Origin of the sequence: Arthrobacter sp. ERGS1:01, from assembly GCF_001281315.1 — a bacterium.
Lineage (GTDB): Bacteria > Actinomycetota > Actinomycetes > Actinomycetales > Micrococcaceae > Specibacter.
Genome location: NZ_CP012479.1, coordinates 57672 through 115342, shown reverse-complemented (window position 1 = coordinate 115342; position 57671 = coordinate 57672). Strand labels below are relative to the sequence as shown.

The 57671-nt window shown below is 65.1% G+C and carries 52 protein-coding genes (1 of these 52 only partly in view); 31 read left to right on the top strand and 21 right to left on the bottom strand.

What is annotated here, in order from left to right:
• Nucleotides 1-1629 carry a chaperonin GroEL gene (gene groL / locus AL755_RS04525; RefSeq protein WP_054009980.1) on the bottom strand — a complete coding sequence of 543 codons (1629 nt, stop codon included), beginning with the start codon at nt 1627-1629 and terminating at the stop codon, nt 1-3.
• Nucleotides 1630-2044: 415 nt separating this feature from the next.
• Between groL and AL755_RS23915 the strand changes: the two genes are divergently transcribed.
• Entirely contained in the window at nt 2045-2599 is a 555-nt protein-coding gene (locus AL755_RS23915) for a TM2 domain-containing protein (protein ID WP_054009979.1), read from the top strand.
• A gap of 131 nt (nt 2600-2730) precedes the next feature.
• Here the strand turns inward: AL755_RS23915 and AL755_RS04515 are convergent, their stop codons facing one another.
• Nucleotides 2731-3351: a LytR C-terminal domain-containing protein gene (locus AL755_RS04515; protein ID WP_054009978.1), complete on the bottom strand. Its 621-nt coding sequence runs from the start codon at nt 3349-3351 to the stop codon at nt 2731-2733.
• Nucleotides 3352-3393: 42 nt separating this feature from the next.
• Nucleotides 3394-3675: a DUF3263 domain-containing protein gene (locus tag AL755_RS04510; protein ID WP_054012862.1), complete on the bottom strand. Its 282-nt coding sequence runs from the start codon at nt 3673-3675 to the stop codon at nt 3394-3396.
• A gap of 191 nt (nt 3676-3866) precedes the next feature.
• On the opposite strand from AL755_RS04510, the gene AL755_RS04505 reads away from it, so the two are divergent.
• Together AL755_RS04505 and AL755_RS04500 are read left to right on the top strand one after the other, a co-directional pair.
• Entirely contained in the window at nt 3867-4634 is a 768-nt protein-coding gene (locus AL755_RS04505; RefSeq protein ID WP_082368909.1) for a uracil-DNA glycosylase, read from the top strand.
• 79 nt (nt 4635-4713) lie between these two features.
• Complete coding sequence (locus tag AL755_RS04500; protein WP_054009977.1) at nt 4714-5568, top strand: siderophore-interacting protein; 855 nt, start codon at nt 4714-4716, stop codon at nt 5566-5568.
• Between the two features lie 46 nt (nt 5569-5614).
• Here AL755_RS04500 and AL755_RS04495 read toward each other — a convergent pair whose 3' ends face one another.
• Together AL755_RS04495 and AL755_RS04490 are read right to left on the bottom strand one after the other, a co-directional pair.
• Nucleotides 5615-7267, bottom strand: coding sequence for a threonine/serine exporter family protein (locus AL755_RS04495; protein WP_445290490.1), 1653 nt, complete (start codon nt 7265-7267; stop codon nt 5615-5617).
• Between the two features lie 76 nt (nt 7268-7343).
• On the bottom strand, nt 7344-8417 hold the full coding sequence (locus AL755_RS04490) for a lipid II:glycine glycyltransferase FemX (RefSeq protein ID WP_054009976.1): 1074 nt from the start codon (nt 8415-8417) through the stop codon (nt 7344-7346).
• Nucleotides 8418-8579: 162 nt separating this feature from the next.
• On the opposite strand from AL755_RS04490, the gene AL755_RS04485 reads away from it, so the two are divergent.
• The 4 genes from AL755_RS04485 to AL755_RS04470 all read left to right on the top strand — a co-directional run bounded on the left by AL755_RS04485 (nt 8580) and on the right by AL755_RS04470 (nt 12160).
• Entirely contained in the window at nt 8580-10061 is a 1482-nt protein-coding gene (locus AL755_RS04485; RefSeq protein ID WP_054009975.1) for an ABC transporter permease, read from the top strand.
• 4 nt (nt 10062-10065) lie between these two features.
• Complete coding sequence (locus AL755_RS04480) at nt 10066-10743, top strand: ABC transporter ATP-binding protein (RefSeq protein ID WP_054009974.1); 678 nt, start codon at nt 10066-10068, stop codon at nt 10741-10743.
• Between the two features lie 185 nt (nt 10744-10928).
• Nucleotides 10929-11543: a ClpP family protease gene (locus AL755_RS04475; RefSeq protein ID WP_054009973.1), complete on the top strand. Its 615-nt coding sequence runs from the start codon at nt 10929-10931 to the stop codon at nt 11541-11543.
• The gene (locus tag AL755_RS04470; protein ID WP_054009972.1) at nt 11540-12160 is read left to right on the top strand and encodes a ClpP family protease; all 621 of its coding nucleotides are present in this window, start codon (nt 11540-11542) and stop codon (nt 12158-12160) included. Before AL755_RS04475 ends, AL755_RS04470 begins: the two co-directional genes overlap by 4 nt.
• 86 nt (nt 12161-12246) lie before the next feature.
• Here AL755_RS04470 and AL755_RS04465 read toward each other — a convergent pair whose 3' ends face one another.
• From AL755_RS04465 to AL755_RS04450, 4 genes are read right to left on the bottom strand one after another with little or no spacing between them, the layout of a single operon-like run.
• Nucleotides 12247-12663, bottom strand: coding sequence for a helix-turn-helix domain-containing protein (locus tag AL755_RS04465; RefSeq protein ID WP_082368908.1), 417 nt, complete (start codon nt 12661-12663; stop codon nt 12247-12249).
• Nucleotides 12664-12708: 45 nt separating this feature from the next.
• Nucleotides 12709-13575 (bottom strand): enoyl-CoA hydratase/isomerase family protein, encoded by an 867-nt coding sequence (locus AL755_RS04460; protein ID WP_054009971.1) that lies wholly within the window; start codon nt 13573-13575, stop codon nt 12709-12711.
• The gene (locus AL755_RS04455; RefSeq protein ID WP_237762586.1) at nt 13572-14825 is read right to left on the bottom strand and encodes a CaiB/BaiF CoA transferase family protein; all 1254 of its coding nucleotides are present in this window, start codon (nt 14823-14825) and stop codon (nt 13572-13574) included. Before AL755_RS04455 ends, AL755_RS04460 begins: the two co-directional genes overlap by 4 nt.
• The gene (locus tag AL755_RS04450; RefSeq protein WP_054009970.1) at nt 14818-16332 is read right to left on the bottom strand and encodes an aldehyde dehydrogenase family protein; all 1515 of its coding nucleotides are present in this window, start codon (nt 16330-16332) and stop codon (nt 14818-14820) included. The genes AL755_RS04455 and AL755_RS04450 overlap by 8 nt, the downstream gene beginning before the upstream one ends.
• Before the next feature lie 314 nt (nt 16333-16646).
• On the opposite strand from AL755_RS04450, the gene AL755_RS04445 reads away from it, so the two are divergent.
• A complete protein-coding gene (locus tag AL755_RS04445) occupies nt 16647-17942 on the top strand; it encodes a CAP domain-containing protein (protein ID WP_054009969.1) in 1296 nt (431 codons plus the stop codon).
• A 19-nt stretch (nt 17943-17961) separates the two neighbouring features.
• Here AL755_RS04445 and AL755_RS04440 read toward each other — a convergent pair whose 3' ends face one another.
• The 4 genes from AL755_RS04440 to AL755_RS04425 all read right to left on the bottom strand — a co-directional run bounded on the left by AL755_RS04440 (nt 17962) and on the right by AL755_RS04425 (nt 21740).
• Nucleotides 17962-19458: a S10 family peptidase gene (locus tag AL755_RS04440; RefSeq protein WP_054009968.1), complete on the bottom strand. Its 1497-nt coding sequence runs from the start codon at nt 19456-19458 to the stop codon at nt 17962-17964.
• A 127-nt stretch (nt 19459-19585) separates the two neighbouring features.
• Entirely contained in the window at nt 19586-20293 is a 708-nt protein-coding gene (locus AL755_RS04435) for an SRPBCC family protein (protein ID WP_054009967.1), read from the bottom strand.
• Entirely contained in the window at nt 20293-20922 is a 630-nt protein-coding gene (locus AL755_RS04430) for a winged helix-turn-helix domain-containing protein (protein WP_107503807.1), read from the bottom strand. The genes AL755_RS04435 and AL755_RS04430 overlap by 1 nt, the downstream gene beginning before the upstream one ends.
• 62 nt (nt 20923-20984) lie before the next feature.
• Nucleotides 20985-21740, bottom strand: coding sequence for a hypothetical protein (locus tag AL755_RS04425; RefSeq protein ID WP_150117035.1), 756 nt, complete (start codon nt 21738-21740; stop codon nt 20985-20987).
• A gap of 85 nt (nt 21741-21825) precedes the next feature.
• Here AL755_RS04425 and AL755_RS04420 point away from each other — a divergent pair, with 85 nt between their 5' ends.
• Complete coding sequence (locus AL755_RS04420; RefSeq protein WP_054009965.1) at nt 21826-22344, top strand: GNAT family N-acetyltransferase; 519 nt, start codon at nt 21826-21828, stop codon at nt 22342-22344.
• Between the two features lie 89 nt (nt 22345-22433).
• On the opposite strand, the gene AL755_RS04415 is transcribed toward AL755_RS04420, so the two are convergent.
• Nucleotides 22434-23762 (bottom strand): hypothetical protein, encoded by a 1329-nt coding sequence (locus AL755_RS04415; protein ID WP_054009964.1) that lies wholly within the window; start codon nt 23760-23762, stop codon nt 22434-22436.
• A 230-nt stretch (nt 23763-23992) separates the two neighbouring features.
• Between AL755_RS04415 and AL755_RS04410 the strand changes: the two genes are divergently transcribed.
• The 4 genes from AL755_RS04410 to AL755_RS04395 all read left to right on the top strand — a co-directional run bounded on the left by AL755_RS04410 (nt 23993) and on the right by AL755_RS04395 (nt 28850).
• Nucleotides 23993-25348: a dihydroorotase gene (locus AL755_RS04410; RefSeq protein ID WP_054012856.1), complete on the top strand. Its 1356-nt coding sequence runs from the start codon at nt 23993-23995 to the stop codon at nt 25346-25348.
• A 30-nt stretch (nt 25349-25378) separates the two neighbouring features.
• The gene (locus AL755_RS04405) at nt 25379-26146 is read left to right on the top strand and encodes an IclR family transcriptional regulator (RefSeq protein WP_054009963.1); all 768 of its coding nucleotides are present in this window, start codon (nt 25379-25381) and stop codon (nt 26144-26146) included.
• A 55-nt stretch (nt 26147-26201) separates the two neighbouring features.
• Nucleotides 26202-27458, top strand: a complete 1257-nt coding sequence (locus AL755_RS04400) for a M20 family metallo-hydrolase (protein WP_054009962.1) — start codon at nt 26202-26204, stop codon at nt 27456-27458.
• 72 nt (nt 27459-27530) lie between these two features.
• Nucleotides 27531-28850 carry an MFS transporter gene (locus tag AL755_RS04395; protein ID WP_054009961.1) on the top strand — a complete coding sequence of 440 codons (1320 nt, stop codon included), beginning with the start codon at nt 27531-27533 and terminating at the stop codon, nt 28848-28850.
• Nucleotides 28851-29039: 189 nt separating this feature from the next.
• Here the strand turns inward: AL755_RS04395 and AL755_RS04390 are convergent, their stop codons facing one another.
• The 5 genes from AL755_RS04390 to AL755_RS04370 all read right to left on the bottom strand — a co-directional run bounded on the left by AL755_RS04390 (nt 29040) and on the right by AL755_RS04370 (nt 36387).
• Complete coding sequence (locus AL755_RS04390; RefSeq protein ID WP_054009960.1) at nt 29040-30845, bottom strand: ATP-binding cassette domain-containing protein; 1806 nt, start codon at nt 30843-30845, stop codon at nt 29040-29042.
• A complete protein-coding gene (locus AL755_RS04385; protein WP_054009959.1) occupies nt 30838-32721 on the bottom strand; it encodes an ATP-binding cassette domain-containing protein in 1884 nt (627 codons plus the stop codon). The genes AL755_RS04390 and AL755_RS04385 overlap by 8 nt, the downstream gene beginning before the upstream one ends.
• A 330-nt stretch (nt 32722-33051) precedes the next feature.
• Nucleotides 33052-34476, bottom strand: a complete 1425-nt coding sequence (locus AL755_RS04380) for an amidohydrolase family protein (RefSeq protein WP_054009958.1) — start codon at nt 34474-34476, stop codon at nt 33052-33054.
• A 14-nt stretch (nt 34477-34490) separates the two neighbouring features.
• A complete protein-coding gene (locus tag AL755_RS04375; protein WP_054009957.1) occupies nt 34491-35408 on the bottom strand; it encodes an acetamidase/formamidase family protein in 918 nt (305 codons plus the stop codon).
• A 4-nt stretch (nt 35409-35412) separates the two neighbouring features.
• On the bottom strand, nt 35413-36387 hold the full coding sequence (locus AL755_RS04370) for a branched-chain amino acid transaminase (protein WP_082368906.1): 975 nt from the start codon (nt 36385-36387) through the stop codon (nt 35413-35415).
• Nucleotides 36388-36835: 448 nt separating this feature from the next.
• Between AL755_RS04370 and AL755_RS04365 the strand changes: the two genes are divergently transcribed.
• From AL755_RS04365 to AL755_RS04295, 15 genes are all read left to right on the top strand, one after another.
• Nucleotides 36836-37624: an ABC transporter permease gene (locus AL755_RS04365; protein ID WP_160318852.1), complete on the top strand. Its 789-nt coding sequence runs from the start codon at nt 36836-36838 to the stop codon at nt 37622-37624.
• The gene (locus AL755_RS04360; RefSeq protein ID WP_054009954.1) at nt 37621-38433 is read left to right on the top strand and encodes an ABC transporter ATP-binding protein; all 813 of its coding nucleotides are present in this window, start codon (nt 37621-37623) and stop codon (nt 38431-38433) included. Before AL755_RS04365 ends, AL755_RS04360 begins: the two co-directional genes overlap by 4 nt.
• A gap of 1 nt (nt 38434) precedes the next feature.
• The gene (locus AL755_RS04355; RefSeq protein WP_054009953.1) at nt 38435-39271 is read left to right on the top strand and encodes an ABC transporter ATP-binding protein; all 837 of its coding nucleotides are present in this window, start codon (nt 38435-38437) and stop codon (nt 39269-39271) included.
• Nucleotides 39268-40362, top strand: a complete 1095-nt coding sequence (locus tag AL755_RS04350) for an ABC transporter permease (RefSeq protein WP_054009952.1) — start codon at nt 39268-39270, stop codon at nt 40360-40362. The genes AL755_RS04355 and AL755_RS04350 overlap by 4 nt, the downstream gene beginning before the upstream one ends.
• Nucleotides 40363-40393: 31 nt before the next feature.
• Nucleotides 40394-41242 (top strand): hypothetical protein, encoded by an 849-nt coding sequence (locus tag AL755_RS04345; RefSeq protein ID WP_054009951.1) that lies wholly within the window; start codon nt 40394-40396, stop codon nt 41240-41242.
• 10 nt (nt 41243-41252) lie between these two features.
• Nucleotides 41253-42068, top strand: a complete 816-nt coding sequence (locus AL755_RS04340; RefSeq protein WP_082368904.1) for an MBL fold metallo-hydrolase — start codon at nt 41253-41255, stop codon at nt 42066-42068.
• A gap of 102 nt (nt 42069-42170) precedes the next feature.
• The gene (locus AL755_RS04335; RefSeq protein WP_160318851.1) at nt 42171-43745 is read left to right on the top strand and encodes an ABC transporter substrate-binding protein; all 1575 of its coding nucleotides are present in this window, start codon (nt 42171-42173) and stop codon (nt 43743-43745) included.
• A gap of 68 nt (nt 43746-43813) precedes the next feature.
• Complete coding sequence (locus AL755_RS04330) at nt 43814-44479, top strand: cysteine hydrolase family protein (RefSeq protein ID WP_054009948.1); 666 nt, start codon at nt 43814-43816, stop codon at nt 44477-44479.
• A 142-nt stretch (nt 44480-44621) separates the two neighbouring features.
• Nucleotides 44622-45260 (top strand): hypothetical protein, encoded by a 639-nt coding sequence (locus tag AL755_RS04325; protein ID WP_150117034.1) that lies wholly within the window; start codon nt 44622-44624, stop codon nt 45258-45260.
• Nucleotides 45257-46066, top strand: coding sequence for an MBL fold metallo-hydrolase (locus AL755_RS04320; RefSeq protein ID WP_054009946.1), 810 nt, complete (start codon nt 45257-45259; stop codon nt 46064-46066). The genes AL755_RS04325 and AL755_RS04320 overlap by 4 nt, the downstream gene beginning before the upstream one ends.
• A gap of 58 nt (nt 46067-46124) precedes the next feature.
• Entirely contained in the window at nt 46125-47048 is a 924-nt protein-coding gene (locus AL755_RS04315) for a polysaccharide deacetylase family protein (RefSeq protein ID WP_054009945.1), read from the top strand.
• Nucleotides 47045-47467, top strand: coding sequence for a cupin domain-containing protein (locus AL755_RS04310; protein ID WP_054009944.1), 423 nt, complete (start codon nt 47045-47047; stop codon nt 47465-47467). The genes AL755_RS04315 and AL755_RS04310 overlap by 4 nt, the downstream gene beginning before the upstream one ends.
• A 52-nt stretch (nt 47468-47519) precedes the next feature.
• Nucleotides 47520-48245, top strand: a complete 726-nt coding sequence (locus AL755_RS04305) for an aldolase/citrate lyase family protein (protein WP_054009943.1) — start codon at nt 47520-47522, stop codon at nt 48243-48245.
• Nucleotides 48246-48313: 68 nt separating this feature from the next.
• Nucleotides 48314-48934 (top strand): helix-turn-helix domain-containing protein, encoded by a 621-nt coding sequence (locus AL755_RS04300; RefSeq protein WP_160318850.1) that lies wholly within the window; start codon nt 48314-48316, stop codon nt 48932-48934.
• Nucleotides 48934-49653, top strand: coding sequence for a maleate cis-trans isomerase family protein (locus tag AL755_RS04295; RefSeq protein WP_054009941.1), 720 nt, complete (start codon nt 48934-48936; stop codon nt 49651-49653). Before AL755_RS04300 ends, AL755_RS04295 begins: the two co-directional genes overlap by 1 nt.
• A gap of 15 nt (nt 49654-49668) precedes the next feature.
• On the opposite strand, the gene AL755_RS04290 is transcribed toward AL755_RS04295, so the two are convergent.
• Nucleotides 49669-50583: a polysaccharide deacetylase family protein gene (locus AL755_RS04290; RefSeq protein WP_054009940.1), complete on the bottom strand. Its 915-nt coding sequence runs from the start codon at nt 50581-50583 to the stop codon at nt 49669-49671.
• A 112-nt stretch (nt 50584-50695) separates the two neighbouring features.
• On the opposite strand from AL755_RS04290, the gene AL755_RS04285 reads away from it, so the two are divergent.
• The 3 genes from AL755_RS04285 to AL755_RS04275 are packed head-to-tail and all read left to right on the top strand — an operon-like array spanning nt 50696 to nt 53719.
• Nucleotides 50696-52069 carry an amidohydrolase family protein gene (locus AL755_RS04285; RefSeq protein ID WP_054009939.1) on the top strand — a complete coding sequence of 458 codons (1374 nt, stop codon included), beginning with the start codon at nt 50696-50698 and terminating at the stop codon, nt 52067-52069.
• On the top strand, nt 52066-52278 hold the full coding sequence (locus tag AL755_RS04280; RefSeq protein ID WP_054009938.1) for a hypothetical protein: 213 nt from the start codon (nt 52066-52068) through the stop codon (nt 52276-52278). Before AL755_RS04285 ends, AL755_RS04280 begins: the two co-directional genes overlap by 4 nt.
• Nucleotides 52271-53719 (top strand): amidase, encoded by a 1449-nt coding sequence (locus tag AL755_RS04275; RefSeq protein WP_054009937.1) that lies wholly within the window; start codon nt 52271-52273, stop codon nt 53717-53719. Before AL755_RS04280 ends, AL755_RS04275 begins: the two co-directional genes overlap by 8 nt.
• 1944 nt (nt 53720-55663) lie before the next feature.
• Here AL755_RS04275 and AL755_RS04270 read toward each other — a convergent pair.
• Nucleotides 55664-57671: the 3' portion of an Ig-like domain-containing protein gene (locus tag AL755_RS04270; protein ID WP_150117033.1), read on the bottom strand. The gene runs 605 nt beyond the window's last position; only the last 2008 of its 2613 coding nucleotides appear in the window; its start codon lies beyond the right edge, outside the window; its stop codon occupies nt 55664-55666.

The window sequence follows — 57671 nt, the reverse complement described above, 5'->3', positions numbered from 1 at the left end:
TCAGAAGCCGCCCATGCCGCCCATGTCGTCGCCGCCGCCACCGGCGGGAGCAGCCTTTTCGGGCTTGTCGGCGACTACAGCTTCGGTGGTCAGGAACAGACCGGCGATGGATGCGGCGTTCTGCAGTGCGGAACGGGTTACCTTTACCGGGTCGTTGACGCCGGCGGCCAGCAGGTCTTCGTAGACGCCGGTTGCGGCGTTCAGACCGTGGCCAACGGGCAGGCTGCGGACCTTGTCGGCAACCACGCCGGGCTCCATGCCCGCGTTGAAGGCAATCTGCTTCAACGGAGCATCGATGGCAACCTTGACGATGTTGGCGCCAGTGGCCTCGTCGCCGGTCAGGTTCAGGCTTTCGAAGGCCTTCACGCCGGCCTGGATCAGGGCAACGCCACCGCCGGGGACGATGCCTTCTTCAACGGCAGCCTTCGCGTTGCGGACTGCGTCCTCGATGCGGTGCTTGCGTTCCTTGAGCTCAACTTCGGTGGCGGCACCGGCCTTGATGACTGCAACGCCGCCGGCCAGCTTGGCCAGGCGCTCCTGCAGCTTCTCGCGGTCGTAGTCGGAATCGGAGTTTTCGATTTCGGCACGGATCTGGGCCACGCGGCCGGCGATGGCGTCGACGTCGCCGGCACCTTCAACGATGGTGGTCTCGTCCTTGGTGACAACAACCTTGCGGGCCTTGCCCAGCAGGTCCAGCGTGGTGCTCTCCAGCTTGAGTCCGACTTCCTCGGAGATGACCTGGCCACCGGTGAGGATGGCGATGTCGGCAAGCTGTGCCTTGCGGCGGTCGCCGAAGCCCGGAGCCTTGACGGCAACGGACTTGAACAGGCCGCGGATCTTGTTCACGATCAACGTGGCCAGTGCTTCGCCTTCAATGTCTTCGGCGATGATCAGCAGCGGCTTGTTGGACGCCATGACCTTCTCGAGGACGGCAACGAGGTCCTTGACGTTGGAGATCTTGGAGTTCACGATCAGGATGTACGGGTCCTCGAGGACCGTTTCCTGACGCTCGGTGTCGGTGACGAAGTAGGCGGAGATGTAACCCTTGTCGAAGCGCATGCCTTCGGTGAGTTCGAGCTCCAGGCCGAAGGTGTTGGACTCCTCGACCGTGATGACGCCTTCCTTGCCAACCTTGTCAAGGGCTTCGGCGATGAGGGCACCGATTTCGGTGTCGCCGGCGGAGATGGAGGCCGTGGCCGCGATCTCTTCCTTTGTCTCGATTTCCTTGGCGGAGATCAGCAGCTGCTCGATGACGGCCGCAACGGCCTTCTCGATGCCGCGCTTGAGGGAGAGCGGGTCGGCTCCGGCTGCGACGTTGCGCAGGCCTTCCTTGACCAGGGCCTGGGCCAGGACGGTCGCCGTCGTCGTACCGTCACCGGCGATGTCGTCGGTCTTCTTGGCAACTTCCTTGACCAGCTCGGCGCCGATCTTCTCGTAAGGATCGTCCAGCTCGATCTCCTTGGCGATGGAAACACCATCGTTGGTGATCGTGGGGGCGCCCCACTTCTTTTCGAGAACGACGTTGCGGCCGCGCGGGCCCAAGGTGACCTTGACGGCGTCGGCGAGGATGTTCAACCCGCGCTCAAGGCCGCGACGGGCCTCTTCATCGAATGCAATGATCTTGGCCATGGAGGCTTCAGTCCTTTCGGGACAGTCATTTGGGACTTTGTTTCCCCGCTGTGGCGCCCGCGACGGACGGATCCGGCATGGACGATCTCTTTACGTCCGTGCAGGAATCCTCACCACTGGAGGAAAATTCTTGGCTCCGACGGCGGCGGCTCGCTAGGAACTAGCAGTCACCACCTCAGAGTGCTAAGTCAATAATTAGCACTCGGCACCCGAGAGTGCAAGCGCGGGGACCCGCATCGGCTGCTGGCGAACGCCCGCGCGCGGTGCACTTGGGAGACATAAACGCCGTGTTGGGCGTTTCGACGCTTCCACTGCCCCACATATCGGACTAGCGTTACTTGAGTAGTATTCCGGCCCGCGCATATGCAGTGAGTGCACCGCTCATTTTGTCAGCAGTACAAGTGAAGGAGTCACCGTGAGTGAGAACCAGAACCCCGAGCAGCCCGCCGATCCCTACGGTCAGCCCGCCCCGTCAGCCCCCGAGGTCCAGCCGGTTCCCGAGGCTCAGGCGGCCCCGGAAGCACCCGCCTACCCGTCCGTTCCCTCCGATGCCCCCGCCGATCCCTACGGCCAGCCGGCTCCGACCGCCGGCTATGGCCAGCCCGCACCGGCCACCTACCAGCCGCCGGCCTACCCCGAGCAGCAGTACCAGGGCCAGCCGCCGGCCTATCAGGGTCAGCCCTACCAAGGCCAGCCGTACCAGGGGCAGCCGTACGCCGTCGCGCCGGGTGTGGAGCAAAAGTCCAAGATCGTCGCCGGCATCCTGGGCATCCTCCTGGGCAGCCTGGGCATCCACAACTTCTACCTTGGCAACACCCGCAACGGCTTGATCCAGTTGCTTGTCTCGGTCATCAGCCTCGGCTTCCTGGCACCGTTCATGGGTATCTGGGGATTGATCGAGGGCATCCTGATCCTTGTCGGCCACGAGAACTACCGCACGGACGCCAAGGGCGTTCCGCTCAAGGACTGACCCGGCCGCGGGCCCACCGCGCACTTCGATGGAGTGACCATATGACTGTGGCGAGCAAACCGGATGGTTTGCTCGCCACAGTCATATGGTCACCGGTTGAAAACTCCCGGCAAAGTTTGGCGGGACCTGGCCTAGAAGGCGCCCGGGCCCAGGACCACGGCCAGCGGCACGCCGAGTTCGGCAGTGTCCACCAGGTTGGCGATGCCAAGCGACGCACCCAGCGCCTGCGCGTTGGCCTTCTGGGCCGTGCCGTCGTAGAAGATGACCGATGCGGCCTGCGGCTGCCCGGACCAGTTCGCAGCCTGCGAAACGGTCCAGCCGTCTGCCGTGACGGTGCCGGTGTACTTCGCGGCCAGGCCGCCAATGCCCGTTGCGTTGAAGATCGCAACGGGGACGGTCTTGTCCACCACGGAGGCCGGGGTGGGTGTGGGCTTGGGCGTCGGAGTCGGCGTCGCCTTCGGCGTGGCCGGCGCGGTGGTGGGGGCCGGCGTCGTCGTCGGGGCAGCCGTCTTGGGCGACGCGGATGCGGTGGCGCTCTGGTGCACCACGGCCTGCTGCGTCACGGGGGTGTTGTGGTTGCCGATCTTGGGCACGATCAAAAAGGCCAGCAGGCCGATGCACAACGCCGCAACCCCAAACACCATCAACGGCACCAGGCTGCGCGGAGGGGTCTCCAAGGAAGCGCGGTGGACGCCGTGGCGGGCCGAGTTTTCCGGGACGCGGTCGAATTCGTCGCGCGGGTAATTAGTCATGGTGCGGTGCTGTCCTTGGGAGTGAGGCAGTGTGAGCGTAGGTCAGTTGCCGAGCCGGCGTGCGGTTCGGGCTTTCTGACGCGACGTACGTAGTCTACGCAACCGTTTGACCAGCATGGGGTCATGGGCCAGTGCGGCTTCCGTGTCGATCAAGGCGTTGAGTACTTGGTAGTAGTGCGTGGCGGACAGGTCGAACATATCCCGAATGGCCTGTTCCTTGGCGCCGGCGTACTTCCACCACTGCCGTTCCAGGGCAAGCATCTGCTCGTCCCGCTCGCTCAGCCCCGCTGCGGGGCCCGGTTCCGGGTCCTGTGCATGCGGCATCGGCTCAGCTGATTGCGCCACAACACACTCCATTCGTTTTCCGCACGGCCATGCCCACCAACGGGCCGGCCCATATCTTCCATGATAGGTGCGAATGACAGCAGTGTCATTCACGGCCCTGTTGAGAATGCCGCCTCCAGGCTGGCCTGTGGAGGGAGCATTGGGGTGCTTCATGGCCGAGAATGGAAGGCATGGATTCCACCCCCAGCCTCTTTGACTTCCCGGCCGCCGGCACCCCCGCCCCGTGGGATGCGGCCCAATTGCACGCCCTGGACACCCTGGCCGCCGACCCGCTGTCGTTGCTGGCCCCCGATTGGGCCCAGGAACTGGCGCCGCTGGAGGACAAGCTGTGCGGGCTGGGCGCCATGTTGCGCCGCGAGTACGACGCCGGCACATCCTTCCTGCCCGAGCCCACCCGGGTGCTGCGTGCGTTGGCGGCGCCGCTGTCCGGCGTGAAGGTCCTGTTGGTGGGCCAGGATCCCTACCCCACGCCCGGGCACTCCGTGGGGCTGTCCTTCTCCGTGGATGCGGCCACCCGCCCGCTGCCGCGGAGCCTGGCGAACATTTACAAGGAACTGCAATCGGACCTGGGCATCGCCCCCGCAACGCATGGAGATCTGAGCGCCTGGTCCGGCCAGGGCGTGCTGCTGCTCAACAGGGTCCTGACCGTGGCCCCTGGAGCGGCCGGCTCCCACCGCCGTCGTGGGTGGGAGGAGGTGACCGACGCCGTGATCGCGGCCGTCGCGGCCAGGAAGCAGCCTCTGGTGAGCGTCTTGTGGGGCAAGGACGCACAGAAGCTGGCTCCCCTGCTGGCGGGCACGGCGGTCATTGAGTCGGCCCACCCCAGCCCGTTGTCGGCCTCCCGCGGCTTCTTTGGCTCGCGCCCGTTCAGCCGCGTCAACGCCGCGTTGGCGGAGCAGGGTGCCGCCCCGATCGAGTGGGCTCTGCCGACCGCCTGATGCCCGCGGGGCTGATATTGTAAGGCAGGCCTAACTTGGCCGCGTTTTTCAGGCATCCCGACCGTCCAGGAGTTAAAAAGTGAATCCCGCTGACACCAGCAAGGAACCGTTTGTTGCGCCGGCCGTGAAGCCGCGCACCCAGGTCGCCCTCAACGTGGTGCGCACCGAACGGCTCAGCCCGCACATGGTGCGCATTGTTGCCGGCGGGGCCGGGCTGGCCGACTTTGTTCCCAAGGACGCCACCGACATGTATGTGAAGATTCATTTCCTGCAGCCGGGCGTGGACTATGCCGAGCCGGTGGACGTGTTTGCCCTGCGCGAGGTGATGCCGCGCGAGCAGTGGCCCTCCACCCGCACCTACACCGTGCGTTGGGTGGACCTGGCCGCGCAGGAGCTGGCGATCGACTTTGTGCTGCACGGCGATTCCGGCCTGGCCGGGCCGTGGGCCGCAGCCGCCCAAGCGGGCGACCGGATCATCTTTTCCGGCCCGGGCGGCGCGTACCGGCCCAACCCCGACGCCGACTGGTACCTGTTCGCCGGCGACGAGGCAGCACTGCCCGCGATCGCCGCCGCCATCGAGGCCTTGCCGGCCGACGCCGTCGGGCACGCCTACCTCGAGGTGGACACGGAGGCCGACATCCAGCCGGTCGCCGCGCCCTCCGGCGTGACGCTGACGTGGCTGTTCCGGGCCGGCGCCACCCCGGCGCAAAGCACCCTCCTGGTGGAGGCCGTGGCCAACGGCCCCCGGCCCGACGGCGTCGTGGACGCGTTTGTGCACGGCGAACGCGAGTACATGAAGGCGCTCCGCGACGTCTTGTTCAAGCAGTTCGGCCTGGCCCGCAGCCAGGTTTCGCTGTCCGGCTACTGGGCCTACGGCCGCACCGAGGACTACTTCCAGGCGGAGAAGAAGCAGCCGATCGGTAAGATCCTCTAAGCCGCCACGCGGACCTTCGTTCGGAAGTCGCAGAGGCCGGAATGTGTTAGCGGCGCCGGTTGCGCCGGCGGTCCTTGTGGCCGTTGGTGCGGGTGAGCGGGCGGGCAATGTTGTCGCCCAGGACCACGCCGGCGGCCACGGCCAGGATCACCACAAGGGCGTTGAAGATGCCCACGGCGCCGGTCACGGAGTCCTCCGGCGTGAGCGTCATGACGAACATGGCGCGGAAGATCGACAGGCCCACGAGCAGGAAGATGATCGACGGCACGGCCACCACGAGTTGCGGGGCGCCGAGCCGCAGTGCGATCACCCGGGCCAGGATGCCGATGATGACGGCGGCCAGGGCCGGCGCGAACCGACCACCCAGGCCCAATTGCAGGCCCGCGAAGTAGGCCAGGTAGCCCAGGAGGGCCACCACCGTGGTGGGCAGCACCAGGCGCACGGCGGTTTGTTCGGCGATGCAGATGGCCACGGTGGCCAACGCCACGAGCGGGAGCACCAGCAGCAGCGGCAGGGATCCGGCGATGGGTTCGGCCACGTCCAGCCGGTTGGTTCCAAAGAGCGCCGCCGTCACGAGGGCCACGGCGATGCCGGCCACAATGGCGCCAAAGCTCAGGAATGCGGACAGGAAGCGGCCCGCCGCGGTGACCGGGAAGCCGTTGATGGCATCCTGGACGGCGGAGACCAGCCGGCCCGACGGCAGCATGAGCAGGATTCCGCCGGCCACCACCAGGGACGGGCTCAGCGGAACGTGGAAGATGAAACAGACCACGGCCACCACGGTGACGATGAAGGAACTGATGGCCGTGACGAAGAAGTCCGGAACCCGCCACTTGCCCAGCACCCGGGCCACCTGGCCGGCCAGCAGGATGGTCAGCAGGGCCACGATCATGCCGAAGACGGAACCGCCGATCACGCCCACCACGGCCGCGGCAAACACGGCCTCGGCGAGGGACACCATCCAGCGCGGGAACGGCTTGGGCCGCTTGATGACGGTGTCGAGGCGGCGGTGCGCCTCGGAGCGGGTCACGCCGCCGGTGACGATGTCGGTCACGAGTTCGTGCACCTGCACCAGCCCGGCGTAGTTGTTGGTCCAGGACCGCACCACCCGCAGCAAGGTGATGGGTACGCCGTCGCGGTGGGCGTAGTTGATGATGACCGACTGGTTGGTGATGTCCACCTCGATGTTGCGCAACCCAAAGGCGGCCGTCACGGCGATGATGGACGTTTCCACCTCCAGGGCACCCGCCCCGTAGCGGAACATGGTCTCCGCCAGGCGCAGTGCGAAGTCGATGGTCTTGCGGGCCGATTCGTCGGCCTTCCCCACCTGGATCATGGGGTTGGCGTAGGGGCTGCCGGCCAGCCGCTCCACAATGTTCATGGGCGCCGTGGGCGGGGTCTCCCCCTGCACCAGGCGGCGCAGGACGTTTCGGGCGGCCTTGTTGGGGCGCGGGGTGGGCACCAGCGGGATCATCCCGGCCGGCGGCGCAGTGCCCGTGGCCTGCTTGGGGCCCGGGGCGGGTTTGGGCATCCGGGCCGCCTGGCCGACGCCCTCGAGTTCGCTGTTGCCTCGACCGGCAGGGCCGTTCCCGGCATCACCCTTGCCCGCGCTGCTGTTGCCCGCGCCACCGTTGCCGGTCTTGCCGGGACCTTGCCCATTACCTTCGTGCCCATTGCCGTGCTGGGGACTGCTGCTCATCCGCTCTCCCTGGGGCCGGGCCCCGCCGCACCCGGCGGCGTCCCTGTAGGGCCGTCGTCGTGCGGCTGTTGCGTGTCTAGTAGAACTTTTGTCCGGTGCGCCGGGTGTACAGCTGCCGGAACAGCCGTTCGCCGGCGACCGTCCACAATTTATACCGCACCGGGCTGAGCGGCAGGTCGTAGCAGCCCACAAAGTCGGTGACGGTCTTGGTGAAGCTGGTCTTGAACAGGCCCAGGCCGTGGTGCGGGTGGGTGGGGTCCTTGAGCCGGTCCGACGGCGGCGTGCCGCAGAAGTCGTACTGGCGGGCGCCGAGTTCCTGCATGTCGGTGATGGCGGCCCATTGGATCAGGTGCGAGTCACCGTACTGGGCGCGCTTTTGCAGCGAGCCGCCGTCCTTGTACGTGGCCTTGGCGCCGTAGTTGATGACGAACGCGCCCACCGAGGGCACCCCGTTCTCGTAGACAAAGTAGAACTGGCCCTGGCCGCGGTCGCAGAACCCGCTCCAGAATTGGCGGAAGTAGTCGAACTCACGGGCCTGGCCGGCTTTTTTCGCCTCGAAGGTGCCCTCCATCAGTTCGTACAGGGCCCGCATGGTGTCTTCGGTGGGTTCCATCCGGACCACTTCCACACCCTCGCGCTGGGCGCGGCGCACGGCGTTGCGCCCGCGCGAGTGCAGTTTGCGCAGGAGTTCGTTAGGTTCGGGGGTGATGTCCAGCAGGGCCGTGTTGTCGTTGGGCTGCAGGTCCGCCACCTTCACCAGGCCGGCACCCTCCAGGATGGTGCGCGCCTCCGGGGAGGCGACGACGTCGGGCTCGATCTTGACGGCGAACACGTTCAGCCGGGCCGCCCGGGTAAACGCGCGCAATGCCGTCATCATGGCGGGAATGTGGCTCACGTCCGCTACATCGGGTCCCTTGATCAGGTACCAGAACTTGCCCAGCAGGGGGAAGGATTTTTCCAGGACCAGGTTGTAGCTGGTGTAATCCGGGCCCTCAAACGCCACGAATTGGGGGGTCCAGCCGTAATTTTTCTTCACGGCGGCAAAGGCCTCGGACTGGAGCAGGTTGCCCCCGTTGGGGTTCGCGACCACCAAGGTATCCCACTGGTCGATCTCTGCGGCGGTGGCAAATCGGGCGGTAAATTCCAGCAAGTGACCCTCAATTACGTCGACATGTATTCGCTAACTCCATTCTACCGGGGAAGAATCTCACAGCCCGCACACAGGCAACCCATAATGAACGTCCTGCGGGTGCGCTCACGATTGAACCCAGACGGCCGCCGCGAGGGTGGTCACAGCACTAGGGAGTAAGACATGAGTGTCGTTTCACGGAGCGTGGGTAACGCGTTCCGAAACAAGGTGCGCAGCGGCGCCGTGGTGGTCATCCTGGCGGTGGCCATCGGTTTGGCACTGGCCATGCTGGTGGCCAACCAGGCCGTCGGTGCCAAGGTGGACTCCCTCAAAGCATCCGTCGGCAACAATCTGACGGTCAATCCTGCCGGCTCCCGTGGCGGCCTCGGCGGCGGTAATCCGCTGACGACGGCGGACCTCACCAAGGCCCAGGGCGTCGCCAACGTCTCCTCGGTGACCGGGACGCTCACTGTGCGGCTGGCCAATTCGGCCACGGCCAGCAGCTCCAGCTCCTCCTCCGGATCGAACGGGTCCACCGGTTCGGGCGGCAATTCCAGCACCGAACCGGGCCGTGGCGGCTTCGGCGGATTTGGCACCAGCGGAACCACCAGCCTGGAATCGGCCGTGGCGCCGGGGTCCATCGGCCAGCGCAACAACAGCAACGGCAACAGCAGCTCGGACTCCGGAACCACCACCCCCACCCGCACGTTCAGCATCCCGATCGAGGCCACCGGCGTTTCCACCTCGACCACGGCCACCGGCGCGGCCATCAACGTCACCACCGGTGCCCAGCTGAGCGATTTCGCGGCCAATTCAACGCAGGCACTGGTCGGCACCACGCTGGCCACGAAGAACTCCCTGAAGGTGGGCTCAACGTTCACCGTTCAGGACCGGACCATGAAGGTCGCCGGCATTTTTGACGCCGGGGACGCGTTCGACAACAACGCCATCTACCTCCCGCTGGCGGCCACACAGACCCTCACGTCCCAGGCGGGCCAGTTGAGCAGCCTGACCGTCGTCGTGAACAGCATCGACAACGTCGCCTCCACCCAGACGGCCCTGACCTCGGCATTGGGCGCCTCCAACGTCGATGTCACCGCGGGCTCGGCCAATCTGCAGAGCGCCATCATCTCGCTGGGGAGTGTTGCGAACATCTCGCTCATCGCGTTCATCGCCTCCCTCGTGACGGCGGGCCTGATCGTGCTGTTGATCATGATCATGGTGGTCCGTGAACGGCGCCGTGAAATTGGCGTCCTGAAGGCCATTGGCGCCTCCAACCGCACCATCGGGGTCCAGTTCGTCCTTGAGGCCATGGTCCTGGTGGTCCTGGGCACCGTGGTTGGCGCCATCGTGGCGGCGTTCAGCAGCAACCCGATCGTCAGCGCACTCGTTGCCGGCAACACCGGCACCACCAGTGCGGCCGCCGGTGCGGCGCGTGGCGCAGGCGGATTCGGTGGCGGCGGTTTCGGCGGGGGCGGGTTCACCCGGACCCGTGGCGCATTTGCCGGCGCCAACCAGCTGATCGGCACCATCAGCACCTCGATTGGCTGGCAGACGCTGGTCCTGGGCGCCGTCGGCATCCTGGCCATTGCGGCCATCGGCGCGCTCATCCCGGCCCTGCTGACCGCCAAGGTCCGCCCCATCGAAGTCCTGCGAGGAGAGTAAGACCATGCTGACAGTCAATGAGGTCGTCAAGACCTTCAATTCCGGCGACCGGACCATCAAGCCCGTCAACGGCGTGAGCTTCAGCCTGGAGCAGGGCACCTTTGCCGCCATCCTTGGCAAGAGCGGCAGCGGCAAGAGCACGCTGTTGTCCCTCCTGGGCGCCCTGGACAAGGCCACCTCGGGTGATGTGATCGTCGACGACGTGAACATTTCCAAGCTGCCGGACAGGAAGTTGACGGCCTACCGCCGGGACGACATCGGGTTTGTCTTCCAGGCGTACAACCTGATCCCGAACCTCTCGGCCAAGGAAAACGTCATGCTGCCCATGGAGTTTGCCGGCCTGTCCCACGGTGAGCGCAGCAAGCGTGCCGCGGAGCTGTTGGACCAGGTGGGCCTGACGGAGGAGATGCACCAGCGCAAGGCCAACCGGCTTTCCGGCGGCATGCAGCAGCGTGTGGCGATTGCCCGGGCCCTGGCCAACAACCCGAAGCTGATCCTTGCCGATGAGCCCACGGGCAACCTCGACGACGAGACGGGCGAACTGATCATCGCCCTGTTGCGCCAACTGGCCCACGAGAAGAAGACGACGATCCTGGTGGTCACCCACGATCAAGCCCTGGCCCGGCAGACGGAGCGCCGCTTCCGGCTGGCCCGCGGCAAGATCACCGAGGACGAAAACTAGCCCCTCGCCATCTGTGTTGCAGTAGTTACACGCCAAACAACCGAAATCAGTTGAATGATGTGCAACTACTGCAACACAGTTCGTTAAGGGGCAGCTACCTGGTTGGGAAGGCCCGCCGCCTGCGGCAGATCTGCTGCAGGCAGGGAATTGCTGACACCACAAGGCATCCGGCACAGGCTGGTGGCATGGATGAAAACTACAAGCAACCGGTCTTTACCGCGTTGGCCCGGGAGCAGCTGCTGGCAAAGCGGATCCTGGTCCTCGACGGCGTGCTCGACGACGACAACGGGACGCTGCTCGCGGCCCAGCTGATGGCGTTGGCCACCGATGACGCCTCCACGGACATTGCGCTGTGGATCCACTCACCCGGCGGGTCGGTGCCGGCCATGTTGGCCCTGCACGACTTGATGCGCCTGGTGCCATGCGACGTCTCCACCCTGGTCCTGGGCCTGGCCTGCAGCGCCGGGCAGTTCCTGCTCTCCGGCGGCACCCCGGGCAAGCGCTTTGCGCTGCCGCACGCACGGGTGCTGATGCACCAGGGCTCCGCCGGGATTGGCGGCTCGGCCGTGGAGGTGGAGGTCCAGGCCAACGACCTCCGGCAAACCCGGGACACCGTGCTGGGCATCATCGCCGAGGACACCGGCCAGCCGTTGCAGCGCATCTTTGACGACTCCCTGCACGACCGCTGGTACACGGCCGTCGAAGCCCGGGAGTACGGCTTCATCGACGGGATCGTGGAGCGCTTCGAGCAGATCACGCCGTCCCGGCACCGCCGGGTGGGCCTGGGGGTGCAGGCATGAGCGGCTACACGATTCCCAACGTCATTACCTCGGACGCCCGCGGCGAACGGATCATGGACGTCTATTCACACCTTCTAACCGAGCGGATCGTGTACCTGGGCACGGCCATCGATCCGGGCGTTGCCAACGCGCTGATCGCCCAGCTTCTCCATCTGGAGGCGGCGAGCCCGGACCGCGAAATCAACCTCTACATCAACTGCGAGGGCGGCGACATGACCTCCATGCTGGCCATCTACGACACCATGATGTACATCCAGTCGCCCGTCGCCACCACCTGCGTGGGCCAGGCGATGGCCGCCGGAGCCGTGCTGTTGGCTGCCGGTGAACCCGGTCGGCGGGCCGTCTTGCCGCACACGCGGGTGGTCCTGCACCAGCCTGCCGCGCAGGGCCGGGGCACCATCCCCGATTTGATCCTGCAGGCCGACGAGGTGGTGCGGATCCGGGCCGAACTGGAGGAGATCCTTTCCGTCCACACCGGCCAGTCCGTGGAAACGCTGCGCCGGGACACCGACCGGGACCGGATCTTCACGCCGGCGGCCGCGCTCGAGTACGGATTGATCGATGAGGTCCTGGGCAAGCGCGCCCGGACCCGGCCCGAGTTGGCCCGCACGGCCTGAGCGCCCGCCGTCGTCGGTCTTCTGCAGGGGGCCGACGACGCCGGTCGCCGGCTTGTGCGGCCGGCCCGGCTACCCAGCCGGCCCGGCTAAGCGGCGAGCGACAGCGAGACCTGCGAGGTCCAGGAGGCCTGCCGGGCCGGGCCGGCGGACTGCGGAACCCCGAGGGCCGGGACCGATTCGAGAACCAGCAGACGGCGGCCGTGCCGCAGCTCGGCGGTGACTTGTTCGGTCAATTCCAGCAGATTGCTGCCGAGTGCCCCGGCAACGGCGGCGATCATCTCGCTGGACGGTTCCTTGCGACCGCGCTCAATCTCGGAGAGGTATTGCGGGGAGATGCCGGCCGTTTGCGCCGTTTCCACCAGGGTTTCCGCGCGGTGCAGCCGGAGCCGGCGCAACCGCCGGCCGAGGACCTCCCGCCACAACGGTTCGGGCGTTTCCGTCCGTGGCACGGACCCGTCGGCGCGCGGCGCCGGCAGCGGATGAAGGCTGGCTATCTGTGACATGCTCCACAGTAACCACGCCAGGGGTGCCGCGCGCCGGTGTTCTGCTCAGGGCAGATGAGAATCCGGGCCGGGCCCGCTGGACCAATCCGGCTCGTCCGCCCCGGCCGCCGGCTGCGCGGACGGCCGCAGCCAGCTGAACTGCGGCGCCTCCTTGGCCAGGAACGCCGCAATGCCAATGCGCGGGTCCTCGGCCGCGGCCATCTCGCGCTGCCAGTACGCGTTCCGCTCCGCCAACGCCGCCTCGGGTGCCCCGCCGCTGATCGTGTTGATGAGGTCCTTTTGGGACTGGATGGAGAACTGCGAGCGCCGGCCCAAATGGTTGGCGAAGGCGGCAACGTCCTCCCAAAACGTGGCGATGCCCAGCATCTTCGTGGCAAGGCCCAGGCGGACGCCGTCGGCGGCGTTGATGAAGTCGCCGCTGAACAGCAGGTATTTTGCCGTGGCCGGGCCCACCAGCTGCACCAGGCGCCGGATCCCGGAGAGCGGGTAGACAATGCCGATCCGAGCCGGGGTGATGCCGAAGGTCGCGTTTTCGGAGGCGAGCCGGATGTCGCAGGCGCCGGCAATCTGCCAGCCGCCGCCCACGCAATAGCCGTCGATTGCGGCGATGGTGGGTTTGCGGAAGCGGGCCAGCGCCTCCTCGGCGATGGTGATGTCGCCGCCGTCGTTGTGGCCCGTGGCCGGATCATGCAGGATCCGTTGCACCGCGGAGATGTCGGCGCCGGCGGAAAAGTGCGTCCCCGCCCCGCGCACCACCAGCACCTTGACGGCGTCGTTCGCGTCAAGGTGTTCCAGCACCGCCTCGAATTGCTGCCACATGGCCTCCGTGACGGCGTTGCGCATGGCGGGATTGTCCAGGATGAGGGTTGCCGTGGCGCCGTCAATGTCGACGCGCAGCGTGCCGTCGCTCATGGCACGCCGCCGGTGGACGCCGGCGGCGCGGCCAGCACCACGCCGGCGTCGAGCAGCCCGGCGATCTGTTCCGGGCTGAGTTCCAGGCCCTCCAACACGGCCAGGGTGTCCTCGCCCAGCACGGGCGGGGCCTTGCGGATTGTGGGCGCCGTGCGGTTGATGGAGATGGGGCCGCGCACCAGGGGCAGGGCCGTGCCGTCGTTGCGTTGCACGGTTTCCACCAGGTCCAGGGCCCGGACTTGTTCGTCGGCGAAGGCTTGTTCGTAGTTGTAGATGGGCCCGGCCGGGATGGCCGCTCCGCGCAGCAGCGGCAGCCACTGCGCGGCCGTGCGCCCGGACAGCAGTCCCTCGAGTTCGGCCTTCAGCGCCGGCTCATTGGAATGGCGCAGATTGCTGGTGGCATAGCCGGGACGGTCCGCCAGTTCCGCGGCGCCCAGCAGCACGCAGAGTTGGCGCCACTGTTTTTCGTTGCCCACCGCGATGATGAGGGGAATGTCCGCCGTGGCGAACACCCCGTACGGCGAAAGTGCCGGGTGCGTGTTGCCCTGCGGCTCGGGCACCACCCCCGTGCTGAGGAACTGCTGGCCCTGGAAGGCGGAGAGCGCCAGCCCCGTTTCCAACAACGACGTCGCCACCTCCATCCCCGTGCCCGTGCGGGCCCGCCCCACCAGGGCCGCGGCGATGCCCAGCGCGGTGTTGATGCCCGACACCAGGTCCACGATCGGCACGCCCACCCGGAACATGTGCCCGGCATCGGAACCCGTGACGGACATGAGCCCCGTCATGCCCTGCGCCACCTGGTCCAGGCCCGGCGCGTGGCTCAGCGGCCCCGTGGCGCCAAAGCCGCTGACGGAGGCGATGATGATCCCCGGCTTGGCCACGCGCAGGGCGTCCGGGTCAAGGCCCATGGTGGCGAGGACGCCGGGGCGGAAGTTTTCCACCACGACGTCGGCGCCCAGTGCCAGCGTCCACAACAGTTCCCTGCCGGCCGGAGTGTAATAGTCGATCGCGATGGACGCCTTGCCGCGGTTGACCGAGTCAAAATAGAGGCTGTGATCGTCCTCGAAGGGTGGCCAGCCCCGGCTGGAATCGCCGCCCTTGATGGACTCGGCCTTGATGACCTCCGCCCCCAGGTCGCTGAGCAATGCGGTCGCGTAGGGCCCGGCCAGGGCGCGGCTCAAGTCAAGGACTCGGATCCCCGCCAGCGGCAGGGATCCGTCCAGCGGCAGGGCAGCATTCTCCTCAGCCACGGGAGACGCCGCGCAGTTTCACGTTGATCTGCTTGGTTTGGGTGAAGCCTTCCAGCATGCCCTCCAGGGACACCTCCCGGCCCATGCCGCTTTGCTTGTAGCCGCCGTACGACTGCCCCACCACCTGCCCGCCGCCCTGGTTGACCTGCACCCAACCGGCGTCGATCCCGTGCGCGGTGTTCAACGCGTCGTCGAGGTTGTGGCTCCACACAAACGCGGCCAGGCCGTAGTTGGTGTCGTTCGCCATGGCGATGACCTCGGCCGTGTCCCGCCACGGGATGGCCACGAGCACCGGGCCAAAGATCTCCTCCCGCGCCAGCCGGAAGTCGTTGCGACCGCCCCCGAAAATGGTGGGCAGGTGGTAGTAGCCCTCGGTCAGTGCACCCTCGGTGGGGGCGTGCCCGCCCAGCACGGCCGTCATGCCGGGGGTGGCCCGGCCCTCGTCGAGGTATTGGCTGATCTGGGTGTGTTGTTTGAGGTTGATGATGGCGCCCATATCCGTGGACTCCTCCAGCGGATCGCCCACTTTCAGGGCGCCGAGCTTGGCGGTGAGCCTTTCGAGCACCTCGTCGTAAATGTCCTCGTGCAGGTACAGCCGGGACCCGGCCGTGCAGCTTTGGCCCTGCCGAAGGAAGCGGGAGGCCAGCAGCAACCCGTCGATCAATTCCTCGTCCACGGCGTCGGGGAACACCACCGAGGGGTTTTTCCCGCCCAGTTCCAGGGACATGTGGGCAAGCCGGCCGCCGGCCTGCGCACCCACCGAGCGCCCCACCTCGGTGGAACCGGTGAAGGAGATCTTGTCCACGCCGGGATGGGTGGCGAGGGCGTCGCCAATCACGGCCCCGCGCCCAGTCAAGGCATTGACGACGCCGGCCGGCACGTGATGGTTGCAGACTTCCGCCAGCAGCAAGATGGTGAGCGGGGCGTCGTCGGCGGCCTTCATTATGACGGTGTTCCCGGCGGCGAGCGCGGCCGGGATCTTGAAGGCAGCGATCATGAGCGGGGAGTTCCAGGGCAGGATGCACGCCACCACGCCCAGCGGTTCGAGCCGCGTGTATTGGAGTTGGTCGTCGCCGGCCGGCAGCGTGGTGCCCTTGACCTCCCCGGCGATGCCGGCAAAGTAGCGGAACATGGCCACCATGGTGGTGGCCTCGGGGCGGGCCTGGGTGCGCAGCGCGTTGCCGGTATCCAGTGCCGTGAGCCGGGCAAATTCCTCGGTGCGCTGCTCCAGCTCGTCGGCGATGGCCAGCAACGCCTTCGTGCGGCCGGTGAAATGCTGGGAGCGCCATGCGGGGTACGCCGCCCGGGCCGCGGCCACGGACCGCTCCACATCCCCCACCGTCCCGGCGGGCACCCGGCCAATGACGCTTTCGCGGCGGGCCGGGTTGTGGACGTCGCGCCAGGCGCCGCCATCGGAGGCCACCGGCTCGCCACCTATCCACATGGGATGGTCCTTGACGGGGTAATCGGCTCCGGCAAGGGCAGTGCTGGGGAATTCTTCGGTCATGGCGGTAAGTGTCCTTTTCCATGCGCGGCGGCGGGCTCGCGGACGGCACCCGGGCGCCGGCACCGGCTGCGCGGGCATGTGCCCCAGCCAATCCGTGCCACAACTGCCATGCCGAAAGCCCCTTTGCTTTACTTTTCCCATTATGCCCCGCCACCCCGGTGGGGCCCGGATATTCCGCCGGCACTTTTCGATCCTTGCCGGCCGTGGGCGCGCCCGGGCTTGTCGGGGCCCTCGCGGCGCCGACGACGGCGGCTACGATGGGGAGCAACTGTGCCCGCACTCCGCACCACCATTCTTAACGCAAGGAAAGTTACATGCGAAAGCTATCCGGACTGTTCGTGGCACTTGCCATGACGGCGACCCTCCTCACGGGGGGCCTTGCTCCCGCCCAGGCCGCCCCAGCCCAGGCCGCTCCGGCAGCCCCCGCAGCTCCGGCAGTGAGCGATCCGTTCCTGGCCAAGATCCTCGAGCAGGCCAACGCCTACCGCGCCGCCAACGGCGCCGGCCCGCTGGTCATCAACACGGCCATGTCCACCGGTTCGCAGCAGTGGGCCGCCACCCTCAATGACCGCGTCAACAAGGGCATCGACATCATGCCCAACCCGCACCGTTCCGATTACGGCAAGTCGATCCTGCCCAAGGGCTACGACTGGTTCTCCGAGATCATCGGCATCAACAACACCGCCCAGCAGGTCGTGGACTGGTGGATGGGCTCACCCGGCCACCGCGCGGCCCTGATGGACAAACAGGCCACCGACATCGGCATCGGCTACGTCAAAACCACCAAGGCCGGCTGGAGCGGCATGACGATCGCCGTGGCCAACCTGGCCGGCTACCCCGAATCCCGGAAGAACCAGCCCCAGCCCCCGGCACCGCCCGTGGCCAGGGCCGGCGATGTGGCCGCGATCGACCCCGCCGGCAACCTGTTCATCTATGCCTCGGCCCAGGGCGGGGACCTGTGGCAGCGCACGTTCGTCTCCGCCGGCTGGTCCGGCGTGCAGCAACTGGACCTTGCCGACTACAACGCAGACGGCATAACGGACGTGCTGGCCATGTGGAAGAACGGCGACCTCACGGTGAGCTACGGCCAGGCCAACGGAACCCTCAAGGCCGCCCAAGTCATCGGCAGGGGCTGGACGGGCATGGACATCGTCGTGTCCAAGTGGCGCACCGCGGACAAGTTCCCGTCGGTCATTGCGAAGTACCGGGGCACGGGAGAACTGTTCCTTTACCCGAACACCAACGGCACCAATTTTGGCGCCAAGGTTCGGATCGGCACCGGCTGGGGCTCGCTGAAGATCAGCGCCGTGGACTTTGACGGAGACCAGCGCCAGGACATCGTGGCCCGCAACGCCGCCGGCCAGCTCCTGCTCTACCGCGGCACCGGCACGGGCGGCTTTGTCAGTGAAAGCCGCCGGGTGGTTGGGACGGGCTGGGGTTCATTCACCCACATCCAGGGCATCACCAACCATCTCGGCACCAACGCGGAGGGCCTGCTGGCCCGGACCGCCAACGGGGACCTGCGGCACTATCCGATCGCGAAGAACACCTTCGGCCCCGCCGCGGTCATCGGCAGGGGCGGCTGGGGACCGCTGATCCTGGGCAGCTAGGCCGGGCGGCCGGGAGGCCTCAGGAACCCCGCGGCGCCACGAATTCGGCGAGCGCCGCCAGCTGGTCCTCCCGGCATTCGTCCTTCAGGTACATCATGTGCCCGGCCTGGTGGTAGTGGTGGGTGAACCGGCCGCGGGCGTCGTCTGAAATGTTCAGGTGCGCCCACACGTATTCGGCGGCGAAGTGGGGCGTGGCGCCGTCGTGGTAGCCGTAATCCACGTGTACGCGCAGCGCCGGGTTGTAGTTCAGCAGCCGCTCAAGATCGGCCGTGACATCCACCGGCGCCCCCTCGAAAGTTTTGTAACTCCAGGGCTGGACGCGGCCGGTGAGCACCTCGTACGGTAGGTCGTTCTCATAGCCCAGCTCGGCGCGCACATAGTGGTTGATGGCGGCCGCGAACGGGCCGGTGATGGCCGCCATGGACGGGTCATCCCAATTCACCGACGCCTGCCCGCGCAGGTGGCGCTGCGTGAAACGGCCGTCGATCCGGCCCACCGTCAACCCCTCCGCCCGGAGCAGTTCGGCGGAGAACTCCGAATAGTCCCAGCGCAGGTTTGCCTGCCGGATGAAGTCCTCACCGAGCGTCGTCAGCTCGCTGAGGCGCCGCACGACGCCGGCCAGCTCGGCCTTGTCCATGCGCGCACCCTGGGTGAGGGCATGGCCATACTCCCGTCCCGCAAACTCTTCGGCCTCGGCCACGACGTCGGCCACGTCGCGGCCCGGGTGGCGGCCGTGGAAGTGGGCGATCGCAGCGTAGGTGGGGATATGCAGGGCGTAGGGCGTGTCATTGCCGGGCTGGAAATCCAGGGTGGACAGGTTCAGCACCGTGGAGATCAGCCCCAGCCCGTTGATCGCCATCCCGTGGGCGTCAAAGAGACGGGCTGCCACGGCCACGGCGCGCAGCGTCCCATAGGACTCGCCCACCAGGTATTTGGGGCTCAGCCAGCGGTTGTTGCGCGTGGTCCAGAGCCGGATGACCTCCGCCACCAGGTCCCGGTCCTCAACGAACGCGTGGAATTCGTCGGCCGTGCCGCCGTCCACCACGCGGGAGAATCCGGTGTTGACGGGGTCGATCAGCACCAGGTCGGCGTGCTCCAGGATCGTGTTCGGGTTGTCCACCAGGGCGAACGGTGGCGGAGTGAGAGCGCCAACGTCGCCGCTGTCCACCCGTCGCGGCCCCAGCAGGCCTAGGTGGAGCCACACGCTGGAGGAGCCGGGTCCGCCGTTGAACGCAAACACGACGGGACGGTCCGGCGCACCGGGCGCGGGGTCCAACACGTAGCTGACCAGGAAGATCTCGGCCTTGGCCTTGAACCCTGCAGACTTACCGTTTTCGGCCGCTTCCTGCCGCAGCACCAGCCGCCCGGCCGTGCTCGCATAACCCCGCCCGGAGGGCAGGGTGTGGGACCGGGTGGCGAAGTCGTCGGTGGCTTCGGGCGCGGCACCGGCCTCCGGTCCGGCAGGGGCGTTTTCAACTGGGGCTGAGCTTGCGGGCTTTGCGGTATTTTCGGCCATGCAGTGAGCCTATCCCCCGCGCCGCGCGGGCCCGGAAATGCGAGAACGGTGCCAACTCGCGAAAACGGTGGGACGACTACCGTTCTCGCGAGTTGGCACCGTTGTCGGCGAGGTGCGCGCAGTCGCCCTAGGCGTACAGCCCGTTGAGCCAGGCGCCCCACGCGGCGCCGGCGGCATCGGCGTCGGCCCCGTCGGCGAACAGGTGGATGGTCATGCCCACCACGGCGCCGAAGGCGTTCCGGCCAAAGAACCGGTACATGGCATCGGCTGTCCGCAGCCCCAGGAAGTGCTCGCTGACGTAGTCCACCACGGCCTCCTCGGCGCCGAGGCCGGGAATCGTGACCGTGACGCTCTCCCCCGCCTTGGTGGCACCGAGTGCCGACTTGACCGTCGCAAAGGCGTCCGCCGCTCCCGAGGCCGCGGGGCCCTGGACGTCGGCGAAGGCCGCCTGCTTGCCGGAGAAGTACTTCACATACTGGCCCAGCGTGTGCTGGTAGAACGCCGTGTGCTTGGCGGCGCCGTCGTACTGGCTGTCCCAGTTGTCCATGAACATGCCACTGTGCACGTAGCGCAGCCAGGATTTTCCGCCCGGGCGTTCCGTGATCTCGTATTCGAGGGTGTTGAAGAAGCCGTCCTCGCCGTCCATGTGGTTGGCGAAGCGGTGCGGCGGCTCCCACACGGTGACGCTGCTGCCGAAGGGGCCGGCGCCGCCGAGCTTCGGCTCGATTTCCATGGGCCACATCCAGCCGGAGTTGCCCAGGGTGGCGGCGTCAAAGACCTGCTGGGGTGTGCCGTCGATCTCCGATTCGTGGACGATCTTGAATTCCTTGCCCATCACTGCTCCTCTAGGTGGCCGGGCGAACCGGCAGTTTGTTGGTTTTCCGGCGCCTTGACGCTGGGATGAAGTGCGACGACGATCCGGTGTTTCCGGCCGACGTCCGGGTTGTCGCTGTGGTACTTCTCCATCAGCGCGCCCATGGTTGCGGCAAGTTCGCCGACGAAGGCTGCCCTGTCCGCGGGGTTGGCGAACGTCAGCTCCCCGTCCAGGGCGAACGTTGCCAGCGGCTGGTTGGCCCGATCGGCGCCGGTAATGAGGGTGCCGATGTCCTTGACCAGTTTTGCGGCGACGGCCAGCATCCAGCGGGCCGAGAGCCTGTCGGGTGCGAGCGCCGGGTCGGGGGCCACGCCGGGCAGGGCTGCCGGGGAAATCACGAACGATTCCGCCGCCGATCCCATGATCCGTTCGGTGACGTTGCCCTTGCGGCGCTCCTCCACCAAGACCACCAGGCCGTGCTTTTCCAGCGCCTTCAAGTGATAGTTCACCTTTTGGCGCGGAAGCCCGATCCGGCCCGCCACGGTGGCGGCCGAGGCGGGGTGGCGCAATTCAGCCAGCAAAAGCGCCCGAATGGGATCCAGCGAGGCTTCCGCCGCCGCCGCATCCTCGATCACTGCCACGTTCAACATGCAACAAGCATCTCACCGACAAATTAATTTGTCCAGAACTAATTTTCCTCCCAGGCTGGGAGTCAGCCCTGCGACCTCACGACGGACAGGAATTCAAGGTACTGCAGGCCCGTGACGGGAGCCGGGCGGAACGTCATGGATGCGGGCCCCAGGGCACCATTGCGAAGGGCCTGCAATTCGCGCTGGCACGTGGCGGCCAGCGCGTGGTGTTCCGGCGTGTCCTCCATGAGGAATTGGAGCACGTCAACGCCGGACAGGAACGCCATGTCGGCGCCGGGCAGCGTAGCCCTGGCCGCCACGCCGATCTCGGCCAGCAACGCCCAACTGAGCCGCACTCCCCCGGGATTGCGCGCGAACTCAATGGCGCCCACCACCTTGCCCCCGGAGAGGCCGGCCATGGCTGCCTCGTGGACCGCGCGCTGAAAATGGGCGGGGCTGGCGAGCCCGGTCAGGACATCCGTGCACGACGCCGGCGCGGCGTCCTCAAGGCTTTCGACCCACCCCACCGCCAGTTCCGTCATGGCGTCGGGGTCGATGGGCCGCTCGAGCGATTCGAAGAGGGCCAGGAGGTCGGTCATGGTTTCGGCGATGCCCACGCCCTGGCGGCCGCGCATCCCGCCAAGCGCCCTTGCCGCGGCGGCGAGCGCGGCGGGGTTGTCGACGGCTCCGGCGACGGCGGCCGCCTCCGGGACCAGCCAATCTTCGGGCATCCGCCACCCCATGCGCACGCTTGCGCGCTGCCATTCCTGCACCACTGCGGGCACCGGCCCGCCCGGGGTTTGGCCATCGGCCCCGGATCCCCCAAATTTAGTTGTCATAACTAATGAGTACCGGCCGGAGGCGGATCGTGACGCGGTTTAGCCAATGGAATTTGAACCTTGGACGGTCGGCTAGGATCGTACGATGGCTCAGCTCATCACCCCCAGCCCTTCGTTCCACCGCTCCTGGCTGGATGCCGCAACCGAGTTCGACGGCGTCCACATCGACGGCGCCGGTGCCGAGAATGTGGAGCTCGCCAGCCTGGACAGCCTGCCCGCGTTTGAGGCGTTCACCGCGGCCCTTGTGGCCGACGCCCTCCCCGACACCCCGCGGAAACCGGGCTACGTCCCGTGCACGTACTTGTGGATCGTTGACGGTTCCACGTTCCTGGGCAGCCTCGCCATCCGGCACGAACTCAACGATTTCCTGCTCAACGAGGGCGGCCACATCGGCTACAGCGTCCGCCCGTCCGCACGCCGGCGCGGACACGCGGCCAAGGCCCTGGCCGATGCCCTGCCGCTGGCCGCCGGGATCGGGATCGAACGGGTCCTGGTGACCTGCGACGAGGACAACGCCGGTTCCCGGGCCACGATCGAAAAGAATGGCGGAGTGCACGAGGACAGCCGCAACGGCAAGCGCCGCTACTGGATCGACGCCAACTAGCTGCACCGCAACCACACGCTCGCGGCGCCCGCCCCATCGGGACGGGCGCGGTCGTCGTACTGCCGCCGTCGTGCGGATATCGCAGGCCCTTAGAGTTCGGTGACGAGCCCCTGGCCGTTCGGGGCCTCCAGGGTCAGCCCGTCAAGGCTGGGTCCCGGGGTCCCGGCAAGCCGCACGGCGGATGCGCCCGCACCGCCGGCGATGATCTTGCCGCCCACGGACAGCGATCCCAGGGGCCCCTCAAGATCCACGGTGGCCAGCCCGTCGCCGGCGGTGGAGATGTCCGCACCGATGCTCGCTTCGCCGATCCGGCCGCCGGGCTTCACGCTCAGGGCGATGGCCGCGAGCGGCATCAGCACGCCCTTGACGAGGCTTTCGCCGGTGCCGCCGGTGGTCGACAGGCTGCCCTTGATGGTCAGCTTGGGCAATTCGCGGCTCACCTGCACGCCCACGGATCCGTCGCCGGTGGTGGTGATGGAGTCGAAGACGGCCTCGTTCAGGGAGCCGTCGTAGACGTTGAAGCCGCGTGCGCCCAGCCCCGTGGTCTCGATGGGGGCCTCCACCGTGAGGACGCCGATGTCGCCAAAGTTGACGAAGCCGATCCCGCTGGGCCCGTGCGAGGTGACCTTCGCCTTGGCGGTCCAGTTCTGCACGGCACCCCAGTTGTCGAGCACCATGTCGTTCTGGCCGTAGGTGGTGGTCGTCCCGAGATTGACGACGTCGGCCGCGTTGGCGCCGCTGATGATGAACACCCCGCCGCTGATTACGTCGGGGGTTCCGGGGGCGATCCCGCCGTCGGAGAAGACATTGCCGGTGCTAAGGAGTTCCAGCGTGACGGAGCCGCCGTCGGCCATGCCGGCCGTATTGCCGTGGCCGCCCACGAACACGCCACCGCCGTGGACCGGGGTGTCGGCGCTGCCGGCGGAGATGTTTTCCAACTTGGCGGTGAGGACCACGGCGGCATCGGGTTGTCGGTTCCAGACGGTGAAGGCACCCTGGAGCGCTTCAACGCCGAATCCCGTGGGCCTGTCGGCCCGTCCGCGGGTGTCGGCCTCGGCGACGTGCACGCCGTCGGCCTCGATCCGCCCGGCCCGGACACTGCCCTGGGCGCACAGGTAGACCTGGCCGTAGCTGGTGACGTTGCTGAGTTTGAGCGTGCCCAGGTCGGCCACGGTGGAGTCGTTGTAGATGGCCAGTTCCTGCACAGAGGTGCGCACGGTGACGTTTTCCACCGTGTTGTTGCTGGTCAGCCGCAGCCCCTTGCCACCGAAGACGAGTTCGCCGCCGCGCAGTGCCACCCCGGGCGGCAGCATCACCGACGGCATCCCCTTCAACGTTCCGGAGACTTCGATCTGTCCGGCGCCGGAGGCCAGCGCTTCATTGAGCTGCGCAACGTCCGATACCTGTGTCCAAGCCACAAGACCACCACCTGTTCCATGAATACGTCCGATTCGGGGCGAGGCCCCATTGGCCCCGTGACTGGCATGTTACTCCGCCATCTTGGGCGCACCCGGGAATGTGTCGGGGACGGTGCAGTTTCCCCTGACACGCCGTTGCGGCGCTGCAGCCGCCTCCAACCCACGCCCATCTATTCTCAATCTGCGGGAAAAGGATTTTCACTTTCCCCGTACATTGAGATGCTGTGCTCATGAACACATCAAGACTTGACCTCGCCGTGACGGGGCTCGTACAACGCGGCGAATCTTGGCTCCGGCAAGAGGTCCACATCGCCAATGGCAGGATCACGGCGATCGCGGACCCTTCCGCAACCACCGAGGCCGTGCGCAAGATTGACGTCGGCAACGCCTACCTTGTCCCGGGCATGGTTGACGCGCACGTGCATTCACTGTCCCACCCGGGCGAGGGGGTGGCCGCCTCCACCAGGTCCGCGGCGGCCGGCGGCGTGACCACCATCGTGGAGATGCCCTTCGACCTGGCTGGTCCCATCAACACGGTCCAGCGCATCAAGGAAAAAAGGGAACTGGTCGAGAACGACGCCTTCGTCGACGTCGCACTCATGGGCACCCTGGCACCCGAGGGCGGGTGGCGGGCTGCGGAATCAATCAGCGACGCCGGCGCCGTGGGGTTCAAGGTGTCGCTCTTTAACACCGATCCGGCCCGGTTCCCACGCATTGACGACGCCGAACTGAGGAACGTGATGGCCGCGACGGGCGGCGCCGGGCGCACGGTTGCCGTCCATGCGGAAAACAATGAAATCGTCCAGGCGATGCTTGCCCTCGAAAAAGCGGCCAATCCATTCGATCCCAAGGCGCACGTGCGCAGCCGTCCGCCGGTCAGCGAGACCATGGGCGTGCTGACCGCCCTCGAAATCGCCTTCGAGCAGTCCGCGAAACTGCACCTGTGCCACCTGAGCCTGCCCCGTTCGGTGGACCTGGTCAACTGGTACCGCGAACAGGGCCTCGATGTCACCCTCGAGACCTGCCCGCATTACCTGACGTTCACCGAGGACGACCACGACGCCCAGCAGGGCCGGTTGAAGATTAATCCTCCGTTGCGCAAGGCCGCCGACCGTGACGGCATGTGGTCCCGCCTGGCCCAGGGGAAGATCGACATTGTCTCCTCGGACCACGCCCCATGGCCCACGGAATACAAGGACCACGAAGGCATCTTCGCCAACCACTCCGGCGCGCCCGGTGTACAGACCTCCATGGCCATCACCTTGTCCGGGGCTCTCACGCGCGGCACCGAGGCCTTCAACGCCGCCGTCGCCTCCTTGACGTCCGCGCCGGCCGCCCGGTTTGGCGTGGGCCACGTCAAGGGCAGCATCGAGGTCGGTTTCGACGCCGATATCGCCGTTTTTGATCCCCAGGCCTCGTGGAATATCGACGCCGAGGACATGTTCTCGAACGCCGGCTGGACACCCTACCAGGGCATGAAGACCTCCGGCCGGGTGACCACCACGATTTCCCGCGGTTCTGTGGTCTGGGACGGAACGCAGTTGCTGGGCTCGCTGGGCCGCGGCGCCGTCGTCGAGCCGTCCTAACCGCCCCCACACCGGCACGAAGGAACCACCATGAGCCTGTCATCGCTGAACCGGGGCCTGAAAATCCTGACCATGATCGCGGACCACGGCCGCATGCGGGTCGACGAGATCGCCGCGGCCCTGGACATTCCCAGTTCGTCCGCCTACCGGTACATCAAGCTGTTTCGCGAAACCGACTACCTGTATGAGCTGGACGGCTACTACTACCCGGGCGTCCGCGTTTCGAGCCGGGATGAGCAAAGCGAGAAACAGCACCTAGTGGAGGTCGCGGCGCCGGCGCTGAGCAGGCTGTGCCAGCAAACCGGGGAGACGGTGATGTTGACCGTGCGGGTCCAGATGGCGGCATTGTGCCTGGAGCGCATCTCGCCGCGGCGGGCGGACGCCTTGTCTTTTTACAGGGGCTCGGTCCGGCCGCTGCATGCCGGCGCCAGCGCCACCGCCCTGCTCGCCTACGCCCCGGCGGACGTCCTCACCGCCGTCGAGGAGGGCACCATGCGCCGGTTCACCGCGATGACCCCCGATGCCAGTCGCCTGAAAATCACCCTGCCCGCCATCCGCTCCAACGGATTCTCGGTGAGCGAGGGCGAGGTGGACCCGTTCATGGTGGCCGTGGCTGCCCCGGTGTTTCGCAACGGCCACTGCATCTGCGCCCTCAGCGTGGCCGGCCGCCAGCAGCGCTTGAACGGGCAGACGCTCGACGACGTCATCGAGCATGTCTGCCAGGCCGCGGCGGAGCTTGGCCGCGAACTGGACTCGGCCGCCGGCGCGGCCGCATGGATGACCGAGGAAGGCTGGTAGGCCACAGCTCACGCCGGCCACCGATCCCCACCGACTCTTTAGAAATGGAATTCTCATGAACAACGCTGATTCAGCCCTGCTACGGCCCGACGCCGAGCGGCTCTGGTCCGACATCATGGACCTGGCAACCATCACCGACCAGGACAGCCCCGGCTGGACGCGCGAGGTCTTTTCCGATCCGTACAAGGCCTCGCGTTCCTGGACGCTGAACCGCATGCGCGACGCCGGGCTCCAGGCCCACATTGACGGAGCCGGAAACATTGTTGGCCGGCTGCCCGGCACCAACCCCAACGCCCCGGCCATTGTGACCGGCTCGCACACCGACACCGTGCACTCCGGCGGCCGCTTCGACGGCATCGTCGGCGTCCTGGGCGCCATTGAGGCGGCGCGGATCCTGCAGGAGTCGGGTACCCGCCTGACCAGCGACCTGATCGTCATGGACTTCCTCGGTGAGGAAGCCAACGGGTTCGGCGTCAGCTGTGTCGGTTCGCGTGCTGTTGCCGGCGTACTCGATCCCGCCCACCTCTCCCGGCAGGACGCCACCGGCCGCTCCATGGGCCAGGCCATCGCGGATTTCGGCGCGGACCCCAACCAGGCGGTGTCCATGGCGTGGAACCCGCGGGACATCAAGTCCTACATCGAGCTCCACGTCGAGCAGGGGCCCATGCTCGAACGCAGCGGCAGCCAAATTGGCGTCGTCACCTCGATCGCCGGCATCGAACGGGTCATGGCCGCCTTCACGGGGCGCGCCGACCACGCGGGTACCACGCCCATGGACCAGCGGGCGGACGCCCTCCTGGCCGCGGCCGAAGCCATCCTGACAGTTGAGCGTGTTGGCTGCGGAGCGCCCGTCCACGGGGTCAGCACCACCGGTCGGATTGCCACGGGCCACGGCGCGTTCAATGTCGTGCCGGACTCGGCCACCATTTGGGCGGAGATCCGCAGCATCGACCCCGGCTGGCTCAGCGGGGCGCGGCGGAGCATCGCAGAAAAGATCGCGGTGGACGCGGCCCGGCGCGGGGTCGACGTTGCCATCGACCTCCTCAACGACCAGGAACCGGTCCCCGCGGCACAAACCATGCAAGACACAGTCGCAGCCGCATCCGATGACCTCGGATACAGCTGGGAAGCCGTACCCAGCGGCGCGGGGCACGATGCCGCCCACATGGCACACCTCGGCCCCATGGGCATGATCTTCGTCCCCTCGCAGGCCGGCCGCAGCCACTGCCCGGACGAGTTCACCGACCAGGTCCAGCTCAGCAACGGCGTCCACGTCCTCGCCAACACCATCCGGCGCCTCGACCTGGCCTAGCACGCACCCTTAACCGCCCAATGACGGGCATAATTCAGGAAGCACCACATGCAAACACAATTGGAAACTCCAATGACAAATGAAGCAACGCTGGAAAAGCAACGCCGCGGGGCACTCCGCGGCGGCATCTTCGGCTACTTCGTCGACCAGTTTGACATCTTTTTGCCGATCATCACCCTGGCCCCGGCCATGGCCTACTTCAACGGCGCCAACACGCCGCCGGAGACCGTGGCCCTCTTCAGCTCGCTGATCTTCGTTTCCACCCTGGTGGCGCGGCCGCTGGGCGCGGCCTTCTTCGGGCACATCGCGGACAAAACGAACCGCCAGCTCACCACGCTGATCGCGATCGCCGGCTTCGGCGCGGCCACCCTGCTCATGGCAGTCCTGCCCGGCTTTGAAACCGCGGGGCACCTTGGCCTGGTCCTCCTGATCAGCCTGCGGTTCATCGGCGGCTTCTTCCTGGGCGGTGAATACTCCGTCGCGATCCCCCTGGCCATGGAGTGGGCGCCCAAGAAGCGCCGCGGCCCGCTGAGCGGCATGATCACCTCGATGGCCTCCGTCGCCAACGTCAGTCTGGCCTTCATCACGTTCATCCTGCTCTCCTTCATTCCCTCGGCCGGGCACGACTCCGCGTACGCAGTCTGGGGTTGGCGGATCCCGTTCGTGCTCGGCGCGGTGCTGGCAACGTTCCTGTTCTTCTACTACCGCAAGAACGTCCACGACGCTCCGGGCACCGAAAACGTGGCCAAGGCGGAGAACCCGATCAAGTCCCTGTTCAGCGGCGTCCACCGCCGCAGCCTGGTGCAGATCTTCATCCTGATGACCGGCATGTGGATCCTGAGCAACCTGAGCAACGCCGTGCTGACGGGCCGGCTGAAGTCCGATGCGCACATCCCGGACCAAACCGTCAGCATCATCATGACCATTGCCCCGCTCGTGACGGCGTGTGCCTTCGTTGCTTCGGGAATCCTGTCGCAAAAAATCGGCCGCCGGACTTTCTACCGCTGGTACGCCGTGCTCGTCACGGTCGTCGCCCCGCTGCTGTATATCGCCACCATGACCGTCGGCGCCAGCAACGTCGTCCTGGCGGGACTCCTGGCCGTCCTGGTGCAGGTCACCAGCCTCTGCGTCTTCGCCCCGGTGGGTGCGTACCTCTGCGAACGGTTCCCCGCCAGCATCCGGGCCAGCGGCTATGGTGTCGGCTACAGCCTCGCCGTCATCCTCCCCGCCTTCTATGCCTTCTACATCCAGGCCTTGGGCAACTTCATGCCCGACCGAGTGGCAGTTGCGGCAATGATTTGCTTCGCGGGCATCCTGGTCTGGATCGGGGCCACGATGGGCCCCGAAACCAAGGAAGTGGACTTGAACGACGACGCCAGCTTCACCATCTAGCACCGCACTTAGCGCCACGGCCACGCCGGCCCGGGAACCATTCCCGGGCCGGCGTGGCGTTGTGTTCACCGCGGGGCCGACGCCACTGACGAGTCCGGCGGCCAAGGCATACGGGACACTGAGGCAGGGCCCGGAATTGGCGCGGGAACATCTCGGAGCAAGAGGACAGGGAGCTGAGCTGCAACCCGCCTAGGTGTACCCGCTGGCCTGGGCGAGATACAGGCGGGCGTAGTCGCTGTCGTTGCCCATCAGCTCCGCATGGGTCCCCCGTTCGGCAACCGTACCCCTGGAGATCACCACGATTTCATCGGCCATCCGCACCGTGGAGAAGCGGTGGGAGACCAAGATCGTCACCATCCCGTCGACGCCGGTGGCCTGGTCCACGAATCGCCGGTACAGCTCGTCCTCGGATTGGGGATCCAGCGCGGCCGTCGGCTCGTCAAGCACGCGCAGCAGCGGATTTCCGCGCATGAGTCCCCTGGCAAGCGCCACCTTCTGGGCCTGGCCCTGGGACAGTTGGACGCCGTCGTGGTCAAGCCCCAGCTGGGTTTCGTAGCCGTCCGCAAGCCGTTCGACGACGGCGTCCGCCCCGGATGCCCTGGCCGCGGCGGATATGGCCCCGGTGTCCGTGCTGTTGGGCAGGTCGCCGACGCCGATGGCCGTGCCGACGGGCAGCTGGAAGTTCACGAAGTCCTGGAAGGCGCCCGATGTCCGGGACCGCCAGTCGGCCAAGTGCAGATCATCCAGGCTGCGCCCGTCCACCGTGATGCTGCCGGTGTCCGGCGTGTACATCCCGGTCAGGAGCTTGACCAGCGTGGTTTTTCCGGCGCCGTTGACGCCCACCAACGCGACGGTGGAACCGGCCGGGAAGTCCAGGTTGATGCCGGAGAGGACCTGCACATCCGTCCCGGGGTAGCTGAAGCTGACGTCGGTGAACGATATTCCTTGGAGCATGGTTTCCGGTACCGGATGGGTTCCGCGGTGCCGCTGCAGTTCCGCGTAGTCCATGAGCCACAGATAGTGTTCGGTGGCCAGCCGGGCTTCGGCAATGCGCGTGTATTCCTCCACGATGGCCCAGATCTGGTAGCGAAGGGTGGAGGCAAGGGTGATCAACAGCATGACGTCGCCGATGTTGGCCCGCCCCTCCAATACCAGGTGCGCGAGCAGCACAAGGGCGCCGATGTACGCGGCGGCGTAGCTGGACCAGGCCAGCAGGTTGAGCAGGCTGGCCTTGGTCCTGGCCTGCGCACGGGTCCGGATGACGTGCGCAGAGGCCTGGCGCGCGGCGTCGTCAAGGAGCGTCGCCGAGCCCGAGAGCTGTATTTCCTTGGCGGCGCCCGGATCCAGCAACAGCCGGTGGAGCGCGGCCTCATACCGCTCTGACTCCGCGGTCTTGGTGCGTGCGGCGGCCTCGAAAACGTGAGATTTGCGGGCTGCCCACAGCGGAACCAGTGCCACGGGGGCAAGCAAGCCCAGGAGGGGATGGACCCGCATGAGCAGGATCACGGACATGGCAACGCTGACCAGGGCGCCGGCTGCCGACGCCGCGGCCCACCAGCCGCTGCTCAGGTCGCGGACGGAGCGGCGCAGCAGGGCCACCTTGTCCAGATAGTCGGAGCGTTCCAGGTGGGCGAGCGTGGGGATGCTGCCGGCGGTCTGGAGGATTTCGTCATTGACGCTCACTTCCACCAGGTCGATCAGGTGGCCCTGGCGGTAACGCTGGATCCAGTCGGCGGCACCGCCCAGACCCACCACTGCGCCACCCACCAGGGCGGCCATCACCACGCCGCTGACAATGTTGGCGCCGGCGGCGTCCACGATCCAGCGTTGCGACAGGGCGGCGAGGCTGTTCAGGAACGCCCCCACGCCAATGAGCACCAGGATAATCACCGTGGACCGTTTGTCCACGCGCCAGCCAAGCCCCAGGATGTGCAGGGTGACGCTCCACAGACGGCGGGATGCCGGCTGGTGCGCTGCGGTGTTCTTTTCAGACATTGGAGGACCTCTGCTTTGCGGATTCGGTGTCGGCCGGCGCCTCCGCGGTGAACCGGTGGGCCTGGAGGGCGAAGGCGGCCGCGTAGTTGCCGCCGTCGTCCATCAGTTCGTCATGGGTGCCGTCCTCGGCCACTCCGCCGGCGTCCAGGACCACGATGCGGTCGGCGGGACGGACGGTGGAAAGCCTGTGGGAAATCAGCACCACGGTGGCCCGGCCGCGCACCGCCTCGACCAGGTTTTCGTAGAAGTCCGCCTCAGCCTGGACATCCAGCTGGGCGGTCGGTTCGTCCAGGACCAGGAAGTCCCGTCCATGGGCCACGGCAAACAGCGCACGCGCCAGCGCAATCTTCTGCCATTGGCCGCCGGACAAGTCGGTCCCGCCGGATCGTTGCCGGCTCAGGATGGTGTCCAGGCCGTTGGGCAGGGCCTCGACGAGGTGGCGCGCATTGGCCCGTCCCAGCGCCGTCATGATCCCGTCGGCATCGGCCCGGTGTTCGGGTGCCTCCATGGCCACGTTGTCCGCCAGGGACATCGGATACCGGTTGAAGTCCTGGAAGACGACGGCACAGCGCCGCTGCCACCGGGCCCGGGCGGGGCCGTCCAGCCGGCTGCCTCCGGCCAGGATCGCTCCGGAGTCCGGCCGGTAGAGGCCGGTGAGCAGCTTGATGAGCGTTGTCTTGCCGATGCCGTTCCGGCCCACCACGGCCAGGACCTGGTGGTGCTGGATGGTCAGGGAGAAATCCTTGAACACCTCCCGCGCCCCCTGCGGGTACGTGTAGGAGATGCCCCGGACGACGACGCCGTTCCTCGCCGTTGCGGTTTCTGGCTCGGCTTCCGTGGCCTGGGTGGCGGTGCTCGGCCCGAAGGAATCGGTCATCTTGTTCATGGCGGCCAGAGCCTTCAGGCCAAAGGAGATTTGCATCGCCTCGGAGCCCAGGTGGCTGTAGGACAGTACGGCGAGTCCCGCCACGAACGTCTGGACCATGACGGAGATGCCCACCTCACCGTTGGCCACCGCGAGTCCCGGCAGCAGCAGTGCCGCCGCCGCAGCTAGGGTGCGCGGCACCGCGAGGATCCAGTTCACCCGGAACATGGATTTCCGGGCTTCGGTGACGTCCCGCAGGTAGTGGCCCATCTCGTCGCGGCGGCGCCCCGCCACCCAGCTGCCAAGGCCAAACATGCGGACCTCCTTGCCGGCCCCGGGGTCGGTGCCGAGGTCGGCCCAATAATCAGCCCGGCGGCGGTGCATCTCCCGGCCGTCGCGGATCTGCCCCAGCTGCATGAAGCTGCGCAGGGCAAAGGACCTCGTCACGAGTCCCGCGGCCACCATCCCCATGGCCAGCCACCAGGAAAAGTGAGCGACGACGGCGGCGCTGCTGACGATCGCGGCGATCCGAAAGATGAACATCAATTGTTGGGTGGCGGCTTGGCCAGGTGACCGGACGAAGCCGTTCAGGTTGGCCAGTTCCGAAGCCCGGGAGGCGTTGTCGCCATAGGCCGCAGATTCGATCATGGAGAGTTCGGAATCCTGGAAGCCAAGCCGAACGCGGGACCGGATCGCCGCGTCAATGACGGCGGAGATGCCCGTAGCCAGTGAGAACCTGAGCGTCTGGGCCACTTCCTGGGCTATCAGAAGCGCGGCGAGCGCGGTCAAGGGCCCCGTGACCGCCGCAAATGTCACCTCGGACGGCCTGGTCAGAACCGAGGCCAACCAGCCGGTGGCGAGTGCGGTGGCGCCAGGTGCGATCGCCGTGACCGTGCTCAACAGGGCCAGCATCAGGCTCCGCCAACGGTCCATCTTCAACAGTGCGATCAGCTCACAGCGGGCCGCCGCCGATTGCCACATTTTCTCCCAGAATTCCCCAATAAAGCGCATTACCCTACTTTATTTACCGTGGGCCAAAACGCCGCAACGTTACGGCTCGGCGGGGGCCTTCCGGATTCTAGCCGATCACCCCCCACTTATTGGTTGTTTCCTTCCCCTCCGGGACTCGCTTCTCTGGTGCCCGCCACCGCATTCCGTTCGGTATCGCGAGCCTTTGCTACACACTGCTTGGAACAATGCGCGCAAGCTGATCCCAACAATCTCAGCGTCAGCCCGGACGATGTGGACTCACTCGTCAGGTTTGTTGAATCGGTCGTTGCTAATTCATGTAGTGACATTGGATCTCCCTCGATTGGTATCCACTGTGTCTTTGACTCGGCGTCAGCAGGCAGGCCGGTTCCGAACGTCGCTTGAGACGCGCTGCTTGAGCATGGTGCCGAAGGGCCCGGTCTTGAGTTCGCGGTCCTCCACCACGATCCGGCCGCGCAGGACGGTCATGCTGGGCCAGGCGGCGACGCGGTACCCCTCCCAGGGCGTGTAGTCGGCTTCGTGCAGTTCGGAGGCGGTGATGGTGCGTTCCGCCGTCGTATCCAGGACCGCAAGGTCAGCGTCGCTTCCGATGGAGATGGCACCCTTGGTTGGATAGAGGCCCAGGATTTTGGCCGCGTTCGCCGAGGTGATGTCCACGAAGCGGGTGAGGTCCAGCCCGCGTTTCGCCACGCCCTCCGTGTAGGCCACGGCCATGCGCATTTCGACGCCCGCGTGGCCACCTGTTGCGTCAAGGATCGTCTTGCCTCGCGTCTTGACGTCGAGGTCCGTGCACACGCCGTCGGTTGCCAGCGTGCTCAATGATCCGCCCAGGAGCGATTCCCACATCGAGTCCCTGTCATCGGCCGACTTCAGGGACGGGTAGGTGTGGTAGATCGCACCGTTTTCCTGACGGTAGTCCTCGGCCGTGAAGTAGGCGTAGTGCGGAAGAATTTCGCCGTATACCGGCAAGCCTCGGCCACGGGCTTCACGTATCGCGTCGACCCCTTCACGTGCGCTCACATGCATGAGGTAGATCGGGGCGCCGACATGCTCGGCCAAGGTGATGGCGCGTTGGAAGGAGAGCTTCTCGGACAGGTTGTTGTGGGCGTGGTGCATGTACTCCAGGCCGGTCTTGCCCTGGTGGATGAGCTTGCGGTACGAGTACATGACGATGTCATCGTCCTCTGCGTGGACTGCCAGCATTGCTCCGGCCTTCGCCGTCTGCTCCATGATCCCCCACATGTTGCCGAGGTCGGTCTTCTGGCGCGGGCGCGTGGGAGTCGTATTGGTCATCCAGACCTTGTAGCTGCCGTGGCCGGCGGCCACGGCATCCGGGATCTGTTCCAAGACCTCAAACGGGATCTCCGGTTCCTTGAATGTGCCGTGGAGCGCGTAGTCCGTGAACGTGTTCCCCGCCCATTCGCCGGACTTGCGGGCGAAGGATTCGGACAGCTCGTCACCTGGTTGCCAGTGCGCGAAGTCCACCAGGGTGGTGGTGCCGCCATAGATGGCCCCTTCGCTGACCCGGTCCGGGCCGAAGCACTTGATGCCGCTTTCCGCGGCCGTGGGCAGGACGCTGTTGGTGTGGACATGGGGGTCGACGCCGCCGGGCACCACCAGCTGCCCGCGCAAGTCCACGGTCCGGCGCGCCTCATCCGGGACGCCGGCGTCCGTGGACCTCAGGGAAACTATGGTGCCGCCGGCGATCCCGATGTCGAGCCGGAACGGGCCCGAGGGCGTGACGACAATGCCGTTGGTGAGCAGAAGATCAAGCATGGAGGCCTCCGTGTTTAGGAAATGGAACGGGGAGAATAAGGGGGATTGAGGAAATGGCGTGCTTCGAGGCTCGCCTTGACGGTGGCCCGTGCGTTGACCAGCTGGGAGACGGAAACGTCCGCTGCTGCACTGAGGAGCATCGCGGCACGTTCGCGGGGCCAGCCGCGGTCTGTCACCACCAGGGCCAGCAAATCGTCAAGGGCGTTGCGGGCCGCTTCATCAAGGTCGTCGCCGTCGCCGATGGCGATGACCCTTCCGCCGGAAAGGACGACGGGCCGGGGCGGCGTGGCGCCGGGGAGAACCCGGCACGAAAGTACCACGGTGCCTTCGACTTCGACCCCCGTGAGCGAGCATTCGCCGTCGCCCTGGGCCGCATGGAGGTCGCCGGCAAAGAGCCGCGCACCCGCCACCTGGACGGGGAGGATCACGGCGGATCCGGCGGTGATGTCATTGCAGTCCATGTTGCCGCCGAATGTTCCCACGGTGCTCGAGCTTGGCTCGCCGTCGCGCGGGGCCACCCCCAATTTGCCGATCATGGGCCGGGCGCGAATGGTGATTCCGTCGCCGAACCGGACTTCGCCATCGATGATGTCAACCAGGTGGCCGTGGCTGCGAAGGGGCTCGCCAAACCCGCCCCGCCCAGGTTGGGTGAGCATGGCGCCCCGGTCCGCAATTCGAATCTCGTGGATGTCCACGCGCAGGGTGTCCCCTGGGAGGACGCCGCGGACCAGGACCGGCCCGGTGACCGGAATGGAGCACAACTCGTAGTGTCCGGCCTCGAAATGACCACCGGTGAGCAGGCTCCTTGCATCGAGGGAAAATTGTTCGCCCTGACCCACCTCAAGCACCGCCGCGCTTGAGGCCGTGTAAATGTTTGAGGCGTGTTCGAAGCCGGAGTGCGGAAGCTGTTTGGCCTTCACGGTGACGCTCATGCCGCTAGCCGCCGTAGACCGGGAGGGTCCAGTTCTGGTCGGCCGCGACCCGGCCCACCACTGCCTGCCGGTAAAGTTGCTGGAGCCTCGCAGTCACCTCGCCCACACCGCCGGCTCCGATCGGGGTCCGGTCCACGGCCGTCACGTGGTTGACCTCGGCGGCGCTCCCGCACACGAAGATTTCATCGGCCGAATACAGTTCGGTCCGGTCAATCGGCCTGATGTCGACGTCGAGCCCCAATTCGGTGCGGGCCAGATGCAGCACCGTGTCACGGGTGATTCCTTCAAGGATGCTGTCCGTGCTCGGCGGCGTGCAAAGCCGGCCCTTCCGCACCATGAAAACGTTGTAGCCGGCACCCTCTGCGACGTGTCCCGATTCGGTCATGAGAAGCGCCGCGTCATAGCCGTTGCGTCGCGCCTCGAGCATCGCCAGACGGCCGTTCTGATAATTGGCGATCGATTTGATTCTTGGCGGCATGGACCGGTCCGAGAGCCTGGCCCAGCTGCTGATCTGCACGTCCAGACCGGTGGACCCGAAGTAGTTCCCCATGGGGATCGCGGCCATGAAGACGGTTGCGGGCCCTTTGTCCTCCGGTTTGCCGTCGGCGGAATCCACGAAGACCTGGGCCCGCATGTGAAGGTTTCCGCGCAGGTTGTTGGCCCGCACGAGCCCCAGCAACTGCTCCGACAGGGCGCCAATGTCTTGTGGGCCGTCAATCTCCACGACGCGCATCGAATCGACGAGCCGACGCATGTGGTCGGCAACCCTGAAAGCATAGAGCTCCTGGTCGTCCTCGCTCCAGTAGGCGCGGAAGCCTTCGAACACGCCAACCCCGTATTTGAGGGTTGTGCTCAACACATGGAGTCGGGCGTCGTCGTAGTTCACGAGCTCCCCATCGTGCAAAAGGTACTGGACTTTCGGCTGTGACCCCACGGTTTCTGTACGGGTCAGGGCAGCTTCTTCATAAAACGTCGACATCTTTATCTCAGTCCTCTTCCAAGTTCAACTTCAACAACGTAGGGTATGTATCACTATATTGAAGATCGTTTGAAGCGATGTCAATGGCTGAATCAACCGGGATGGAAAATGATCCATCGAACACAAGCGCGGAATGTGGGCATTTTTTCAGCCTGAGATTACTCGCGAGTAATTCGAAGGTGTACTCCCTTTCCAAAAGCTCGAGGCCATGGCTTCAATAAAGTGACGATTCTTTGATTCAGATATGACCTGCCACAGTCAAGGAGGAGGAACCTCTTATGTCCCAACCGTTGGACTTCTACCGGATCCGGTACGACGGCGTGACCGGCCGGCCCGCCCAGGGGGTGTCATGAGCGTCCAGGGCCTCCCCCGAACATCACCAGGTTTGCGTGCATCCGGCTGGGCCGGGCGGGGAAGGGCCAAAGTGGCCGCCCGGTCAAGCAACTTCATGACCGCCCTTGCCGCAGCCATCATCATCGGCCTGCCGCTGCTGGCACTGTTCCTGCACTACCCGCACAACCCGCTGCGGCCCGATCCCAACGCCCTGGCCATCGCACCGAACGCGAGCTACTGGTTCGGCACCGACGGCAACGGAATGGACGTTTTCTCACGGACCATCGAGGCAGCCAAGCTGGATCTCCCGATTGCCCTCGGGGCAACGGCCCTGGCTCTCGTCGTCGGTGTTCCAATAGGGCTCTTTGCCACGAGCGGGAGGGTTGGCGACGTGCTGATGCGGATCGTTGACGCTTTTGCCGCGCTTCCAACAATCGTCATCGCCGTCGTCGGCATCCAGCTCATGGGCGGTTCGCCGCTCGACGTCATCCTGGCTCTTGCCGTGGTTGGCGCCCCTAGGTTCGTGCGGCTCTCCCGCGCTGCGGCTCTTTCACTGCGCTCCACCCGCTATGTCGAAGCGGCCATCGCCACCGGCTGCTCACCGCTGCGGGTGGCGTTCAACCACATCTTCCGCAACGCCTATGGCGTCGTATTGGTTCAGGCAACACTCACGGCCGCAAATGCGCTCGGGACCATTGCCGCCCTCAATTTCCTGGGCGTCGGCTCAAAGCCGCCCCAACCGAGCTGGGGCGGAATGATCGCTGATGGGTTCAGCATGCTGATCCGCGGCGACTGGTGGGCTTCGACCTTTCCTGCCCTTGCGATGCTCTTAGCCATCGGCTCCTTCAACATACTGGCGGGCGCCTTGGAAAACCGGATCGAACGAGTGGAGCGTGCAGCATGAACGACGGCCTGAGGGTTCGCGACCTTGTCACGGAATTCACTACCCGCAGCGGCGTAGTCCGGGCCCTTCACGGCATCTCCTTCGACGTCGGAAGCAACGAGATCGTGGGCATTGTCGGGGAATCGGGATCGGGGAAGTCGACCATCGTCCGCTCGGTGACGCGATTGCTCGTGCCGCCCGGACGCGTGGCCTCCGGCAGCGTTGACTTTGAAGGGAAGAACCTGCTCCAGTTGCGCGAACGCGACATCCGCGAAATCCGCGGCCGTGACATCGGATTCGTCGCGCAGAACCCCTTCAGCGCCCTGAATCCGGTGGTGCGGATCGAGAAGCAGTTCGCCAACATCGCCAAGGCCCACGGGGTGCCTGTGAACGCCGCTTCGCGCGAACGCGCACTCGATCTCCTTGATGCCACTGGAGTCAACGAACCGGACCGGGTCCTGCGCGGCTACGCCCACGAGCTCAGCGGGGGCATGGCCCAACGCGTTGTCATCGCGATGGCGCTCTATCTCAACCCCCGGCTCGTCATTGCCGACGAACCAACCACGGCACTTGACCTCACTGTGCAGCGCCAGGTCCTCGACACGCTTCGCCGGCTCACCGTCGAATGCGGGCGATCGATGATGATCGTCACCCATGACCTCGGTGTCGTGGCCGAATACTGCCAGCGGGTACTCGTGATGTATCACGGGGAGATCGTCGAGCAGGGCCCTGTATCCGAGGTCTTTACCCAGCCCCGGCACGAATACACCGCCTCGCTGCTCAGTTCCGTGGTCCGCCCCACCGCGTTGGTCGAATCCGGAAGGCCCTGAGATGGCAATAATCGAGGTCAAGGATCTCTTCAAGACATTCCAGGCTCCCGGCGGACGGGTGGTCGCAGCCGTTGACAACGTCTCCTTCTCCGTCGAAGCCGGCACCTGCCTGGGGATCATCGGCGAAAGCGGCTCCGGCAAATCGACGCTGGGACGGCTCCTCCTGCGGCTCCACGAGGCGGATTCGGGTTCCATCCTGCTCGATGGGCAGGACATCCGGGCACTGGGGGCTGCGGCCCTGCGAAAGCAGCGCCAACATTGGCAAATTGTGTTCCAGGAACCATTCGCCTCGCTCAATCCACGGCTGAGCATTCGCCAGATTGTGGAAGAGCCGCTCATCGTCGCCCGGACGTTCAAGTCCAGGTCCGAACGTCAGGAAAAGGTGGTCCGGACGCTTGAGGAAGTCGGCCTGTCCGCAGAGTTCCTCGACAGGCGTCCGGCCAACCTCAGCGGCGGCCAGCAACAACGCGTGGGGATCGCCAGGGCGCTCGTGACGGATCCGACAATTGTGGTCCTTGATGAGCCAACATCTTCACTCGACCTGACAATTCGCGCCTCAATACTGCGGATGCTCTCCGAATTGCAGCGGGCCCGCGGCCTCACGTACGTCTTCATCTCCCACGACATCGACACGGTCCGGCATTTTTGCTCACAGGTCGCCGTCATGCACAGGGGCCGGTTCATCGAAGTCGGGACGGCCCATGACGTCCTCAATGATTCACGGGAACCGTACACACAAAAGCTCCTGGCGGCCGCGATGCCGCCACTGAGCTACATCCCACCAGGCGATGTCGCCGACCCCGACCCACTCATTCCCCCCAAGGTGGTGACCGCATGATTCGATACATTGCGTCGCGACTGGCCATCGCGGCGGCCCTTCTCCTGGGCCTAATGTCGTTGAGCTTTGGCCTTGTCTCACTCTTGCCCGGTGATCCGGCCGTGGCCCTGCTGGGCGAATACGCCACACCGAGCGACATTGCACGCATCAACTCCCAGCTGGGTCTCGATAAACCATTTGGGGAAAGATATCTGGACTACATGGGCCACGTGCTGCGGGGCGATCTGGGCAAGTCCTTCTTTACCGGGAATTCCGTGGGCCAGGATTTGTGGACACGGCTGCCCAATACGCTCGTCTACCTGGTGCCTGGGCTCCTCCTTGCGCTCGTGTTCGGAGTTGCGATCGGCACCTTTGCCGCGTACCGCAGCGGCCGCCTCCCGGACAAGACGTTTACGGTGGGTGTTTCCGTACTCATGGCAATGCCCGAATTCGTCCTCGCCCTGCTACTGCTCTTCATTTTTTACCAGAAGCTGCACATTGCACCGGCACCCCTGGGCATGATCTCAGCATCGGACATCCCTCCACCAACTGTCACCGGGTCGCTATTGGTGGATGCGGTCATTGGCGGCAAATGGGCCATCCTCGCATCCGTCATGAGCAGGGCGGCACTGCCCGTCATAACGATCGGTGTCTTCTTCGCGGCACCGTTTGGCAAGACTGTTCGCACCGGCCTCCTGCAAATCCTGAATTCGCCGCAAATCGAGTTCGCGAGAGCCTGCGGACTGCGACCGATGCAGGTGTACCGATATGCACTTAGTGACGTCAGGGCCTCACTCATGACCTACATGGTGCTGCTATTCGCCGCTGCCCTCAGCGGCTCGGCAATCATTGAAAGCGTATTCTCCTGGCCGGGCATCGGCGGCTGGTCGCTCGACGGCGTCCTGAAGGGCGACTTGCCCGTAATCCAGGGATTCGTGCTCGTCATGGGCGCCATGAGCCTGCTCGGCTACGTCGCCCTCGACACCCTCATCACCTTGCTCGACCCACGGGCCCGCGAGCTGGCCATCCGTCCGCGCGGTCGCCGTCGTCAGGTCTTGCCCACGGCTGCGGCCGGGCACAGCAGCGAAAATAACAGCGTAAAAACCTCTTGACAGTCAAACCCTCCATCAATAGATTGAAGACATGTTCACTAAATTAAAGAATGACGAGCTGATAGTCCTGGGTGGATCAATCCCCCTTGACGGCCGGGTGAGCTGGGTTCCTGCCGGCGCCACCGGCTTCCAGCCCTCAAACTGCTATCTACTGTCCGAAGGCAGTTCACGCCTTCTTATCGATTCGGGCCTGGCTGTCCACAGCTCCGAAATCCTCAACGACCTCGCCGGCCTCGTGGGCGAAGGCGGACGCTTGTCCGCCTTCTTCACCCGGGCGGAAATGGACTGCGTCTCAAACCTCGAACCGATCGCCAGCCGCTTTGACCTGGAACGACTGTTCACGGGCGGCGTCATCAATCCCTTCGACGCCTTCGAGGATCTGAGCCGCGAGGCGCTTCGGGGCCGCCGGCACCAGATCGATGCCGAACGCTCGGGCGAGGGCGATTCCCTTGCCCGAGCCGCGAGCATCGAGATCGGCCCGGGACGAATCCTGGAAATCGAGGCCCCGCTCCTGCGACTCCTCATGACCTTCTGGGGTTGGGATGCCGCAACCGGCACGCTCTTCACCTCGGACACCTTCACCCATGGCGTCATGGATCGTCCGGACGGGGCCCGCATTATTGACTCCACCACAGCGGACACCACAACTCCCGAACAGGTGGCCGGCCATCTCTACGCGAAGTACGAATGGGTCCCCCGCGCCACTTGCGAACCGCTGCGCGAGTGGCTGTCCGCGAAATTCCAGGAGCTTGATCCCGAGATCATCGCACCGTCCCGGGGCTGCGTGCTGCGCGGCCATGACGTGGTGCGACGCCATCTCGACTTCATGCTTACAGCGTTGAGCTCACAACACGCCGACCTCGTGTCGCAGGCAAGGTAAGGGAGGAACCATGGAAGATCTGGTTGAGACAATGAGCAGCGACCTCCCCCGCACCGTCGCCGACGGTGTGACCTGGCTGAGTTCCTGCCTTCCCTTCCACGTTGACGGAAGGGTCATCCACGGGCACAACTCGACGTTCCTGGTACAGGGCGGGGCGGCATCCCTCCTCGTGGACACAGGCAACCCGTCCAGCTGGCCAATCCTTTCGGCGAAGCTGGACGAACTCTTGGGAGACCGGGAACTCGCCTACGTTTTCCCGACCCACCCCGAGCTCCCCCACACGGGGAACCTGCCCCGAATCGTGCAGAAGTACCCCAATGTGCAAGTGATTGGCGACGTTCGCGACTACCACCTGTTCTACCCGCAGATCGAGGCGAACCTGCACGCCCGCGTTCCCGGCGACCGGATCGACCTTGGCGACGGCTATGAATTCATCGTCTCGGAGGCCCTGATCCGCGACCTACCGAACACCCAGTGGGGCTTCGTCCCCAAGGCCGGGACAATGTTCACGGCCGACGGATTTTGCTACATGCACCGCCCCGAACTCGACGACGAGGATCCGGTGCACCTTCCCGGCGAATGCGGATTGACCACCACCGAGCTCTCCTCGCCGGTGACGGTGCAAAACGCCGCGTTCTTCACGGGGAGCGCCCTGTACTGGGCGCGGTTCGTCAACGATGCCGACCGTGTCTATGACCGCGTACTGGAATCCTTTGCAGATCTCGGAGTGCGAACGGTTGCCCCCACCCACGGCAACGTCATCACCAACATCGGAGACGTCGAACCCGTCATCCGGGCCGGCCACAAGCAGGCCTACCGCTACTAACACCGCCCGCTGTCTGGGCCTTTGGCGAATTGAAGCCTTCGTTTCGCCCTGTCCTTTGCTCCCGACTTTCCCGTAGAAACCGGTGTATGGATCATGAAACCCTTGCATTTATTTTCCGCCGGCCTGGTTGCTGTCCTGGCCGTTTCCCTGACCGGCTGCAGCGGCGATGCCCCTGCAGCCACGAATGACAGCGTTGTCATCGCAGTCAGTTCCCTGCCCGACAGCCTCACGCCGGCACCCTGGGGCGGAAGCGCCTCGCATGTGGTGCTCAGCGGACTTGGCTCGCAACTGCTGCAATACAAGACCACCGCCACGGCCGGCAATCCGTGCGGCCAACCCACCACGGAGGTCAACGGCCGGCTTGCCGAAAGCGCCACCGTCGCACCGGACAAGAAGGGGATTATCGTCAAGCTCAAGAAGCTGACGAGCCAGTTCGGCCATACGCTCTCCGCGGAGGACGTACTGTGGAGCCTGCAGATCGGGATGGTCCGCCAGCCGGTCATGAAGGGGACACTGTCCAGCAGCGGCTTCGACGTCAAGAACCTGGCGAAGATCATCGACGACAGGACCATCGAACTCAACACGACCAACCTGACGTCCTTCAGCATCGAGTCGCTGCAAAACAACCTGTTCTACATCCACGACAGCATCGAAGCGAAGAAGCACGTGACAGCGGCGGATCCCACGGCGAATAACTGGCTGTCGAAGAACTTGGCCGACTACAGCGGATGGGACCTTGAGGAATTCACTCCTGGTATTTCGCTGACAGTCACCGCCGATCCCAAATGGGAGGGCACGCGCGGTTCGGTCAAGCGGGTCGTGGTCAAGGCCGTGCCGAACACGTCCACCCGAAGCCAGCTCATCCAGTCCGGCGAAGCCCAGGTGGCCAATGGTTTCGAGTACGACCAGTACTCGTCGCTGGAAACGTCCCCTGGCGTATCCGTGATCAACTGCCCGAGCTCAACCCGTGACACGTTGATGTTCAACACCAAGACAGGACCACTCTCCGACGTCCGTGTCCGGCAAGCCATTTCAATGGCGATTGATCGGAACGCCCTGGTCAAGGGAGCCTACGCCGGGTATGGAAAGGCCTCGCAGTCCACTTTCCCTGGCGGTGATCCATCAGCCACCTACAAATTCGACATCGCCGGAGCGAAGAAGCTGCTGGCCGAGGCAGGGTACGCAAAGGGCTTTAATTTGTCACTGAGCTACAGTGCAACCCGCCCCGGACCGGTGGCAAACAAGTCCTCCGTGCTGGTCCAGTCCATGCTCAGCGAGGTCGGCATTAACGTCACCCTGCAGAACATCGCCAGCCCGACCGACTTCTCCACTGCGCTCCTCCAGGGCCGGTATGAGGCCGTTCTCTATTCGGAACCGATTGTCATCGCCGACCCGGCCTTCTACAGTTTCGCGTACTACGCAGGCAACGCCCCGAGCAACACCACGGGGTGGAGCAGCCCGAAGTTCGACCAGATCCGTACGCAGCTTGCGGCGACTCCGCAGGACCAGACGGCCAAGCGCACCGAACTGATCAAGGAAATGACCGCCGTCGTCGATGCCGGTGCCCCGATCCTCTCGCTCGTCGAGACTCGCGGAATGATGGCCACGAAGGCGGGCATCACCGGGGCCACCCCTTTGTCAAACGGCCAGGTGTACTTCAACGCGTTGGGTAGCTGACCCAGCCCCAACCCTCCCGGTGCCGGCACTTTGCCGGCACCGGGACCTCGACTACAAAGAAGGTCATCATGATCGAAATCTGCGGAAAACAAGTCCGTGACACCCTTGGCGAGCTGCTCGATCCGGCAACTACCGGGCTCGTAGTCATCGATATGCAAAAGGGTGCAGTTTTCCCCGGCGGTGCGATTGGGGACTCGGGACACGATCTGGGCATGATGCCCCAAGTCCGGGCCCGCTGCGGCCAGGCCATTGCGGCCGCCCGGCGGAACGGGGTGCCGGTGTTCCACATCCGGGTTGAGAACCTGCCCGACGGTGCAAGCTCGCCGGCTGCCTGGCTGCGAGCGCTGTACACGGCCGCTAACGGCCGCCCCATCGACCTCGGGAAACTGAGCGTCAAGGATGATCCGGGCACCGAGTTCTGCGTGGAATGCCTTCCGATCGAGGGCGAGTCCATTATTACCAAGCGGCGGCCCAGCGCCTTTGTTGCCACCGAACTCGGGCTTCTTTTGCGAAGCCAGGGAATAGAGTCCGTCGCTCTCGTGGGCGTGTCCACCGGCGGTTGCGTCGAGGCGACGCTGCGCGATGCTGTGCATAACGACTTTTATGCCGTGCTTCTCGAAGATGCCGTGGGTGCCTACGACTCAACCATCCACGATGCATCCCTCACGGTCATGCGCGCCCGTCACGATGTCTGCAGCGTTGACGACGCCATCGCTGTCTGGGACGCCGCCTGAGTCGCGTGGGAGTCCGGTAATGAACATTCCAGCAACCACCCGGCCCGCAAATTTGACCGGCCGCGTCCACCGCCTGGGCGGGGAGATCCTCCTTGATGAGGGCACCAGCTGGTGCCCTCCCGGAGTGCGACGGCGGGAGCCTGTGAGCGCCTATCTCATCAAGGGCGATCACGGCGCCGTTCTCGTGGACACCGGCATTCGCCTGCACGAGGCGGAAATCCTCGCGCAGTTGGACGAGTTGCTGGAGACTGATGAGCCGCTGTCAATTGTTCTTACGCGAACTGAGATGGAGTGCTGCCTGAACATTCCAGCCATCGAGGAACACCGTCGCATCGACACGGTTTGGTACACGGGCGGCATCACGGTGCCCCGTTCGACGGCGTCCGTGCAGAGAATCGCGGTTGAACCGGGAACCTGGCGGGAGGTGGAGGTGCGCGAGGGCATCACCTTGCACTTCATTTCACCGCTGCTGCGCCTGTTGCCAACACTGTGGGTGTTTGATCCCGCCTCGGGCGCCCTCTTGACCTCGGATGCATTCACGCACTTGGCTCCCCCAGTCGAGGACACCGCTTCGGCAGATCCAATGGCCGGGCTGCACAAGTTCCGTTGGTTTGGCGACGCCGACACCCATTCCATCGCGGCGGATGTCCGTCAAATTGTTCGCGAGCGCAGCGTAGCGGCCATTGGGCCCGGTTACGGGTGGCCCGTCACGGGGGCCGATGCGTGTAGGCGGGAAGCCGAACTGCTCGCTGTTTGCCTTGAGGAAGTGGGCGCACGATGAACGATGACACGACTGCGCGCCGCGTTGCCAACGGTGCATATTGGCTGGGCGGGTGCTTGTCCGCCTATTCCCAGGGCGAAGAGGTCCACTACCATGTCTCGTCCTACCTGGTGGTTGGGTCCGGCGCCTCAATTCTCGTAGACACGGGCGATCCTGCCCACGTGGACAGGGTTTTGGCCCAGCTGGATGGCGCACTTGCCGGCAGGACGCTGGACTACATCTTCCCCACCCATCCCGAGATTCCCCATGCGGGAAACCTGCCGGCGCTGCTGCAGCGCTATCCGAAGGCGCGAGTCGTCGGGGACACCCGGGACTATTTCATGCATTTCCCCGAGTTTTCCGACCGCTTCGATGCGAAACGCCCAGGCGACATGATTGATCTTGGCGACAGGACCTTTAGGTTCCTGCCCGCCCATATCCGGGACCTGGAAAATACGCTTTGGGGGCACGACGACGGAGCCGGCATCTTGTTCGTCTCCGACGGTTTCTCATTCATCCACGAAACGCCCGATCCGGACGGCGAGGATGAGCCTGCGCACCGTCCCGGACAATGCCGGCTCCTTTCGGGGGAGATGCCCGTGCCGCCGTCGGTGGAGCAGGCCGCTTACGGAACGGGGCGGGCCCTGTACTGGACCAAGTTCGTCGACGTCAGTTCCGCCTTCCAGGCCATCGAGGATGTCCTCAACAAGCTGCCGACTGCGTTTATCGGGCCGGCCCACGGGAACCTGATCGACGACGTGGACGGCATGCTCCGGACCTCCCTGGCCGCCCATCGAAAAGTCTACGAAGACGCGCGACGTGGATAAAATGAAGCAAGATCAATATAATGAAAATCATCAACTGAGAACCACGAGGAGTGAGACAATGCGAGACCTCATCGGATACGGGGAAAACCCGCCTGTGGTTGGATGGCCCGGTGGCGCGAAGGTCGCCGTCTCCCTCGTCGTCAACTACGAAGAGGGCGCGGAACGATCCATCGCGGCGGGCGACGACTCGGACGAGGACATCGTGATCTTCGGGGGGTGGTCCTCGGACCCCTCGCGAAGAAACCTCATGAAGGAGTCGTTCTTCGAATACGGGCCACGCGTGGGCCTGTGGCGCTTTCTGAACATGTTCCGCCAGTATGAGGTGCCGGCAACTTTCATGGCGTGTGGCGAGGCCCTCGAAAAGCACCCCGACGCCGCATTGGCGATTGCCCGCGACGGGCACGAGATCTGCGGTCACGGCTACCGCTGGCGCGGAATGGTCGGCATGTCCCCGGAAGAAGAGCGTGCCGAGATCCGGGCAGCCAAGGCCGCGATCCAGGCCGCCGCCGGCGTCACGCCCGTGGGCTGGTACGTCCGCGACGACATCACGGAGAACACCCGGGCCATACTCGCCGAGGAAGGATTCCTCTACGACTCCAACTCCTATGCGGACGACCTGCCGTACTTTGTCCAGGCAGGCCCGGCCCGGCACCTGGTGGTGCCCTACTCCGGAGACACGAACGACGGCAGGTTTTGGGGTGGTGGCAGCCTCGGCACCGGGGCCGAATTCTTCAGCGTCCTCAAGGACACCCTGGACTGCCTGTTGCTTGAGGGCGAGACCGTGCCAAAGATGATGTCCGTGGGCATCCACCTTCGCATTGGCGGCCGCCCCAGCGTCGCTTTCGGCGTCCGACAGTTCATCGAATACGCACTGGCCCAGCACGGAGTATGGTTCGCCACGCGCGAACAGATCGCACGTTGGTGGCTGGAGAACGGCCCGGCGGAGACCCAGAATGGCCTGTTCGAAACTGTTGCGTCATGACCGCCCCGGACACCATGCGAGCCGCCGATCTATCCCGGCTTGTCCACAACATCCATGACCAGGGGTTTGAGAAGCTTAGTTCCATTGGCCTGAACGGGCAGCGGGATGAAGGGCTGGTCTCAACCTTGATCTCCCGCGGGCTCAGCGACTCGGACGACCTGTGCGTGAGTTGGGGGCGGATCCTGGCCGGGCAGCGTCACCTGTGCCATCACCACCCGGACGCGTCGGAGTTCTACGTTGTCATTTCCGGGACACCCCTTGTCTACCTTGGTGACGAGGAACACCGTGCCCGGCCCGGCGATGGCATCTACATTCCCCGCGGGCTTCGGCACGGCATCTGGAATGACACGGACGATCCGGTTGAACTCGTGGTGGGCGTGAGCAAGCCCGCCGACTGGGAATTCATCCAGGACGAGTGATACCACCCGTGTCCACCTGCCTAGCGACACCCATGCCACCAAGGAGAGCAGCATGCCAACAGTCCCCATTGAACGCGAGTCGGGCCGAAAGGTCGGGCTCCTGACCGCAGACCCCACCCCAACGCTGCTGGCCATCATCGCCCACACCGGCATGGACTTCGTAATTCTCGACGCGGAGCAAACGTCCCTGACGGTCCACCAATGCGCGGGCGCCGTCCAGCAATTGCGCGGCACCGGCGTCCGCGTGTCCGTCCGGGTTCCGGACCTGGAAGCCAACACCCTCGTCGCCTATGCCAACACGGGCGCCCAGGCCCTGGTCCTGCCCCATTTGCGCCATGTCGAGGAGCTCGAACGAGCGGCCGAGGCCGTTCGCTACGCGCCCGAAGGCCGGCGGTCACGGCAAGTTTCCTTCGCTTCCGGGTTCGGATCCGACTTCGGCGAGCCGCCCGCGCTGAGTGTGCTTTTCGAAACGGTCGACGCCGTCGACCACGCCGCGGACTTTGCCGCTTCGGAGGCTTTCGGCGGCGGATGGCTGGGAACAACCGACCTGCTCAGCGACCTCCAACGAACAGGTCGCGCGGACGGCAACGCCGTGGACAAGGCGGTGCAGCACGTCGTGGACACGGTGCGCGGCGCCGGGCACAGCATCGGTTTGCCCGCCCCGAGCTCGGCCCGGGCGGATGAAGCTTTCGCACGCGGGGCGGACCGTTGTGTGATCTACTGGGAGCGGGAGCTCGCCTCGCTCCTGGCCGCATACGCGGCTTCACGAAACGCATGAAGACAACAGCGATGGGCAACGTTCCCGGATACGCGAACGCCACCCGAAAATCGTCGAAGGAGCTCTGGATGGGGGAATCTCCGACCGTCACGGCCAACGGCAATGGCGACGCCACGGACCGCGATTTTTGGATTGCGAAGATTGGCGCGACCATCCGGGAGCGCCGGGTGGGCCGGTTTACCGTTGAGGACCTCGCCGAGCGCGCGGGCGTCAGCGCCGGGCTGATCAGCCAGATTGAACGGGGAATCGGCAACCCGTCATTCGCCACACTGTTGCGCCTGGCCAGCTCACTGGACCTGCCGCTCGCAACCATGTTCAACGAACCGCCCGAGGACCGGCACAACATGCTTGTGCGCAAGGCCGACCGGCGACGGATTGAGGTCCCGTCACAGGGCGTCGTCATGGAACTGATTGTTCCGGACACCGAGCGGAAGCTCGGCGTGGTCAGCATGACCATTCCGGCCCACTTCGACGGCGCAAATTCCTCCGACTCGCACGAGGGTGAGGAATGCGTGATCGTCCAGTCCGGTTCGCTCGTCGCTACGGTCGGCGGTCAAGAGTTCTCCCTCGAGGCCGGAGACAGCCTGACCTACGACTCCTCGCTCCCCCATTGGTGGCATAACCGGACCGATTCGGCCGCCGTCATGGTTGCCATCTCAACCCCGCCGTCGCTGGGCCGGGCCCACTAATGGCGGCGCCTGGGCCGTCGTTCCGCCTGGGCGTGCTGGTCCCGTCGTCGAATTCCAACGCCGAGACCCTCACTGCCGCCATGCTCACGGGGCGCCCCGACGTCGGCGTCCACTACAGCCGCTTTCGCCTCCCGCCGAGCCTCGGCGACACAATCGGCGCCTCCATCCTGGGCGACGCACCCGCGCTCTTGTCCGATGTGTCCGCCGAGGCCGTCGCCTTCCACGGCACCTCGGGCACGTGGGTGGGGCTCGACGCCGACCGGCGGCTGTGCGAACAGCTTTCCGATTCCGCCGGGGCGCCGGCCACCACGGCGTCCCTTGCAGTCGTTGCAGCCCTGGAGGCACTCGGATTGTCCCGTGTGGCCGTCGTCTTTCCAGGGCCTGCCACCATCCCGCCGCTCATCGCCAAGGAATATGGGCGTCGCGGTATCCAGGTGGTCGCAACTTCGACTCCGGGGCTGGATCTTTCAAATCCCGAGATTGCCCGCCTGGACAGGGACCGGATTGCCAGCCTCATGCGACCGGCGTTTGTTGACGGCGCCGAGGCTGTTGTCTGCATTGGCACCAATCTCCGCTCCGGCTACCTCGTGGAAGAGTTTGAGGCCGAGTTCGGTATTCCAGTCATTGACAGCGCCGTGGCCACGGTGTGGGAGCTTCTCCGCCTAGCGGGCACATCTGCGCCCATCCCGGGCTGGGGTCGATTGCTCGCAGCCGTCTGACGTTCGCCCCGCTGTTCAGGCGGTTGCCCCGTCGCGTGTCCGTTCCTCCCACGCGCGCACGATCTCCAATCGGGTGGCGACCCAGGCCCCCTGCCCCAGCGCATACGCCAGGAAGCGGTCCAATGCCGCGGCGTAGGCAGGGCGGCCGATGAGCCTCGGGTGGAGGCCCACACTCATGACCGACGGCCCGGGACGCGGGTCATCAAGCTGGAGCGTAAAGCCCCCGATCAGGTGCTGCGCAAAAGCTTCCGAGGTGGGGAACTGGCTCAGTAATCCCGAATCGTTGGTGTCTCCCGCGTAGGGCAGCACGGGCAGCCGGGTGCCGTCGTTGTCGGCGCCCCAGTGCGGAAGATCGTCGTTGAAACTGTTGGATTCATAGTCGAACCCTTCATCCGCCAGGGCGGCGCGCGTCCCCGGATTGAGCCCGTCCCGGGAGTACCAGCTCGTGGGCCGCACGCCCGTTACCGCCGCTATTGCGTCACGGGACGAAACAATGAGCCGCCGCTCGTCGTCGACGTCGCGCCCGGCATGGGTATCCCAGTGATAGCCGTGGTCCGCTATCTCATGGCCGCGCCCAACCAGTGCGGAAGCAAGGTCCGGGTTTTCCTGCAGCGCCACGGCGCAACAAAACGCGGTCGCCTTCACTTGGTGGCGGTCGAGGACGCGCATGAGCCTCCAAAAGCCTGTGCGCGCACCGTAGTCGAAGGCGGACTCAAGGGTAGGCTTCCGCACCCCGACTGCCCGGCTCCCGGGCACCCAGTGGGCGCCAAGGTCATCCATCTGGTGCCCCCTCGCGACGCTGCGCTCGGCACCCTCCTCAACGTTGATAACAAGGGAGACAGCCACGCGCGCGCCGCCCGGCCAGGAAAAGATTGGCGGGCGCTCACCGTAGCCGATGAAATCGCGGGGTGCCGGCTGTTCCGACCTCATGGGTTTCCTCCCGGTCCGTACGCGGTGTTTCCCGAACAGCCTTCCCGCAAACCGTCGCGAAGGCTATAGTGAAGAAACTTCGATATCATGAAACTAGTCCACTGGGAGGGCAATGTCCACGCTTATTCGCGGCGGAACGGTCGTTACCGGCTCCGGCGCAGACCCGCTGCCCGGCGGTGCCGTGGTGCTCGCCGCTGGCCGCATCGCAGACGTGCTAAATCATTGGGACCCGGCTGCTTCTTTCGATGGCGAGATCATCGACGCAGCGGGAGCCATCGTGATGCCCGGGCTGATCAACTGCCACACCCACGGGGTGACTCCGGGTCCGCTGTTTCCCAGCGGCGCACCCGCCCTTGACGACGCCCGGTGGCTAAGCAACCTCGACCGGCAGTTGCTGGCCGGAACCACAACGGTGCTCAATCTGTGCGGATTTGCCACCATGGATCATGTTCGCGAGGCTGACCGGCGCCATGCCGTCAACGTCCGCGGAGCCACAACCCATCTGCCGTCGGCGCTCCTTGCGGCCCGGAAGGCCGACGGCGGCGGGTTGACGGGGCTGGAGGCCGAACTCAGCGTTGAACAGATGTTGTCCGACGGTGCGGTCGCCATCGGGGAGCTGGGCGGCGGTCAAACCCTTGGCGGCGGCGGCCAGGACCTCGTCTATCTTCCCGCCGCATTGGAGAATCGAACCGGCGTACGAATCACCCAGGACCAGGCCCGCCAGCTCAAGGAAGCAGTGCTGGGTCGATTCCTCGATGCCACCACATCGGACACGGAGCTCCTCCAGGCGGCTATCGACGCGGCGGGTCTGGGCGGACGGCTGGAGCTGCCGGAACTTAGCCGGATCGTGGCGGATACCGTCATGCCGTCCGTCGCGCCCGCCGTCGAAGGGATCCGCGAGGGCGTCCGTGCCGCGTCGCAATTCGGCGTGCCTGCGATCATCCACAGCGCCTCCGCGACCGCTCGCGTCATGCGGGAGCTGATGGAACAGACCCACGGGACGGCTGCGCGGATCATTGCCGCCCATGTGAACCACACGTCCCACACGCCCGCGGAAGCCCTGGAACTCGCCACCCTGGGTCGGGACCGCGGATGGTTGGCCGAGGCCTCGGTCTTTGACCTCCTGCACCGCCAAAAGACGGTAGCCACGCGCGACCATTGGGACTCCCTGCTCTCGGCGCCCGGACTGGTGGATGTGCTGGGCACCGACTACGGTCACGGCGGCGACCATGACGAACTCATTTCCGCAGTCCAGGATTTGGTGACCCGGGGGCACAGGCCGCTCGGCGACGCTGTCGCTATGGTGACCTCCGCTGTTGCAGAAGCCATTCCCGGCATTGCGCCGGAGCGGGGGGAACTGCGCCGGGGCCTCATCGCCGACGTCGTTGTGACGCGGGCCGACGATTTCCGCGCAGTGAGCCACGTCTTCGTCGACGGCACAGCCGTGGTCCGCGACGGGCAACTCATGGTGGGAGCCAGGCGATGACGGCCAACGAGACCGGCTGCGCGCGCACCGTCAGGGGGCTGACTCCGGAGCAATTCGGCGCCGTCGCCGACCTCGTCGGCGACGATCTTGCCCAAGTGGACGAACCGGCTGTTGCCCTGGCATTTGGCGACTTTCGCGCCGGAATGGACGAGCTCCGGGAGGCTTTTGCTGCTGTCAACGGCATCGAAACGGGCGGCGACAATGACTGAAGCGTGGGAGCTGGGCGTCGCCGAGGCTGCCGCCAAAATTCGCAGCGGAGAGTTGTCGTCCATCGAGCTACTCGACTCCGTGATTGGGCGGGTGGAGGAGACCGAAGATTATGCGCGAGCGTGGGCCCATGTTGACGCAGCTGGTGCCCGGGCTGCTGCCCGGAAAGCCGACCTCGCCGTAAAACACGGTTCCAGACAGCCCCTCCTGGGCATCCCGCTGGGAGTGAAGGATGTGATCGACGTGGCCGGCTTGCCGGCAGAAGGCGGCTCAGCCGCGCTTCGCGGGCGTATCGCGACCAGAGACGCCGGGGTGGTCCGGCGCCTTCGCCAAAACGGCGCGGTCATCCTCGGAAAGCTTCAGACACACGAATTCGCGTTCGGGCAGGGAACGCCGCCCACGCGGAATCCGTGGGACCCGGAGAGATACGCAGGCGGTTCAAGCGTGGGCTCGGGCGTCGCGGTGGCTGTGGGCAGCGTTGCCGGGGCACTCGGCACGGACACGGGAGGCTCGGTGCGGAATCCGGCGTGCGTCAATGGGCTCGTCGGGCTCAAGCCGACTCTGAGCCTGGTCTCCGGATCAGGGGTGCTCAACGTCAGCCACACCCTGGATCACGTCGGCCCAATTGCCCGGAACGTGGAGGACTGCGCGGTTCTGCTGGGCGGCATGGCGGAGGACGCCACGTTGGAGCGCCTTCGCCCCGTCGCGACGGACGGCAAGGACCGGGGCTTGCCCGTTCGTCTGGGAGTCGACCGGGCTATGTGGAAAACCTGGGGTGTCACGCCGGGCGTGCTCGACGTCGTCGAACGCGCCCTGAGCACCTTGGCCGGACTGGGTTTCCAAATTGTGGAGCTGGGGCTGCCCGAACTGGACATGGTGCTCCCGGCGAGCCTTGCCATCTCGCTTTCCGAATCCGCCCACCACCACCGCACCATGCTGCGCGAGAACGCACCCCGGTACCTTGCCGGCACGCGCGTCATGATCGAGACGGGCGCGCTCATCACTGCCGCCGACGTCGACCTGGCCCACGCAGTCCGCAGCTACCTCCGCGCTTCTCTCGAGCGATCCTTCGAGCGGGCCGGCATCGAGGCACTTCTCTCGCCGACCCTCGCGACCATTGCCCCCCATGCCGCAACCATGTCCCATGAGCTGACCGCCGACGCCGGCGAAGACTCCCTGGCCGCAGCCCTCCGCATGCTTAGCGCCGCCAACCTGACAGGCATGCCGGCCGTCAGCGTGCCTTGTGGGCTCTCTGAAGGCCAGCCCGTGGGTCTCCACCTTTTGGGGCGAGCATTCTCCGATGCCCGGTTGCTGGATATTGCCCGTGCCTATGAAGGAGCGTCCCCATGGCGAAGTATGGTCCCGCTCCACCGCCTCCCGGCTGTGGGCAACGCACGGGGAGTCGATGGTGTTCATGTTTCTCGGCCGATCCAAGTGACCTGACCGGCCGTTCTAGTGCGCAATTAAAATGTGTTCATTGCGGGCGACTCGGGAAATGCTTGACGTGTTTTGAACCCGCTTGGCGCCATGGCCAGCAGGTCTTCCGCGGACCATTGCCGTTTACACGAAGTGTCCAAGACAAACGTGCATTACCTTGAAGAAATCCGCGCAGGGCTCGACAAAAGGCCCACCTTAGACATATCCGCCCACCAGATGGTTCTCGACCCGCTCGACCACCAGCGTTCCCGTTCGCCCTCGCGCAGCCGCCCGGGAACCGTCGGAGGGCTAACGTGAAAATGGCCCCTTTCGGGGCCATCCAAACTGCCAATTCCGCATGCCAGCGGCACTTTCTGGCCCCTGTCGGATTCGAACCGACGACCCCCGCTTGCTGATCAGGGGCGATTCAGCGTTGCCGATAGTCCGCTTTGACCTGTTTCTGAATGGCGTGATTGCGACAATGCAAGATACTAAATTGTGGTCGTTGGGCCTTCAAAAGTATGGGTTCTGTATGACGTGGTGGGAACTCCCTGCCGGCTGCGGCTCGACCTCGAGTGCAGCCCATCAGCCATCAATCCTGCGTTCCTCATTTTACTCTCGACGGACTGTCCCGGGTTGCATTGACTCTCAAGCAAAGCCGGGGCAGTTCCGTGAAGAAACCTGCGGGCCACGCAACACCCGTCTCGCTGGCACCCTCGGTGGCTTATTTCATCCCGACTATGGCATCGCATTCGCTGTGGAGAATACCGTGACTGGGAGAGATAAGGCTTGCCTGCAGGGAACTAATGAGTACTCCGGCGTGGGTGACGTCTTCGCGGTCAATAACGTAGGTGAATGACGCGGTCAGGCACCTGTAGGGTTCGATGACTCTTTGGGTGATCTCTGCGGATGTTGGCTGTGTTGTGTACTGCAACGGAACTAGCTGAGAATTTGTCAGTGATCTGAGACTGAGGCCGACATCGCTCAATCTCTCATCTCTGGAGTTGAGGATCCAGGCTGTGAAAGTCAGCGTTTCGCCGACTCCAGCCGTGGATCTATCCACTGTGTAGACCAGGTCAATCCCAGAAACTCTGGGGGCTTCAGGTGATGCGGAGAATCTCCCTAAAGGGCAATTCGCCTCCTGAACGGGCCTGTGGTGCTTAGATGACATTCAACGATCGTCCTTTCTATGTCATGTGGCGGTTCAATTGGAGGGTTTCATTCGGCGGATTCATCACCGGCAGGTGAACCCGTGGATCTAGCTGCCTGAGAGCGTTTCCCATCCGCGCTCCGTGCACAGCCAGCATTCAAAGATAGGGAGTAGAAGAATTGGAAATCATGACGTCGGATATCGAAAGAACTCACTGCTGCTTGGTACCACCGGTTTCGCTCGTCATCCGTGGCCGCTCAGTCACTGTTAGGTCAAGGAAGCTACTGGCTTGCCGCTCCAGCTCACTGCAGACGGACACAAATTCGTCCAAGACAGCTCCTGTCAGGAATGCAGCTGGGATAGGTAAATTGAGCCCCGAAAAACTGCCCAGAACTGGCTGATTGAGACAAAACTAGTTAGCAATGGATGAATCGAAGCAGCTATCCCATTGGATTGGAACTCTCAGCCGAGACTCAGGAATTATGACCTACGACACGTAGACGGCCACAATGAGTTTTCCCGATGGGAAAGTATGTCTGTCACTTTTACCGCGCTCGACATCGCAGCTTGCCAATTTCAGCTTGTGATCCCTTGTTCGCCTCGACTTCTTCGCGGGAATCCGTTTCAGAGGAGAAGTACATCGAAATCGTGATGAGAGCGAAAGTGACGGTACAGGCAGGAGAATGCCAGGTGGCTCGCCCCGCAGAGCCTTGCCTATAAACGAAGTGGCCAACCTTTGAGAAGGTTGGCCACTCCGTTTTGGACACCACAACTAGTCCCTAAGACCGCCGGTCGCTTGTGACCGGCTGTCTGCTATCTCTTTAGCCCTGCGTTCGACGGCGACGGATGATAAGCAAGGCTCCGCCCATTAGCGCAATCGCAAGACCGGCAACTCCAATACCGAAAGCCTGAACACCTGTGGAGGCAAGAGGAGGGCTGCTGGCTTCCGGGGCAGGCGTCGGAGAACTGACAGCTCCAGGTGACAGGACAGGGGTAGCCGGCTTCACAGCGCCAGGTGACGGAGACGGGGTGACCGGCTTGACAGCACCCGGTACGTAGGTCACGGTCACGGTTGCTTCGGTGGTGTTTCCACGCACGTCATTGACCTGGTACGTCACTGGTGTGGGGTTCCCGGAGAATCCACTCTCGGGTGTGAACGTGACCTCACCCGTGGCAGGATCAACCGTCCAGGTACCTTGACCCGCAACGACAAGCTTGGTAACCGGCTTGCCGTCACCGTCAAGGAACTTCACCGTGGTCGGATCAAGGTCACCCTTGTCATTACCCAACACAGGAACCTTCACAGCAGAACCCTGAACATTCTTCAACGACTCATCATTGACAGCACCCGGTACGTAGGTCACGGTCACGGTTGCTTCGGTGGTGTTTCCACGCACGTCATTGACCTGGTACGTCACTGGTGTGGGGTTCCCGGAGAATCCACTCTCGGGTGTGAACGTGACCTCACCCGTGGCAGGATCAACCGTCCAGGTACCTTGACCCGCAACGACAAGCTTGGTAACCGGCTTGCCGTCACCGTCAAGGAACTTCACCGTGGTCGGATCAAGGTCACCCTTGTCATTACCCAACACAGGAACCTTCACAGCAGAACCCTGAACATTCTTCAACGACTCATCATTGACAGCACCCGGTACGTAGGTCACGGTCACGGTTGCTTCGGTGGTGTTTCCACGCACGTCATTGACCTGGTACGTCACTGGTGTGGGGTTCCCGGAGAATCCACTCTCGGGTGTGAACGTGACCTCACCCGTGGCAGGATCAACCGTCCAGGTACCTTGACCCGCAACGACAAGCTTGGTAACCGGCTTGCCGTCACCGTCAAGGAACTTCACCGTGGTCGGATCAAGGTCACCCTTGTCATTACCCAACACAGGAACCTTCACAGCAGAACCCTGAACATTCTTCAACGACTCATCATTGACAGCACCCGGTACGTAGGTCACGGTCACGGTTGCTTCGGTGGTGTTTCCACGCACGTCATTGACCTGGTACGTCACTGGTGTGGGGTTCCCGGAGAATCCACTCTCGGGTGTGAACGTGACCTCACCCGTGGCAGGATCAACCGTCCAGGTACCTTGACCCGCAACGACAAGCTTGGTAACCGGCTTGCCGTCACCGTCAAGGAACTTCACCGTGGTCGGATCAAGGTCACCCTTGTCATTACCCAACACAGGAACCTTCACCGCAGAACCCTGAACATTCTTCAACGACTCATCATTGACAGCACCCGGGGCCGGATATGGTGCCGTAGTGAAAGTGCAGGCGACGTTTTGGACGCCCTCAGGAATGGTGAAGGATCCACTGGCGCCGGGGCCGGAGGCGACAACTGTCCCGGTCGCGGGATCTACGCAGTTCCACGAAGTTTCGTAGAGGGCAGGATTGGTGGTGCCAACCGGTGTCTGCTGAACGGTGTAGGTCTCACCGGGAAGTATGAGCAGGGGGCCCACGGCCACGGAGGCCTCATCGCCGGTCGTCGTGGCCGAGTTGCCAGTGCTGATTCCGCCGCCACCGATGGTGACCGTGAACTGGTCAGTGTCATTGACGCGTCCACCGGGTAGATCTACCTTGACGGAACCGGTGAATGGGAGTGATCGGGAACCGAGGTCGGTGATGGCTACGTCAAGGGTTTTTCTGTCAAGGACCGTGCCGGTGATCGGGTTGACCCTGAGGAAGCCGTTGGCTCCTCCGCCGGCTACGTAGAGGAATCCGTCCTTGGCAAAAGCCATGGAGTTTAGTGCTACGCCGGTAGCGATTTGCGGACCGATTTTGACAGCCGCGCCTCCACCGGAGTTCAGTTGGGCGGCGTCT

Coding starts and splice junctions, on each gene's coding strand:
- AL755_RS04310 (WP_054009944.1), top strand. CDS start 47,045: ATGACCGCCCCGGACACCATGCGAGCCGCCGATCTATCCCGGCTTGTC.
- AL755_RS04465 (WP_082368908.1), bottom strand. CDS start 12,663: ATGTCACAGATAGCCAGCCTTCATCCGCTGCCGGCGCCGCGCGCCGAC.
- AL755_RS04305 (WP_054009943.1), top strand. CDS start 47,520: ATGCCAACAGTCCCCATTGAACGCGAGTCGGGCCGAAAGGTCGGGCTC.
- groL (WP_054009980.1), bottom strand. CDS start 1,629: ATGGCCAAGATCATTGCATTCGATGAAGAGGCCCGTCGCGGCCTTGAG.
- AL755_RS04280 (WP_054009938.1), top strand. CDS start 52,066: ATGACGGCCAACGAGACCGGCTGCGCGCGCACCGTCAGGGGGCTGACT.
- AL755_RS04350 (WP_054009952.1), top strand. CDS start 39,268: ATGATTCGATACATTGCGTCGCGACTGGCCATCGCGGCGGCCCTTCTC.
- AL755_RS04460 (WP_054009971.1), bottom strand. CDS start 13,575: ATGAGCGACGGCACGCTGCGCGTCGACATTGACGGCGCCACGGCAACC.
- AL755_RS04315 (WP_054009945.1), top strand. CDS start 46,125: ATGCGAGACCTCATCGGATACGGGGAAAACCCGCCTGTGGTTGGATGG.
- AL755_RS04285 (WP_054009939.1), top strand. CDS start 50,696: ATGTCCACGCTTATTCGCGGCGGAACGGTCGTTACCGGCTCCGGCGCA.
- AL755_RS04405 (WP_054009963.1), top strand. CDS start 25,379: ATGAGCCTGTCATCGCTGAACCGGGGCCTGAAAATCCTGACCATGATC.
- AL755_RS04505 (WP_082368909.1), top strand. CDS start 3,867: ATGGATTCCACCCCCAGCCTCTTTGACTTCCCGGCCGCCGGCACCCCC.
- AL755_RS04370 (WP_082368906.1), bottom strand. CDS start 36,387: ATGTCGACGTTTTATGAAGAAGCTGCCCTGACCCGTACAGAAACCGTG.
- AL755_RS04355 (WP_054009953.1), top strand. CDS start 38,435: ATGGCAATAATCGAGGTCAAGGATCTCTTCAAGACATTCCAGGCTCCC.
- AL755_RS04275 (WP_054009937.1), top strand. CDS start 52,271: ATGACTGAAGCGTGGGAGCTGGGCGTCGCCGAGGCTGCCGCCAAAATT.
- AL755_RS04430 (WP_107503807.1), bottom strand. CDS start 20,922: ATGTTGAACGTGGCAGTGATCGAGGATGCGGCGGCGGCGGAAGCCTCG.
- AL755_RS04390 (WP_054009960.1), bottom strand. CDS start 30,845: ATGTCTGAAAAGAACACCGCAGCGCACCAGCCGGCATCCCGCCGTCTG.
- AL755_RS04375 (WP_054009957.1), bottom strand. CDS start 35,408: ATGAGCGTCACCGTGAAGGCCAAACAGCTTCCGCACTCCGGCTTCGAA.
- AL755_RS04400 (WP_054009962.1), top strand. CDS start 26,202: ATGAACAACGCTGATTCAGCCCTGCTACGGCCCGACGCCGAGCGGCTC.
- AL755_RS04425 (WP_150117035.1), bottom strand. CDS start 21,740: ATGACAACTAAATTTGGGGGATCCGGGGCCGATGGCCAAACCCCGGGC.
- AL755_RS04330 (WP_054009948.1), top strand. CDS start 43,814: ATGATCGAAATCTGCGGAAAACAAGTCCGTGACACCCTTGGCGAGCTG.
- AL755_RS04440 (WP_054009968.1), bottom strand. CDS start 19,458: ATGGCCGAAAATACCGCAAAGCCCGCAAGCTCAGCCCCAGTTGAAAAC.
- AL755_RS04410 (WP_054012856.1), top strand. CDS start 23,993: ATGAACACATCAAGACTTGACCTCGCCGTGACGGGGCTCGTACAACGC.
- AL755_RS04395 (WP_054009961.1), top strand. CDS start 27,531: ATGACAAATGAAGCAACGCTGGAAAAGCAACGCCGCGGGGCACTCCGC.
- AL755_RS04290 (WP_054009940.1), bottom strand. CDS start 50,583: ATGAGGTCGGAACAGCCGGCACCCCGCGATTTCATCGGCTACGGTGAG.
- AL755_RS04510 (WP_054012862.1), bottom strand. CDS start 3,675: ATGCCGCATGCACAGGACCCGGAACCGGGCCCCGCAGCGGGGCTGAGC.
- AL755_RS04475 (WP_054009973.1), top strand. CDS start 10,929: ATGGATGAAAACTACAAGCAACCGGTCTTTACCGCGTTGGCCCGGGAG.
- AL755_RS04380 (WP_054009958.1), bottom strand. CDS start 34,476: ATGCTTGATCTTCTGCTCACCAACGGCATTGTCGTCACGCCCTCGGGC.
- AL755_RS04360 (WP_054009954.1), top strand. CDS start 37,621: ATGAACGACGGCCTGAGGGTTCGCGACCTTGTCACGGAATTCACTACC.
- AL755_RS04515 (WP_054009978.1), bottom strand. CDS start 3,351: ATGACTAATTACCCGCGCGACGAATTCGACCGCGTCCCGGAAAACTCG.
- AL755_RS04365 (WP_160318852.1), top strand. CDS start 36,836: ATGACCGCCCTTGCCGCAGCCATCATCATCGGCCTGCCGCTGCTGGCA.
- AL755_RS04495 (WP_445290490.1), bottom strand. CDS start 7,267: ATGAGCAGCAGTCCCCAGCACGGCAATGGGCACGAAGGTAATGGGCAA.
- AL755_RS04470 (WP_054009972.1), top strand. CDS start 11,540: ATGAGCGGCTACACGATTCCCAACGTCATTACCTCGGACGCCCGCGGC.
- AL755_RS04300 (WP_160318850.1), top strand. CDS start 48,314: ATGGGGGAATCTCCGACCGTCACGGCCAACGGCAATGGCGACGCCACG.
- AL755_RS04295 (WP_054009941.1), top strand. CDS start 48,934: ATGGCGGCGCCTGGGCCGTCGTTCCGCCTGGGCGTGCTGGTCCCGTCG.
- AL755_RS04450 (WP_054009970.1), bottom strand. CDS start 16,332: ATGACCGAAGAATTCCCCAGCACTGCCCTTGCCGGAGCCGATTACCCC.
- AL755_RS04345 (WP_054009951.1), top strand. CDS start 40,394: ATGTTCACTAAATTAAAGAATGACGAGCTGATAGTCCTGGGTGGATCA.
- AL755_RS04485 (WP_054009975.1), top strand. CDS start 8,580: ATGAGTGTCGTTTCACGGAGCGTGGGTAACGCGTTCCGAAACAAGGTG.
- AL755_RS04480 (WP_054009974.1), top strand. CDS start 10,066: ATGCTGACAGTCAATGAGGTCGTCAAGACCTTCAATTCCGGCGACCGG.
- AL755_RS04445 (WP_054009969.1), top strand. CDS start 16,647: ATGCGAAAGCTATCCGGACTGTTCGTGGCACTTGCCATGACGGCGACC.
- AL755_RS04385 (WP_054009959.1), bottom strand. CDS start 32,721: ATGCGCTTTATTGGGGAATTCTGGGAGAAAATGTGGCAATCGGCGGCG.
- AL755_RS04435 (WP_054009967.1), bottom strand. CDS start 20,293: ATGGGCAAGGAATTCAAGATCGTCCACGAATCGGAGATCGACGGCACA.
- AL755_RS04320 (WP_054009946.1), top strand. CDS start 45,257: ATGAACGATGACACGACTGCGCGCCGCGTTGCCAACGGTGCATATTGG.
- AL755_RS04340 (WP_082368904.1), top strand. CDS start 41,253: ATGGAAGATCTGGTTGAGACAATGAGCAGCGACCTCCCCCGCACCGTC.
- AL755_RS04420 (WP_054009965.1), top strand. CDS start 21,826: ATGGCTCAGCTCATCACCCCCAGCCCTTCGTTCCACCGCTCCTGGCTG.